Genomic DNA, 57,671 nt, shown 5'->3' with positions numbered 1-57,671 from the left:
GGATGCCCGTCCCGACGCAGCCGCCCCACGAGCCGCACGACATCGTCGGTGGAGGTGCTCGGCTCGAGCGAATCGAGCAGCGCGAGCGCCTCCGGCGTCAGCAGTTCTCGCAGCTCGGCGCTCTCCATGCCAGCGATCCTCCCACCCTTGAGCGCTCCGCGCATTGGCACTCGGATTGCATGAGTGCTAACTCCTTGGGTACAGTGGTGCTGGCACTCGCAGGGCGAGTGTGCCAACTCCCTCATCGTCTTTAGGAAAGAAGAGGTCAACCGTGTCGGTCTCCATCAAGCCGCTCGAAGATCGCATCGTCATCAAGCAGGTCGAGGCGGAGCAGACCACTGCTTCGGGTCTCGTGATCCCGGACACCGCCAAGGAGAAGCCCCAGGAGGGCGAGGTCGTGGCGGTCGGCCCCGGTCGCATCGACGACAACGGCAACCGCGTTCCCATCGACGTCTCCGTCGGTGACCGCGTGCTGTACTCGAAGTACGGCGGAACCGAGGTCAAGTACGACGGCGACGAGCTGCTCGTCCTCTCGGCGCGCGACGTGCTCGCGGTGGTCGTCCGCTAGAGCGGACAACCCACGAATCGAGACCCCCGTGTGCGCTTCGGCGCGCCGGGGGTCTCGGCGTCTGCGAGGCTTTCGGCGTCTGCGTGGGTGCGCTGATGCTGTGCGTCGAGCGCGCGTGACCGGCACTACAGTGAGCCTGTGCCCGACCCTCGTTCCTCGTCGACCGGCCTTCTCGCGGCTGTCAGCGCCTACGGACTCTGGGGTCTGCTGCCGGTCTACTTCATCGCCCTTGAGCCGACGGGGCCGGTCGAGATCGTCGCGTGGCGCATTCTGCTGTCCCTCGTCTTCTGCCTCATCATCATTGCTGCGACGCGCTCCTTCCCCGCCCTGCGGCCCCTCGTCGTCGACCGTCGCATCCTGCTCCTCAGCGCTGTTGCCGCGGCCCTCATCGCTGTCAACTGGCACGTCTACGTCTACGCGTCGGTCAGCGGCCTCATCGTCGAAGCCGCACTCGGATACTTCATCAACCCCATCGTCACGGTCGCACTCGGGGTCGTCTTCCTGCGGGAGCGGCTGCGGCCCGCTCAGTGGTGCGCAGTCGGTCTGAGCATCATCGCCGTCATCGTGCTCGCGGTCGGCTACGGCACGGTGCCGGTCCTCGCACTCGCGCTCGCGTTCTCGTTCGGCTTCTACGGCTACGTGAAGAACCGGATGGGGCCCGGCGTCTCGGCCGTGGGCGGGCTCACCCTCGAGACCGCGTGGCTCGTGCCGCTCGCCGTCGGCCAGCTTCTCGTCCTCGCCGGCCTGGGTGCGCTCACCGCTGGCACGGTCGGCCCCGGGCACACCGTCGCGCTCGCGCTCGCGGGGATCGTCACCGCCATACCGCTCCTCTTGTTCGCCGCGGCGACTCGGCGGCTGCCGCTCACCGTCGTCGGCTTCGTCCAATACCTCAATCCGATCCTCCAGTTCCTCTTCGGTGTGGTCGTGATGGGGGAGGCGATGCCACTCGAACGCTGGGTCGGCTTCTCCCTCGTCTGGCTCGCGCTCATCGTGCTGAGTACCGATGCAGTGCGCGCGCGCCACCACTCCCGACGCCGCGCCGCACCGCCGCCGGTCGAACCGGTCTGAGTCGTGGAGCGCTAGGGTGCGGATGAGCAGACCCGGTCGTCTGCCGGGAGTCGGCCCTGGGCATCCCGCACCATAACGGCATTCGACACCGACCAGCGTGAAGGAGACTCCGATGCGCACGACGCTCCTCCCCACTGCAGCGATGCTCGCGGTGGCGGCGCTCAGCCTCACGGCGTGCACGGGCATCGGGCCTATGCCGACCCCCAGCGCAACACCGAGCGCCGTCGCGACCGTCGAGGCAAGCGGCGACGGCGTGCTGCGCATCGGCACGCTCTTCCCCACGAGCGGGGACATCGCCTTTCTCGGCCCTGCCCTCGTCGCTGCCTCCGAGGTTGCGGTGCGCGACGTCAACGCGGGCGGAGGAATCCTGGGCGAACCCGTCGAGATCTTCCACCGCGATTCGGGGGACGCCTCGGGCGATGACCTCGAGTCGGCGATGGCAGACCTCCTCGAGCTGGAGGTCGACGTGATCATCGGGCCGGCGACCTCCGTGCTGGCCGAGCGGATCATCCCGCTCGCCGCAGAGGCCGGCGTGACTGTCATCTCGCCCGCGGCCACCTACCCCTCCCTGCGCGCACAGGATGAGGATGGCGTGCTCTTCCGGACCATCCCGTCCTACGAGAAGCAGGGGGCGCTCATCGCCGAGTCAGTGCTCGCGGCGGGGGGCTCCTCGATCGTGCTCGTCACCGACGACGACGAGCTCGGCCTCGCCCTCGAGGCGAGCATCGTCTCGGCTCTTGCGGAGGACGACGCGCAACTGGGCGGACTCGAGATGCTCACCGCATCGAGCAACCTCGAGCGCATGGCGGCTGACATCGCGACGATCGAGGCGGATGCCGTGGTCATCGCGACCACGACGGCGCTCGACGAGCAGACGCGGGGCCTCATCGTGGCGCTCTCCGAGGAGGGCGTCGCCGGGCGCACGCTCTGGCTGACATCCCAGAACATGGCCGACTACTCCGCCACCCTCCCCGAGGGCGTGCTGGAGGGTGCGTACGGGGTGCTCGAAGGCGCCCCCGCGAGCGACCAGTTCATCGCGCGGCTCCGACAGTCAGACCCGGCGCTGCGGAGCTACCGGTACGCGGTCGAGACCTACGACGCCGTCATTCTCGCCGCGCTCGCCGCGCTCGAGTACGACGATGACGGGGGGCCGTCGATCGCCGCGGGGCTGCCGCGCATCACGGCCGAGGGCTACCGCTGCGGGAGCGTGGCCGAGTGCCGGGTCGTCCACGATGACCTCGGCTCCTTCCACTACGTCGGCCTCGTCGGCGACGTCGCCTTCGACGCCTCGGGTGACGTCACGAAGGCCGACTACGGGCTGTACCGGTACTCGGAGGAGAATCGCCCAGTGCGCATCGGCACGCTGCGGCTGCGATGATCGATGGGGTCACGCTCGCGATGCGGAATCACGCGGTCCATGCACACTTCTCGACGGAATCCGTCGCTGTGATCGGATTGTGATATCGAATCTCGGCGTTACAGGGATGTAACCCGCACGTATTGTGCGTGCCTCACTACCGCCGTACGGTGGCTTAATGGTGACGTATCCCGTTGCCGTGTCCTGAACACATTCGAAACGCAAGGAGCAACATGGGCGTATTCACTTCCGGCTCGGCCGGCCGCTCTCGTTCTCTCAAGTCGGTCCTCGGCGGCATTGCCGTCCTGGGCACCAGCGCACTCATCCTTGGTGGATGCGCAGCGACGACAGAGGAAGAGCCTGCTGGCCCCGCTGAAGACCTGACTCTCACGATCGGCACCATCCTGCCCCAGAGTGGCGCGCTGGCGTTCCTCGGGCCCCCCGAGGAGGCGGGCGTCGCGCTCGCCGTGCAGGAGATCAACGAGGCGGGCACGAGCCTCACCGTCGAAGCGATCTACCGCGACTCCGGTGACACCACGACCGACACCGCGACCGTCTCGGTGACCGACCTCCTCTCGCAGGACGTCGACGCCATCATCGGCGCAGCGTCCTCGGGTGTCTCGTTCACGGTCATCGACCAGATCACCGGTGCCGGCGTCGTGCACTTCTCGCCGGCGAACACGTCGCCGGACTTCACGACCTACGACGACGATGGCCTGTACTTCCGCACCGCTCCCTCGGACCTGCTCCAGGGTGAAGTTCTCGGAAACCTGATCGCGGAGGACGGCGCGGCGACCCTCGGTCTGCTCGTGCTGAACGACGCGTACGGCACCGGTCTCGCGGCCCAGCTCACCTCGACCTTCGAGGCCGCTGGTGGCGAGGTCGTCGAGGAGCAGCTGTTCAACGAGGGTGACACGAGCTTCGACTCGCAGATCTCGGCGCTGACCGCTGCCAACCCCGACGCGATCGCCGTCATCACGTTCGACCAGGCGAAGATCGTCGTTCCGGGCCTCGTCGGCGCGGGATACCCGGGCGAGAACCTGTACTTCGTGGACGGCAACCTCGCCGACTACAGTGCAGACTTCGAGACCGGTCTGATCACGGGCGCCAAGGGCACTGCCCCGGCCCCGAACCTGACGGACGACTTCACCGACCGCCTGCTCGCCATCGACCCGGATCTGGACTCGTTCCTGTACTCCTCCGAGTCGTATGACGCCACCATCCTCATCGCGCTCGCCGCTCTCGCGGCCGGCTCGACCGATGGTGTCGACATCGCGTCGAAGCTGCAGGAGGTCTCGGGTGGTTCCGGCGACGGTGAGAAGTGCACGGACTTCGCGTCCTGCGCACAGATCATCGCCGACGGCGGCATCGTCGACTACGACGGCCCCTCGGGCCCGATCACGCTCAACGACGCCGGTGACCCCACTGAGGCCACCATCGGCATCTTCGAGTACGGCGACGACAACACCTACGCGGGCAACCGCCTCAACTAGTCTCGGCTAGCTGACCACGAAGGGCCCCGGCATCACGCCGGGGCCCTTTGTCGTGCCTTTGTCGTGCCGCTGTCGTGCCGCTGTCGTGCTGCTGTGGTGCCGGTGTCGTGACGCCCGGTGGTGGTGGGGGACCGCAAGCCGACACGCCAAGGCCCCGCAGAGACGTGCTCTGCGGGGCCTTGGTGACGTTCTGGGGGCGCTACTCCTGGCCGAGGGTGCCCAGGTACAGGCCGATGACCTTGGGGTCGTTCAGCAGATCACGGCCCGCGCCCTCGTAGGCGTCCGTGCCCTGGTCGAGCACATAGCCGCGGTCGCAGATCTGCAGGCAGCGCCGAGCGTTCTGCTCGACCATGATCGTCGTCACGCCCGCCTTGTTGATCTCTTTGACGCGCAGGAAGGCCTCGTCCTGCCGCACGGGCGAGAGGCCCGCGCTGGGCTCGTCGAGCAGAATCACTTCGGGGCTCATCATGAGGGCTCGGCTCATGGCGACCATCTGCCGCTCACCGCCGGAGAGCGAGCCCGCTCGCTGTCCGAGCCGCTTGCCGAGCTCCGGGAAGATGTCGACCACGAATTCCAGGCGGTGATCGAGCTCCTTGGGCTTCTGGAAGATGCCCATCTCGAGGTTCTCGCGAATCGTGAGGGTCGGGAAGACGTTGTTGGTCTGAGGTACGAAGCCGACGCCCTTGGAGACGAGCTTGTTCGCCTTGAGGTTCGTGATCTCGTCGCCGTAGAGCGAGATCGTGCCCTGCCGCACCTTGACGAGACCGAAGATGGACTTGAGCAGCGTCGACTTGCCGGCGCCGTTCGGCCCGATGATGCCGATGAGCTCGCCGTCGTAGGCGGTGAGCGAACAGTCGGTGAGGATGTCGATGCCCGGCAGGTAGCCGGCCGTCACCTTGTCGACATGGACGACGAGCTTGCGGTCGTCCACGGCGGCGCTTCCCGCGTCAGTGCTTGACTTCGTCGGCGTCGTCATCGGCCAGCTCCTTGATCGCTGATTGTGTCTCGGACTCGATCTCTCCGAGATCCTCGTCGTGGTGCGCGCCCAGATAGGCGTCGATCACGGCGGGGTTCGCCATGACCTCGTGCGGGTCGCCCTCGGCGACGATGCGGCCCTCCGCCATGACGATGACCCAGTCGGCGATGTGCCGCACCATGTGCATGTCGTGCTCGACGAAGAGCACGGTCATGCCCTGCTCCTTGAGGCCGAGAATGTGGTCGAGAAGCGATTGTGTGAGCGCCGGGTTCACACCCGCCATCGGCTCGTCGAGCATGACGAGCGTGGGCTCGCTCATGAGAGCGCGCGCCATCTCGAGCAGCTTGCGCTGACCGCCGGAGAGACTCGCGGCGTAGTCGTCCTTCTTCTCGAGGAGCTTGAAGCGTTCGAGCAGCACGAGCGCGCGCTCTTCGATCTCGGCCTCCTGCTTCCTCCAGATGAAGGGGAAGAGGGCGCGGAAGAGGCTCTCACCTCGCTGCCCCTTGGCACCGAGCTTCATGTTGTCGAGCACGGTGAGCAGCGCGAGAGCCTTCGTCAACTGGAAGGTGCGCACCTGGCCCTTGCGGGCAACCTTGAACGCGGGAATGCCCGAGATGCCGGAGCCGTCGAACGTCCACTTTCCCGAGTCGGGCTGATCGAAGCCCGTGAGCAGGTTGAAGAGCGTCGTCTTGCCGGCACCGTTGGGGCCGATGAGTGCAGTGATCGCGCCGCGGGGAATCTCGATGTGGTCGACATCGACCGCCGTGAGGCCGCCGAAGCGGCGTGTGATGTGATCGGCGACGATGATGGGGTCGGTCTTGGCCACCCCGGGGGCGGGTTCACCGACGTGGAGCCCCGTGGTCTTGATGGGGCCGGTGGCGTCACTCGGGCTGCTACTTGACAAAAGCCAGCTCCTTCTTGTTGCCCAGGATTCCCTGTGGTCTGTATATGACGATGAGCATGATCGCGATGCCGACGAAGATGAAGCGCAGCTGCCCCGCCTGCACGGTGGTCATGAAGGGCAAGAAGCCCTCGCTCACTGCGCGGGCGATGAAGCCCGAGAAGAACGACAGCAGCACCCAGAAGATCATGGCGCCGAGGATGGGGCCGAAGACCGTGGCCGCCCCGCCGAGCAGCAGGATCGCGTAGATGAAGAACGTTAGGGTCGGCTGGTAGTTGGCGGGCACGACAGACCGGGGCAGGATGAAGATCATGCCGGCGAGGGAGCCGTAGACGCCGCCGAGGATGAGCGACTGCATCTTGTAGAAGTAGACGTTCTTGCCGAGCGCGCGCACAGCATCCTCGTCCTCGCGGATGCCCTTGATCACTCGACCCCACGGGCTCTTGAAGAGCTGCCAGGTGATGAGTGCGGCGATCACGACCACGCCCCAGCCGACGATGCGAACCCACCAGTCGTACTCGTTGTAGACGAAGGGGCCGAAGCCGTAGGTGCCTTCGGGAATCGGGTTGAGGTCTTCGAAGCCGCCCTTGTAGCCCTGCAGGCCGTTGGCGGACCCCGTGACGGGCTCGAACACGTTCGTCGTGAACAGCAGGCGCACGATCTCGGCCGCGGCGATCGTGACGATCGCGAGGTAGTCGGCGCGCAGCCTCAGGGTGGGTAGACCCAAGATGAAGGCGAACACGATCGACGCGACGACGCCGAACAAGACCGCGGCCCATACGGGCCAGCCGAACGTGAGCGTCGCGATGGCGAAACCATAGGCGCCGAGCATCATGAAGCCCGCTTGGCCGAAGTTCAGCAGACCGGTGAAGCCGAAGTGCACTGCGAGGCCGAGGGCGGCGAGCGCGTAGGCGGCCGTCGTCGGGGAGATGAACTCCTGCGCGGCGTTGGAGAGTAGTTGAATCCAGTCCATGGTCCGCTCCTAGCCGATTCGTTCTTTGCGTCCGAGGATTCCCTGTGGCCGCACGAGCAGCACCAGGATGAGGATGATCAGCGCCCCGACGTACTTCGTGTCGGAAGGGATGATGAGCGTCGACATCTCGACGAAGAAACCGACGATGAGGGCTCCCACGAGAGCGCCGAACGCCGTTCCGAGCCCGCCGAGCGTGACTGCGGCGAAGGTCAGCAGCAGCAGCTGGAATCCCATGTCCCAGCCGACACCGGGGCGGAAGTACGCCCAGATGATGCCCGACATGCCGGCGAGGAAGCCGGCCAATATCCAGACGATGCGGATCACGCGGTCGACGTCGATGCCCGAAGCTGCCGCGAGTGCAGGGTTGTCGGAGACCGCGCGTGTCGCCTTGCCGACGCGCGTGCGCAGCAGGAAGAAGGCGACCGCCAGCAGGACCACGACAGAGAGCGCCATGCTGCCGACATCGACCCACGAGAGGCCGAACGCGCCGATCGAGAACGACGAGTCGGTCGCGCCGGGAAGCTGCTGGGTCTCGCCGCCGTAGAAGAACTGGAACACGTAGCGGAGGGCGAGGGAGAGCCCGATGCTCACGATCATCATCGGGATGAGCCCCACGCCCCGCTTGCGCAACGGCCTCCACAGTCCGGCGTCGTTGGCCCAGCCGAAGGCCGCACTCAGGATCAGCGCGATGAGGAGCGCGAGCCAGAGCGGCAGGGCGACGACCGTGCTGAAGGTGAGGGCCATGAGGGCACCGAAGGTGATGAGCTCGGCGTGCGCGAAGTTGCTCAGGCCGGTCGTGCCGAACACGAGTGAGAGCCCGATGGCGGCGAGTGCCAGCAGCAGACCGAAGTTCAGTCCGTTGAAGAAGCGATCGACGATCTGGTCCCACAGGTTGACCGTGTTGCGCTCGCCCTGGCCGATGAAGAAGTTCAGGACGGTGCTGCCGGACTGCCCGATGTTCACATCCCGGCTGTTGGGGGTCTCGTCGCCCTCCTGCGTCGTCTGCACGACGGCGATGCCATCGGGGAGCGTCGTCTCGTCGAGGGTGACGGTGTAGTCCCCTTGCACGGGCACGCCGACGGCCCAGCGGCCATCGGCGCCGGTGAGCACCTCGACACTGAAGCCACCGCCGTCGATGACGAGGCGAACATCCTCGAGGGGTTCGTCGGCAAGCTCGACGAGGCCGCTGATGCGGAAGTCGTACTCGTCGAGACCGACCTCGTCGGCAGCGGCCGGTGCGGCGACGGACAGAGTGAGAGCAGCCACGACCGTGGCGAACAGCACGGCCATGAGCCGCCGTGGTGCCCGCCGGGCGACTGGTCTGCTAGCAGCGTGTGCCACGAAACCTCCAGGTTGTTCCGGGTCGAGGCGTGCTGCCCCGCGGGCGGGTTGGGCCCTGTCGTCAACGTTGACGATACGGATCGTTTGTTGCCGCCGCGTTTCGCGGCGGCAACCGACGGTGACTAGCCATTATTGCCACGGAATACGTTTCTGCCTAACGCGTTAAGCTGGAGTACCGGGATTCGTCGTTGCATCCGGGCCCACTTCCAAGCACTTCGAGGGGACTCATGGACCAGCCCGATCCGTTCGGCTTCGTCGGCCTCACCTATGACGACGTCATGCTCCTGCCCGCCCATACCGACGTGATCCCGAGCGAGGCCGAGACCGCCTCGCAACTGACGCGGCGCATCCGTGTCAACGCTCCCTTGCTGTCCTCTGCGATGGACACGGTGACCGAGGCGCGCATGGCGATCGCGATGGCGCGCCAAGGTGGGCTGGGGGTGCTGCACCGCAACCTGTCGATCGACGATCAGGCCGAGCAGGTCGACAAAGTGAAGCGCTCGGAGTCGGGCATGATCACCAATCCCGTCACGACGACGCCGGATGCGACGGTCGCCGAGGTGGACGCCCTGTGCGGGCGCTTCCGCGTTTCCGGCCTCCCGGTCGTGGAGGGCGACGGCACGCTCGTGGGCATCATCACGAATCGCGACATGAGGTTCGTGTCGGCGTTCGAAGCTCCCACGACCCTCGTGCGCGACGTCATGACGGCCGCCCCCCTCGTCACCGGCCCCGTGGGTATCTCGCAGGACGACGTGCTCGCGCTCTTCGCCCAGCACAAGATCGAGAAGCTGCCGCTCGTCGACGACGCCGGCCGCCTGAGCGGGCTCATCACGGTCAAGGATTTCGACAAGAGCGAGAAGTACCCGAACGCGACGAAGGACGCCGCCGGTCGGTTGCGCGTCGGCGCCGCCATCGGGTTCTTCGGCGACGCCTGGGATCGCGCCGGCGCACTGCGCGACGCCGGGGTCGATGCGATCGTCGTCGACACCGCCAACGGCGACAGTCGCGGGGTGCTCGAGATCATCGCGCGCCTCAAGGCCGACCCGGCCTTCGCCGAGGTCGACGTCATCGGCGGCAACGTGGCATCGCGGTCAGGAGCTCAGGCACTCATCGATGCGGGCGCCGACGCCGTCAAGGTCGGCGTCGGCCCGGGTTCCATCTGCACGACGCGCGTGGTCGCGGGCGTCGGCGTGCCCCAGGTCACGGCTGTGTACGAGGCCTCGCTCGCGGCGCGTCCGGCGGGGGTTCCCCTCATCGCCGACGGCGGCCTGCAGTACTCGGGCGACATCGCGAAGGCGCTCGTCGCGGGCGCCGACACCGTCATGCTCGGCTCGCTGCTCGCCGGCACCGACGAGAGCCCGGGCGACCTCATCTTCGTGAACGGCAAGCAGTTCAAGTCGTACCGCGGAATGGGCTCGCTCGGAGCGCTTCAGACGCGTGGCACGAAGACCTCGTACTCGCGCGACCGTTACTTCCAGGTCGACGTGCCGAGCGACGAGCAGCTCATCGCCGAGGGCATCGAGGGTCAGGTGCCGTACCGCGGGCCGGTTGGCTCGGTCGTGTACCAGCTCCTCGGCGGGCTGCGGCAGTCGATGTTCTACACGGGCGCGCGCACGATCGACGAGCTCAAGCAGCGCGGCAAGTTCGTGCGCATCACCGCGGCAGGGCTCAAGGAGTCGCACCCGCACGACATCCAGATGGTCGTCGAGGCGCCCAACTACCGGCGGTAGCCCGCCAACTGGCCCACCTCACCCGTCGCGGATCACTGCGCCCGTTCCGGAACAGGTGGCGCGGCCCCGCTCGGGTGCCTCGCGTGAGTGGGAGTGGGGTGGGGTGCTCCCTCCCCAGAGGCCGAGTGCCGAGCGCGGTTCTGCAGAGTGAGCTTCGAGCGTGGGATGCTCGGGGCTGGGCATCCATCCTGGCGGGGTGAATCCTGCCGTTGTCGCCGCACTCGAACAGCTCATTGTTGCTCGTGAGTTGCGTGTCGAGACCGGTTCTGGCTCGTCGCTCACGCGTGCTCGCCGGGCCCGGCGGCTCATCCCCCTCGCTCATGGTCTCGACCTTCCCGCGGAGATCGCTGCCGAACTCACGGCGACCGAGCTCGCGCTCACCAGGGCGCTCGCGGTGGCTCGGTACGGCCGAACCCGTCGTCCGCTTGCCCGCGCGTCGGCTGCTCTCGTGTGGGGCGTGCCACTTCTCAACTCTCCACCATCAGCAGTCGAGGTGCTCGGGTGGAGCGCAGCGTCGACAAGAGCAGCGGGGGGACTGCGCTACTGGGGCACGGCGCACCCCGACGCCTATGTCGTCGAGCAGGACGGGGTGGTTCTGACGAGCCTGGCCCGGACCCTGGCCGAGTTCGCGGCTTCTCACCCCTTCGCCGCTGGAGTCGTCGCGGTCGACTGGGCGTTGCGAGTGCGCGGAGGCGGTGTGCGATGCAGCCTCGACGAGATCGCCGAGGCGGCTGACGCCCTCGGGCTGCGGCGGGGCAGAGCCCGGCTCGAGCGTGTGCTGAGTTTCGCCGACGGGCGATCGGAGTCGCCGGGCGAGTCGTGGAGTCGCGTGCTCATTCGACAGCTCGGCTTCGCCGACCCCGAGCTGCAGGTCGAGGTGCGCGGGCTCCGAGGTGAGCTGTTCAGGGCCGACTTCGGCTGGTCGGGCGGTCGCCTGCTCGGTGAGTTCGATGGGCGCGAGAAGTACACGTCAGCGACCATGCGTGGCAACCGCTCGGCCTCAGACAGGGTCGTGCACGAGAAGCGTCGTGAAGACTCGGTGCGGGCGACCGGCCGCGGGGTGTGCCGCTGGGATTGGTCAGACCTCGTGCACGCCCGGCGGCTTGCAGCCACGCTCTCGGCGGCGGGGGTGCCCCGGCGATGACGTGCGCCACAACCCTGCGGGAACACTCCAACCGTTCCGGAACAGAGTGGGGTGTTCCCGGGGTGGTGAGTTGCCGGCGGGCTACGCGGCGGGGCGAGTGGGCACGCGAGCCCCGGTCTCGTGGGAGCGGATCACGGCGTGCGCGAGCTTGAGCGCACGGCGACCTGCCGACGCCGGCACCGGGGGCGGTGAGCCGGCCCGCAAAGATGTGAGCACAGCATCCAGATGGCGGTCGAAGGTGCGCTCGAAGGAGCGCGCCTCATCGTCGAAGTAGCCGGGCCGCCACACCCGCTCGGTCTCGTCGCCGACCGACTGCAGGCTGAGCGAGCCGACGGTGTCGCGGATGACCGCGCGGCCCGCGGTGCCGTTGAGCTCGACGAGCTGCGCGTCGGGGTAGGCATACGACGAGTCGTAGGAGCCGAGCATCGTGCCGACCGCCCCGGAGGCGAACTCGAGGGCGATCGCGACCGTGCTGAACGCCCCGTAGGTCATCGAGGTCATCTGCGCGGCCACCGAGGCGATCGGCCCGCACAGGTGCTCGAGCATGTCGAAGCCGTGGCACTGCGTCTCGATGAGGTTGGCGTGCGGCGAGGGCCCGCGGTTGGCCTCGCCCCCAAACCGCCAGGTCGCGAACACGAGCTCGCCAAGCTCGCCCGCTTCGATCGCGGCTCGCGCGCGTAGCACGGGCTCGGCGTAGCGGTGGTTGAAGTTGATCGCGAAGAAGGTGTCGCCCGCGGCCTCGAGCAGGGCGTCGGCCTCGCCGAGGTCGAACACGAGCGGCTTCTCGACGAGCAGCGGCACACCCGCGCGCAGCAGCGCGAGCGTGGGCGCGAAGTGCTCCTCGTTCGGGAGGCACACGGTGACGAGGTCGGGATGCTCGGCCTCGAGCATCCCGTCGAGGGAGGTATAGCCGCGCGTGCCGAAACTGGCCGCGCGCGCCTCGGTGCGCCCCGCGTCGCGCCCCACGATGCCCACGAGCTCGGTGTCGAGCCGCTCGGTGACGACGCGTGCGTGCTGGGCGCCCCAGCCACCCGCACCGACGACCGCGATGCGCAACGGCACGACGCCGCGCTCGCCGGGCCGCTCGATGTTCAGTGCGCTGCTCGCCATGTCGCCCTCCTCGCGGCGCTCGTCGTCTACCGCCTTCCGTCACCGTACCGCTCGATGTTCGTCGGGCATCCGCCGATAGGGTTGAGGCGTGATGGAGATCGAGATCGGGCAGACCAAGCGCGCGCGTCGGGCGTACTCCTTCGACGACATCGCGGTCGTGCCCAGCCGTCGTACGCGCGACCCGCAAGTGGTGTCGCTCGCGTGGAGCATCGACGCGCTCAAGTTCGAGATGCCCGTGCTCGCGGCGCCCATGGACTCGGTCATGAGCCCCGCGACCGCGATCGCGATGGGTCGCCTCGGCGGTCTGGGCGTGCTCGACCTGGAGGGGCTGTGGACCCGGTACGAGGATGCTGAAGCTCAACTCACCCGCATCCGCGACCTCGACCCCGCCGAGGCGACGGCGGCCATGCAGGCCCTGTACGCCGAGCCGATCAAGCCCGAGCTCATCAGTGCGCGGCTCGCGGAGATCCGGGCGGCGGGCGTGCCCGTGGCCGGCGCCCTGAGCCCGCAGCGCACGCAGGAGTACCACGAGGCTGTGCTCGAGGCCGGCGTCGACCTCTTCGTGATCCGTGGCACGACCGTGAGTGCCGAGCACGTGAGCACCGACGCCGAGCCCCTCAACCTCAAGAAGTTCATCTACGAGCTCGACGTGCCCGTCATCGTGGGCGGCGCCGCGAGCTACACGGCCGCGCTGCACCTCATGCGCACGGGCGCGGCCGGGGTGCTCGTCGGCTTCGGCGGCGGTGCTGCGTCGACCACGCGCTTGAGCCTGGGCATCCATGCGCCGATGGCGACCGCGATCAGCGACGTCGCCGCCGCCCGACGCGACTACCTCGACGAGTCGGGCGGCCGCTACGTGCACGTCATCGCCGACGGCGGCCTCGGCACGAGCGGCGACATCGTCAAGGCGATCGCGATGGGCGCCGATGCGGTCATGCTCGGGTCGGCTCTCGCGCGGGCGACGGATGCTCCGGGCGGGGGCTGGCACTGGGGCGCCGAGGCGCATCACCCCGAGCTGCCGCGCGGCCATCGCGTGCACGTCGGCCAGCTCGCGCCGCTCGAGCAGGTGCTCTTCGGGCCGAGCTCGCAGGCCGATGGCCAGGTCAATCTCATGGGAGCTCTGAGACGATCGATGGCGACGACCGGATACTCGGACGTCAAGGAGTTCCAGCGCGTGGAGGTCGTCATCGCTCCGTACCAGTCGCACTAGCGTCGGGGGCGCCGCGCGGCCCCCGCGCTTCACATTCGGGAGAACAGCATGGTTCGAGGAAAAACCGTCACCCGTTCCACCAAGCTCGGCCCGGACGAGCGTGCGGCCGCGATCGCCCGTCTGCGTGACAAGGAGCTCGACATCCTCGTCGTCGGCGGTGGCATCGTCGGCACCGGCGCCGCACTCGACGCCGTGACGCGAGGGCTCAGCACGGGGATGCTCGAGCAGCGGGACTGGGCGAGCGGCACGAGCTCGCGCTCGTCGAAGCTCGTGCACGGCGGCATTCGGTACCTCGAGCAGCTCGACTTCCGCCTCGTGCGCGAGGCGCTCATCGAGCGGGGGCTGCTGCTGCAGCGCCTCGCCCCGCACCTCGTCAAGCCCGTCAAGTTCCTCTTTCCCCTCACGAAGCCGCTCATCGAGCGTGCCTACATCGGCGCGGGAATGGCGCTCTACGACCTGTTCAGCTATACCGGCGGACGGCCGCCCGGTGTGCCGCACCACCGGCATCTGAGCCGTCGGCAGATGCTGCGCGCCGCTCCGAGCCTGCGCGGCGACGCCTTCACGGGAGGGCTCACGTACTACGACGCCCAGGTCGACGATGCCCGCTACGTGTCGACCCTCGCGCGCACGGCGTCGTTCTACGGGGCTCACGTCGCGAGCCGCGTGCGCGTCGAAGGGTTCCTCAAGGTCGGCGAGCGCGTGGTCGGGGTCAAGGCGCACGACCTCGAGACGGGGGAGCGCTTCGAGGTGAAGGCGCGCCAGGTCGTCAACGCGACGGGCGTGTGGACAGACGACACGCAAGCGATGGTCGGCGAGCGCGGGCAGTTCAAGGTGCGGGCCTCGAAGGGCATCCACATCGTCATTCCGCGCGATCGGTTCCAGTCGACCCTCGGCCTCCTTCTGCGCACCGAGAAGAGCGTGCTCTTCGTCATTCCGTGGGGTCGACACTGGCTCATCGGCACGACCGACACCGATTGGGATCTCGACAAGGCCCACCCGGCTGCCACGGCGGCCGACATCGACTATCTGCTGGAGAAGGTCAATGAGGTGCTCGCCGTGAAGCTCACGCGCGAGGACGTCGAAGGGGTCTTCGCGGGCCTGCGGCCGCTGCTCGCGGGGGAATCGGACGAGACCTCGAAGCTGTCGCGCGAGCACATCGTCGCGCACACCGTGCCCGGGCTCGTGGTCGTCGCGGGCGGCAAGTGGACGACCTACCGCATCATGGCCAAGGACGCGATCGACGAGGCCGCGGCGGCACTCGACGGCAAGGTGCCCGCGAGCGTCACGGAGGACATCTCGCTGCTCGGCGCGGAGGGCTATCAGGCGGCGTGGAACAAGCGCGGCAAGATCGCGCGCGCCTTCGGCGTGCACAAGGTGCGCATCGAGCACCTGCTCAACCGCTACGGCGTGCTCACGGATGAGCTGCTCGACCTCATCATCGCGCGGCCCGAGCTGCAGGAGCCGCTGCCCGGCGCCGACGACTACATCGCCGCCGAGGTCGTCTACGCCGCGACCCACGAGGGTGCCCTGCACATCGAGGACGTGCTCGCGCGGCGCACGCGCATCTCGATCGAGGCCTGGGATCGCGGCGTCGAAGCCGCATCCATCGTGGCCGACCTCATGGCGGCCGAGCTCGGCTGGGACAACGAGCGGCGCCAGTGGGAGGTCGAGCACTACCTGCGCCGCGTCGAGGCCGAGCGCGCGAGCCAGGAGGAGCCGGACGACGAGAGCGCCGACCGCGTGCGTCTCGCGGCGCCCGATGTGTCGTCACGGGTGCAGTCGTCGTCGACGTCATGAGCGGTGCACGACGGCTGTCGATGAGAGCAGAATTCGACGTTTTCTTGTGAATGTCGGTGGTCTGTTGTAGCGTGAGCGTGAGTCAGGATTCGTCGGCAATGGCGAATCCGTGCTCATACCCGAAGCCTCACCCTTACCCGAACGCTGCCGACTGACGCATGATCGGCGCGCACCCCACGACTCGTACCCGCGAGCCGCGCGCGTCGTCGTCGTCGTCGTCGGCAGGGTCGCCAGACCCCCCACTGGAGCCCCATCGTGATCCGTTCATCGTCCCCTGGCGCGCGCCTGCTCGGCAGTACCGCCGCCCTCGCTCTCGCCGTCACAGGCCTCACCATCGCCGCCGCATCGCCGGCCGCGGCCGCGCCCGCGGTCGTCTACGACTCGATACCTGAGGCGCAACCGGCCTCCTACCCGAGCCTGGGGTACCAGGCTCAGGCGACGTGGGAGTTCGGAGACTACGTGCTCCTCGACGGTGGCAACCGCGCCGTCAGCGACGTCACGATCAGCCTCACCAGCTGGGCGTGCGAGACCGGGCAGTGGAACCTCGGCGACTGCGAGACCACTCCGGGGTCGACCTTCTCCCACCCGGTCACCATGAACCTCTACGAGGCGGACAACTCCGGTGCGGAGCCCGTCGTTGGCGACCTCATCGCGAGCGTCACCAACGACGTCGTCGCGCCGTACCGCCCGACCCCGTCGCCCGAGGACTGCGCGCAGAGCGCAGGGTCTAAGCCGTGGTGGGACGAGGACCTCCAGACCTGCCAGAACGGCATCGCCTTCGACGTCTCCTTCGACTTCTCCGGTGAGGATGCTGTCGTCGGCAACGGCGTCATCGTCACGGTCGCGTACAACACGCAATCGTACGGAGCGGACCCCGAGGGCGTTAACGGGCCGTGGAACGCGCTCAACGTGAGCCTCGCCACCCCGAGTGCTCCCACCGTGGGCACGGATGAGAGCACGACGGAGACGATACGAGACACCACCTACCAGGGAGACACTCGTGGTCTCAAGTCGAGCACTCGTCTGCCCAACTACGGACTGGTCATGGAGATCACGGCCGATAGCGTTCCCGCCGTCGACCCCCTCACCGAGGTCACCGTCTACGAGCGCGACGTCAAGGCGAACGAGACCGCGCAGACCTACACCGAGTGGCACGAGGGCAACCCCAACGGCACGCTCGACAACTCGGTCGTCCTCGCCGACGGCCTGCACCTCGGCCTCGGAGACCCGTCGACGGTCATCAAGGGCACCGACCTGGCGACCCCCGAGGGCGTCACGGCCAACACCCTGACGCGCTCGCAGCTGCGCACACTGCTCGAGCGCGCGAGCGTCGAGGTCGCGAGCGGCTCGGTCACCTACCAGGTGCCGATCTTCTTCGGCGACCCGTCCGACCCGACGTTCACCACACTGCGCTCGACGAGCCTGACCGCCGGCAGCCACTCCTTCTCGCAGGCCGACACGTGGGCGACCACGCGGGCCTTTGGCGACTACGGCGTGCAGGAGACGGCCCCGCTCGGTGAGCTCATCGACGCCGTCTTCGACTTTGCCGCCGCTGACGGCGGAGGGGTCGCGCTCGCCGGGTACGGCGTGCAGGCGGACAGTGCGGCCGTCGTGCCGAGCCTGGTCTGGGACGACACGCGGTACACCTTCACCCAGCCCGTCATCGAAGCCTGCGTGACCACGACGTCGACCGAGGTCACCAACCTCGCGCTCGGCGACTGGGACTTCTCGCAGACGCGCACGCAGGGCATCAACGAATTCACCGAGAACGGCCTGCGCGTCGAGACCTTCGGTGAGGCTGGAACCCTCGGCCAGGCCAAGGCGGCCGGCTACGCGCCGATCGACATCGCGCTGAGCGAGGTCGGCGACATCGCCTTCGATATCGCCGACGGGTACACGGGAGTGCGCCCCAGCCTCCAGCTCGGCTTCGATGCCGATGGCGACGGTACGCAGGACGCGCTTCTCGTGGGCGAGCCCTGGGCCTATGGCGGCGGCGACTGGTCGACGACCGTCAACGGCGACTGGGCCGACGCCCGCTTCTGGGTGACCGGTGGCACCGGATTCGGTGTTCCCGCCGGCGGCGGGTACCCCTCTCTCGGCACTCTCGACGAGTACCTGCTCGCGAACCCCGAGGCGCGCATCCTCGAGTACGGCTACAGCCTCGGTTCGGGAGTCATCGGGGAGGCGACCATCGAGTCGATCACCGTCGGGTGCGCGGAGACGACGTTCGGATTCGAGCTCGAAACGCTCGCTCCGCCCGTCACCGAGCGCCTCGCCGGAGACGATCGCTACGAGACGGCCGTCGCCATCTCGCAGGCGGGATTCGAGAGCGGCGCCGACACCGTCTACATCGCGAACGGTGTGGGATACGCGGACGCCCTGAGTGCAGCCCCGGCCGCCGCTCAGGACGACGCACCCCTGCTGCTCACCCCGGCGAACACGCTCCCCTCCGTGGTGCGGGCCGAGCTCAACAGGCTCAGCCCCTCGACGATCGTCATCGTCGGTGGAACCGCCGCCGTGTCGAACTCGGTCCAGAACGCGCTCGAAGGGCTGAGCTTCACGCCCAGCGTCGAGCGCGTCGCCGGGGCAGACCGCTACGCGACCTCGCGCGCCATCGCCGACTACGCGTTCGACACTGTCGCGGCGATCTACATCGCGAGCGGGCTGAACTTCCCCGACGCGCTCACGGCAGGCCCCGCGGCCGCCGAGCTCGGCGGGCCGATCATCCTCGTTCGGGGCACGTCGAGCTCGCTCGACGCGGCGACCCTGCAGGCTCTGGACGGCCTCGGCGACAACGAAGTCACCATCGCTGGTGGCACGGCCGTCGTGAGTGCGGGCATCCAGTCGCAGCTGGTGGCGGAGTCCTACCTCGTGAAGCGCAACGCGGGAGCAGACCGCTACGCGACCTCGATCGCCATCAACGAGGACGCGTTCGACGCCGAGACTGTGGTGTACCTCGCCACCGGTGAGAACTTCGCCGACGCCCTCGCGGGCTCGGCGCTCGCCGCGGGCCAGGGGGTGCCGTTGTACGTAAGCCGTACCGCGTGCATCCCCGAAAACGTCTACGAGTCGATCGTCGCGCTCGGTACGGAGACGATCGTGCTGCTCGGAGGCCCGGCCGCACTCAGCACCGACGTGGCCGACCTCGAGCTCTGCGCCGGCGTCAACTAGGTACGCACCGCTCGACACCGGCGGCGGGGCTCCCAGCGGGGCCCCGCCGCTGCTTTGTACACTGAACGCGACAGCCCGACCGCAGAAAGGCGCCCCGCACCATGACGACGACCGCGGCGCCGACCCTTCCTGCGGCGCGCACCGGTCCGACCTGGTGGGCGGTCGCCCGACGCCCCAAGTGGGTCGCCGCCCTCGCTCTCGCCCTCGGCGTCGCCGCCGCCTTCGCGGCCCTCGGCCAGTGGCAGCTCGAGCGCTCCATCGAGAGCGCGACCGTCATCGAGCGCGACACCGAGACAGCGGTGCCGCTCAACACGGTGGCAGAGCCCCAGGAGGTCATGACCTCCGACGCGAGCGGGCGACTCGTCACCGTCGACGGTGTGTGGCAGCTCGGCGACGAGGTCGTCGTCACCGGTCGACTCAACAACGCTCCCGGCGGCGACGGTGCGCCGGGCGACTGGGTCGTGCGCCACCTCGTGACCGACGACGGCCACAGCCTTGCCGTGGTGGTGGGCTTCGTCGAGCCCGGGGCGAGCATCCCGACCCTGCCGGCGGGCGAGGCGCAACTGGCCGGGCGGTACGTGCCCGGTGAGGCACCGCAGATCGGCGACTTCGAATCGGGCGCGCGCGAGACGATCTCCGTTGCCGAGCTCGTCAACCTGTGGGCCGACCCGCAGCCCGTCTACGCCGGCTACCTCGTCGACAGCGACCCGCCCCCCGGCTTCACCGCCGTCGCCGCACCCCCGCCCGAAGCGGAGGTCGAGCTCAACCTGCTCAACCTCTTCTACGCGCTCGAGTGGGTCATCTTCGGCGGTTTCGCCGTGTACCTGTGGTGGCGCCTCGTGAAGGACGAGCAGGAGAAGGAGCAGGCCGAGCGGGATGCGGCCGCAGCTGACCCGGCCGAGGCTGCCCCCGCGCACGATTCGCCCCAGCCCGCGCCCGTAGACTGAGCGCATGGTGATCGGCCCGAAGCCCGCAGACATCCCCCTCATCCGACGAACTCTCGCGGTCTACAAGGTCTCCTCGATCATCACGGGCATCTTCCTGCTCGGGCTCGTGGTCATGATGGTGACCCGCTACGGCCTCGGCAGCGACATCGAACTGAACGGTCCCTCCGGGTTCATCGCGCTGAGCCCGGTCGACACCCTCACCGGGTTCAACCTCTCGATCTTCCTGCTCGCCGTTCACGGCTGGCTCTACGTGCTCTACCTCGCCTGCGACTTCGTGCTGTGGCGCGTGCTGCGGTGGCCGTTCTGGCGGTTCTTGTGGATCGCGATGGGCGGCATCATCCCGTTCCTCTCGTTCTTCTTCGAGCGCCAGGTGCCCCGCCAGGTCGAGGCGGTCATCGCCGGGCTGTCGCCCGAGGATGCGCACCGCGTGGCCGAAGGGAGCGCGGCATGAGTGAGGTCAGCACTGACGCGGTGACTGCGGCGGTTACCGAAGCCCGGCCCGTGCTCGTCGTCGACTTCGGCGCCCAGTACGCCCAGCTCATCGCCCGCCGTGTGCGCGAGGCGAGCGTGTACAGCGAGATCGTGCCGCACACGATCACGGCCGCGGAGGTCGCGGCAAAGAACCCCGTCGGCATCGTGCTGAGCGGCGGACCGTCGAGCGTGTACGAGCCGGGCTCGCCCGACCTCGACCCGGGCATCTTGCAGCTCGGCGTGCCCGTCATGGGCATCTGCTACGGCTTCCAGGTCATGGCGAAGCAGCTCGGCGGCGAGGTCGCGCGCACGGGCCGCCGCGAGTACGGGTCGACCCCTATGCGCGTCGTGGGCGACGGCGGCGTGCTGCTCGCCGGCCAGCCCGACGCGCAGACGACCTGGATGAGCCACGGCGACTCGGTGTCGCAGGCCCCGGAGGGCTTCGATGTGCTCGCCTCGACGGAGGACACTCCCGTGGCGGCGTTCGCGAGCGACGAGCGCCAGCTGTACGGCGTGCAGTGGCACCCCGAGGTCAAGCACTCCGAGTTCGGGCAGCGCGTGCTCGAGAACTTCCTGCACCGCGCGGCGGGCATCCCGGCGGACTGGAACAGCGGCAGCGTCATCACCGAGCAGGTGGCGCGCATCCGCGAGCAGGTCGGATCGGCCCGCGTCATCTGCGGACTCTCCGGCGGCGTCGACAGCGCGGTCGCCGCGGCGATCGTGCACGAGGCGGTCGGCGATCAGCTCGTGTGCGTCTTCGTCGACCACGGCCTGCTGCGCGCCGACGAGCGGCGGCAGGTCGAGGAGGACTACGTTGCGGCGACGGGCATCCGTCTGGTGACGGTGGATGCTCGCGAGCAGTTCCTCGACGCCCTCGCGGGTGTCACCGACCCCGAGTCGAAGCGCAAGATCATCGGGCGCGAGTTCATCCGCACCTTCGAGGGCGCGGCGGAGGCGCTCGTGCTGGAGGCGCAGGGAGCGGGCGAGGCCGTGCGTTTCCTCGTCCAGGGCACGCTCTACCCCGACGTCGTCGAATCCGGCGGGGGCACCGGCACGGCCAACATCAAGAGCCACCACAACGTCGGCGGGCTCCCCGAAGACCTCGAGTTCGAGCTCGTCGAACCGCTGCGCGCGCTGTTCAAGGACGAGGTGCGGGCGATCGGACGCGAGCTCGGACTGCCCGAGGCGATCGTCGGCCGCCAGCCGTTCCCCGGGCCGGGGCTCGGCATCCGCATCATCGGCGAGGTCACGCTCGAGCGCCTCGACCTGCTGCGCGAGGCGGACGCGATCGTGCGCGCTGAGCTCACGGCGGCGGGGCTCGATGAGGAGATCTGGCAGTGCCCGGTCGTGCTGCTCGCCGACGTGCGGTCGGTGGGCGTGCAGGGGGATGGGCGCACGTACGGGCATCCCATCGTGCTGCGCCCGGTGTCGTCGGAGGACGCGATGACCGCTGACTGGACCCGCCTGCCCTACGACGTTCTCGCGCGCATCTCGAACCGCATCACGAACGAGGTCGACGGCGTCAACCGGGTCGTGCTCGACGTCACGTCGAAGCCCCCCGGCACCATTGAATGGGAATAGCCATGCGCTTTCGAGGCCATTTCTGGCCTCGATGCATGGCTATTCCAGCGGCCCTCTGGGCCGCGCTCCCTTGAGCGCCGAGCAACATGAACGCAGCCACGCTCTTCCAGCGGCCGTCCCGGCCGCGCTCCCTTGAGAGCGAACAAGGTGAACGCTGCGACGCTGTCGGCAGGGGTCTCTGAACCCGCGAGCGACATGAGTCGAGCGGTATAGCGGTTGAACGCTGCCCCGCGAACAACCCCATGAACGAGAAAGGGCCGCCCCCCAAGGGCGGCCCTTCATCCGTGCTGATGTCGGCTATTCGCCGCGAAGAATCGCGAGCATCCGCAGGATCTCGATGTACAGCCAGATGACGGTGAGGACGATGCCGAACACGGCGCGCCAGGCGTACATGCGCGGGGCGCCGTTCTCGACGCCGGTCTTGATCTGGTCGAAGTCGAGCACGAGCGAGTACGCGGCGAGCAGGACGACGAGGATGCCGAGCACGAGGCCGATCGGGATCTCCGTGCCGGGGATGTAGGCGCTGCGCAGCCCGAATGCACTATCGGTGGCCCCGAACAGCATCATGCCGACGTTGATGAGCGAGAACACCGCGTACCCGATCATCGCGATGAGGAAGACCTTCGTGGCCTTCTTCGACGCGCGGATCTTGCCGCTGCGGAACAGCAGCAGGGTCACGACGAAGACGGCTGCGGTGCCGAGGAGCGCCTGGATGGCGATGCCCGAGTACTGCGGCATGGCTTCGAAGATCGCCGAGATGCCACCGGCGAAGATGCCCTGCACGGCGGAGTACGCGAGCACGAGCCCGGCCGACGGCTTCTTCTTGAAGATGTTGACGAGCGCGAGTACGAAGCCGACGATCGCGGCGGGAATGGTGAGGAAGGGCACGAACCAGCCGACGGCGGCACCGAGGGCGACGAGCGCGAACGCGCCGACGGCCTTCTGGATCGTGTCTTCGTAGGTCATGCGGTCGGTCTGCTCCGGCGTCGCCGAGGGCTTGCCGTAGAGCTCGTCGAGCTGCTCGCCGGAGGGCGTCGCGGCACGGTGCATGATCGCGGAGGACTGATTGAGCGAGAACGCGGGGGAGTTGAACGCGGGGTTCGAGGTAGCCATGGCTCGATTCTAGTGAGAATCGCTATGAGCACGCCGAGCGATCGCTGCGGCCCACCAGGCCGAGCCGACGATGACGATCGCGGATGCGCCCAGCGCCAGGGGCATCCCCTCGTACTCGCGGAACACCGCGACCGCGATGACGCCGTTGAGCAGCACGGGGCTCACGGCGAGCAGGCTGCGCCAGGGGCGGTGCCGCACGAGCAGCCAGAAGAGGAAGGGGATCGTGAGGGTCCACATCAGCTGCGGCCCGGCGAGCAGCAGCCATCCGACGAAGGTGCTGAGAACGATCGGCACCACGCGACGCCAGCCCCGCGCCGGCATGATGAGCCAGCCGACGACGTGCGCGACCGTGCCGACGGCGAGCGGCAGCAGGTTGTCGGGGCCGGCGGCCTGCAAGTGCACGAGGCCGCCGACGATGAGGGTGAGGCCCGCCCAGCGCCGGTCGTCGTAGGTTCCCCAGCGCAGGGGCAGCCGTGCTGCGGTCTCGAGCGGCACTACGGCCACGGCAGCACTCCGCCGTCGAGGGCCACGATGACGGCGCCCGCGATGATGAGGAGGCCGACGAGCCAGAGGTAGCCGAGGCCGACGGCGATCCAGGCGGGGACCGTGCCGCGCTCGCGACCCTGCGAGCGCGCGATCTGGCCGAGCGCGATGTGGCCGAACAGGGCGGCCACGGGGCTGAGCAGCACGGCGAGGATGAGCGCGGCGATCGCGAGCGGGTTGGTGCGGCGGCGCGGGCGCCGCGGCGCGATGCGCGCGGTGGTGCCGGGAGTCGCGCCCGGGGCGGAACCGACCCCGGGCAGCGTGTCGCCGTCGGCGATCGCGGGCTGCTCGGCGTTCATGCTTTGCAGAGTATCGGCGTAGCGTTGTCGGCGTGTCAGACGCGCCACGCCCCCAGGTCATCGCCCATCGTGGCGCGAGCGCGTACCGGCCGGAGCACACGATGGCCGCGTACCGCCTCGCGATCGCGCTGGGCGCCGATGCGATCGAGCCCGACATCGTGCCGACGCGGGATGGCCAGCTGGTGCTGCGGCACGAGAACGAGATCGGCGGCACGACCGACGTGGCCGCCCGCCCCGAGTTCGCCGACCGCCGCCGCACGCAGTCCATCGACGGGGAGCGCATCTCCGGCTGGTTCACCGAAGACTTCACGTGGGCCGAGCTCGCGACCCTGCGGGCCCGCGAGCGGCTGCCCGAGCTTCGGCAGGCCTCGGCCCGGTTCGACGGCCACTACCCGTTGCTGCGACTGCGCGACCTCATGGCGCTGCTCGACGACGCCGACCGACCGGTGCGCATGGTCGCCGAGCTCAAGCACCCGACGCACTTCGCGGCGGCCGGACTGCCGCTCGACGAGCTCTTCGCCGCCGAGGTCGCGAGCTGGGGCGGTCGGGAGCGCCTCGTGGTCGAGTCGTTCGAGCAGACGGTGCTCGGGCAGGTGCGCGCCCGCGGCGTGGAGGCCGAGTACGTGTACCTGCTGGAGCGGCGCGGCGCGCCGCCCGACCTCGTCGCGCGGGACGGTTCGGCCGCGCCCTCCTACGCCTCGCAGCTGACCGATGACGGCCTCGCCCTGCTCGCTCGCGACGTGGACGGCATCAGCCCCGAGGTCTCGCTGCTCGTGCGGGCCGCGGCCGGGGTCACGGGCCGTGACGGCGAGGACTGGCGGATGCTCGATCACGGCCTCGCAGCATCCTCTCTCGTGGCGCGCGCTCATGATCGGGGCCTGCGCGTCTACACGTGGACTCTGCGTGCCGAGAACCGCTACCTGCCGGCACCGTGCCGCGTCGGCTCGAGCCCGGCCGCGCACGGCGATTGGCATGGGTTCTTCAGCGCCGTGGTGTCGACCGGGCTCGACGGCGTCTTCGCCGACCAGCCCGACCTCGCCCTCGAGGCCCGCGCCGCACTCTGACCGGACGCGCGGCGGCGAGGCGGTCGGGGGCGCGACCTAGACTGGGGCGGCCATGAGCTTCCTCCCCAACGACACCCTCGATACCTCGAGTGGGCACGATGACCCGCTGCTCGAGGGCCTCAACCCGCAGCAGCTCACGGCCGTGCAGTCGCGCGCGCAAGCGCTCCTCATCGTCGCGGGCGCTGGCTCGGGCAAGACGAGCGTGCTCACGCGGCGCATAGCCCGGCTCATCCGCGATCGCGAGCTGTGGCCGAGCCAGATTCTCGCCATCACGTTCACGAACAAGGCGGCGGGCGAGATGCGCGAGCGCGTCGAGCAGCTCGTCGGCCGGGACGCCGCGCAGGGCATGTGGATCTCGACGTTCCACTCGGCGTGCGTGCGCATCCTGCGCCGCGAGGCCGAGCAGTTCGGCTTCACGCGCGGTTTCACGATCTACGACTCGGCCGACTCGCGCGCCCTCATCAAGCGGCTCGTGAAGGACATGCAGGCCGACACGCTGGGTTTCACGGTGAGCGCCGTCGCGGGCAAGATCTCGAAGCTCAAGAACGAGCTCATCGACGTCGAGGGCTACAGCCGCCAGATCAACGCGAACGACCCGACGGAGGTCATGTTCCTCGAGCTGTTCCGGCGCTACACGGCCGAGCTGCACCGCGCGAACGCGTTCGACTTCGACGACCTCATTGCGCAGACCGTGTACCTGTTCCGTGCCTTCCCCCAGGTCGCGGCGCTCTACCAGCGCCGGTTCCGGCACCTCCTGGTGGACGAGTACCAGGACACCAACCACGCGCAGTACGCGCTCATCCGCGAGCTGACGCGGCCGGTCGAGCCGGCGCATGTGCCCGCCGACACTCGCATCGAGACGGACGCGAGCGGGGGCATCCCCGCAGCGGCCCTCACGGTCGTGGGCGATTCCGATCAGTCGATCTACGCGTTCCGCGGCGCGGACATCCGCAACATCGTCGAGTTCGAGCGCGACTTCCCCGGCGCCGAGGTGATCCTGCTCGAGCAGAACTACCGGTCGACGCAGACGATCCTCGATGCGGCCAACGCGGTCATCGCGAACAACTTCGATCGCATCGCGAAGAACCTGTTCACGGCGGTCGGCTCTGGGGAGAAGATCGTCGGCTTCACCGGCTACAGCCAGCACGACGAGGCGCAGTTCGTCGCCGACGAGATCGGCACGCTGCACGAGGCTGGCACGCCGTACAACCAGATCGCCGTGTTCTACCGCACCAACGCGCAGACGCGAGCGCTGGAGGAGATCTTCATCCGCTCGGCGATCCCGTACCGCGTGCTGGGCGGCACGAAGTTCTACGAGCGCGCCGAGATCAAAGACATGATGGCGTACCTCATCGCGGTCGCGAACCCGGCCGACGGCCTCGCCATGCGCCGCATCCTCAACACCCCCAAGCGCGGCATCGGGCCGGCGACGGAGACGGCGCTCGCGAACCACGCGGACGAACTGGGCGGCACGATGATCGATGCGCTGCGGGATGCCCCCGCCCTCGGCCTCGGACCGAAAGTGACCGCCGCCATCGTCGACCTCGCCGCGATCCTCGACGCGGCGAGCGAGTCCCTCGACACGGGTCTGGTGCCGGACATCCTCGTCGGCATCCTCGAGAAGACGAAGTACCTCGAGCTACTGCGCGGCAGCCGCGACCCTCAGGACGAAGCACGCGCCGAGAACGTGGAGGAGCTCGTGGCGGTGACCCGCGAGTTTCAGAAGAACAACCCCGAGGGTCGCCTCATCGACTTCCTCACCGAGGTCGCGCTCGTCGCCGCCGCCGACGACCTCGACGACTCGAGCGGCACCGTCTCTCTCATGACCCTGCACACGGCGAAGGGGCTCGAGTACGACGCCGTCTTCATCACGGGGGTGGAGGAGAACCTGCTGCCGCACCAGATGAGCGCGACTGAGCCGGGCGGCCCTGCTGAGGAGCGCCGCCTCTTCTATGTGGGCATCACACGCGCCCGCCAGCGGCTGCACCTGAGCCTCGCGATGACCCGCACGACGTTCGGCGACACGCAGGTCGCGGCCCCGAGCCGGTACCTGCAGGAGATTCCTGCCGAACTCATCGACTGGCGGGATGCCCCCGGCATGGGCACGCGCACGACCGGGGGCGGCCAGCGCGCGCTCGGAGGGTCGGGCACGCCGAAGTTCGGGTACAGCACGTCGCTGCCGCCGGGGAAGCCGAAGAAGGAGTGGGCGAACACGGTCACGGCGAAGGTGCGCGACAACGGCGACCTGACGCTCGAGGTGGGAGACCGCATCCGGCACGCCGACTTCGGCGACGGATCGGTGACGAGCGTGACGCAGAACGGGGCGAAGTCGATCGCCGAAGTGCAGTTCGAGAAGGCGGGGCGCAAGCGCCTGCTCGTGAAAATAAGTCCGATCGAGAAGCTCTGAGAGCTTTTCGAGCCCACCTGTCTGTTCAACGCTCGTCCGCGTTGAACCCGATCGAAAAACTCTAGGGCCGCGTCGAACCCCGCCAGCCTGCCGGGCTGGAGCCGCCCCAGCAGGGACAATGGCATGACCGACGTCAGGAGGCCTTCATGGACATCTCGATCATTCCGCACCCCCAGGGCGTGACGGAGATCAGTGTGAGCGGCCGGCTCAACATGGTCACAGCAGCGCGCGTGCGCGAGGCCATCCAGTCCGCCGTGGACGACAACCGACCTCGAGTCGCCATCACACTCGAGCAGGTCGTCTTCCTCGACTCCTCAGGTCTCGGCGCACTCATCGCCGGCATGAAGACAGCACGAGAGGCGGGGGGCGATGTGCGGCTCGTGAAGCCGACCGAGCAGGTGGAGCTCGTGCTCGAGCTCACCAACATGGCCGGCGTGCTGCGGAGCTTCGACAGCGTGGAGAGTGCGTACGCGGATGCCTGACATGGTGACCCGCACCCTGCGGCTCACTGCGCCGCCCCACACGGTCGACACCGTGCACGACCTGCTCGACTCGGTGTGGGCGAGCGTGCCTGACCTGAGTGCGCGCGACCGCATGTCGCTCGAGACGGCGATCATCGAGCTCACGGCGAACGTCATCCAGCATGCGAACCACGGGCGAGGTGTGCAGGCGACCCTCACCGTCATCGCGTACAAGGACCGCCTGGAGGCGACGCTGAGCGACTCGGGTGAGGTCGACCACGTCGACCTCGAGGGCCGCGAGATGCCCGAGGCGGAGTCCCTCGCCGAGTCGGGCCGGGGCATTCCCCTCATGAGGGCCCTCGTCGATACGGTCGAGCACCGACGCGTCGACGGATTCAACCACTGGACTCTCGTGCGTGGCCGTGAGGCGCAGGACGTGGATCGCTCCTCGACCCGCGGCATGCCCTCGGTGTCGATCACCGGGGTCATCGACGAGATGGCGCGGCAGCGCGCGCTCGAGGAGCTGGGCATCCTCGATACGTCGCCCGAGGAGCGCTTCGATCGCGTGACGCGCCTCGCGAAGAGCCTGTTCGGCGTGCAGTCGGCGGCGATCAACCTCATCGACGGCGACCGCCAGTGGGCGAAGTCCGTCGCCGGCGATGCGGTCGTGGAGATGCCGCGAGAGAGCTCCGTGTGCACTGACACGATCATGGGCGACGACACTCTCGTGGTGCCGGAGCTGACAGCCGATCCCGCGTACGCGGATCGCGCGCAGGACGGTCTCATTAACTTCTACGCGGGCCACCCGCTCTACGCGTCGACGGGGGAGCGCATCGGCGCGTTCTGCATCTACGACCCCCGCCCCCGTGCCTTCACCGAGCGCGAGCAGGCGATGCTGCGCGACCTCGCCTCGTGGGTGCAGCAGGAGCTCTCGGTGAGCCAGGAGCTCTCGCGCGCCGCCGAGGTGCAGCAGGGCCTGCTGCCGTCGAAGATGCTGAGCATGCCGGGGTGGGACATCGCCGGTTTCTGCCAGCCCGCGAGGGCGGTCGGCGGCGACTTCTACGACTGGTACCCGGTCGGGGAAGGTGCGGCGATCACGCTCGCCGACACGATGGGAAAGGGCATCGCGGCGGCGATCATCGCGGCGACGGTGCGCGCGGTGCTGCGGTCGGCGGCGCGCTTCGGCGATGTCACGGGCGCCGTCAACCTCGCGGCGGCCTCCCTCAACGCCGACCTCGACACGACGGGCCTGTTCGTGACGCTCTTCCACGCGCGCGTCGACATGGACTCGGGCGAGGTCACCTTCGTGGATGCCGGGCACGGCCTGACGGTCATCGCGCGCACGGACGGCACGATCGAGCGCCTGCGCTCGCACTCTCCGCCCCTCGGCGTCGACATCGACACGGAGTGGGAGGAGCAGACGATCACGCTGGAGCCTGGAGACACGCTCGTGGCGGCGAGCGACGGCGTGCTCGATCTGTACGACGGCTCGCTCGACGGCCTGGATCGCGTGGCGGCGCTCGCCCTGCTCGCGTCCTCTTCGCAGGAGGTCGTGGATGCTCTGCGCACGCGTGCCCGCGGCACCTCCTCCGACGACGTCACGGTCGTCGTCGTGCGGCGCGACGACTGAGCGAGAAGGGCCTCGCGGTCTTGAGGCTGCGGCGAGCACGCTAAAGTTGGACGCGGATTTGTCTCGACATCGAGAAATCTCGACATCGAGAGACCGCATCGACCACTTCCAATGTTGTGCACGCGGATGGGATGAAACACCGTGGATCTTTTCGAGTACCAGGCCCGAGACCTCTTCGAGAAGTACGGGGTTCCCGTGCTTCCCGGCGTCATCGCCGACACCCCTGAGGAGGCGAGGGCCGCAGCCGCGAAGATCGGCGGCGTCACGGTCGTCAAGGCCCAGGTCAAGGTCGGCGGGCGCGGCAAGGCCGGCGGCGTGAAGGTCGCCAAGACGGCCGACGAGGCCGAGGCTCACGCCCGTGACATCCTCGGCCTCGACATCAAGGGCCACGTCGTCCAGCGCGTCATGGTCGCGGCGGGCGCCGACATCGCCGAGGAGTACTACTTCTCGGTGCTCCTCGACCGGGCGAACCGCACCTACCTCTCGCTCTGCAGCGTCGAGGGCGGTGTCGAGATCGAGCAGCTCGCGGAGGAGCGCCCCGATGCCCTCGCGAAGGTGCACGTCGACCCGCTGACGGGCATCGACCTCGACACGGCGCGCGAGATCGCCCGTCAGGGCGGCTTCTCGGAGGAGCTCGTCGAGAAGGTCGCCCCGGTCTTCGTGAGCCTCTACCGCGTCTTCGACGACGAGGATGCGACGCTCGTCGAGGTGAACCCGCTCGTGCTCACGGGCGCTGGCGACATCATCGCGCTCGACGGCAAGGTCTCGATCGACGAGAACGCCGGCTTCCGCCACCCGCATCAGGCAGAGTGGGCGGGCGGCGAGCAGGGCGATCCGCTCGAGGCGAAGGCCAAGGAGCACGACCTCAACTACGTCAAGCTCGACGGCGAGGTCGGCATTATCGGCAACGGTGCGGGGCTCGTCATGTCGACGCTCGACGTCGTCGCCTACGCGGGCGAGGCCCACGGTGGCGTCAAGCCGGCGAACTTCCTCGACATCGGGGGCGGGGCATCCGCGACCGTCATGGCGGCCGGCCTCGATGTGATTCTCGGCGATGCCCAGGTCAAGAGCGTGTTCGTCAACGTCTTCGGCGGCATCACCTCGTGCGATGCCGTCGCGAACGGCATCGTGAAGGCGCTCGAGATTCTCGGCGATGCGGCGACCAAGCCGCTCGTCGTGCGCCTCGACGGCAACAACGTCGAGGAGGGCCGCCGCATCCTCGCGGAGGCCGCTCACCCGCTCGTGACGCTCGCGAGCTCCATGGACGAGGGCGCCGACAAGGCTGCTGAACTGGCTGCGAAGTAAGGGATACGAGAACAATGTCGATCTTCCTCACCAAGGATTCCAAGGTCATCGTCCAGGGCATCACGGGCGGCGAGGGCACCAAGCACACCGCGCTCATGCTCAAGGCGGGCACCCAGATCGTCGGCGGCGTGAACGCGCGCAAGGCCGGCACGACGGTCGAGCACTCCGCGAAGGACGGCTCGGCCCTCGAGCTGCCGGTCTTCGGCTCGGTCGCCGAGGCGATGTCGAGCACGGGCGCCGACGTGTCGATCGCCTTCGTGCCCCCGGCCTTCGCGAAGGACGCCGCGATCGAGGCCATCGAGGCGGGCATCCCGCTGCTGGTCATCATCACCGAGGGCATCCCCGTGCAGGACTCCGCCGACATCTGGGCGACGGCGCAGGCGCACAACAACGTGACGCGCATCATCGGCCCGAACTGCCCCGGCATCATCACGCCGGAGGAGTCCCTCGCGGGCATCACGCCCGCGACGATCACGGGCAAGGGCCCGATCGGTCTCGTCTCCAAGTCGGGCACGCTCACCTACCAGATGATGTTCGAGCTGCGCGACCTGGGCTTCTCGACCGCGATCGGCATCGGCGGCGACCCCATCATCGGCACCACGCACATCGATGCCCTCGCGGCATTCGAGGCCGACCCCGAGACGAAGGCGATCGTCATGATCGGCGAGATCGGCGGTGACGCCGAGGAGCGCGCGGCTGACTTCATCAAGGCCAACGTCACGAAGCCCGTCGTGGGCTACGTCGCGGGCTTCACCGCCCCCGAGGGCAAGACCATGGGCCACGCCGGTGCCATCGTTTCCGGCTCCGCGGGAACCGCGCAGGCCAAGAAGGAGGCCCTCGAGGCCGCGGGCGTCAAGGTCGGCAAGACGCCGAGCGAGACGGCTTCCCTCATGCGCGAGGTCATCGCCGCGCTGTAAGCGGCGACCGCACTCAGCAGACGACGGCCCTGCCGACCCCCTGGAGGGGGCGGCAGGGCCGTCGCTGTGTGCGGGGAGGCGGGCGTGTGTCACCCCGCACGGTCGTGGGCGCCCGAGCTCAGGCGCGGTAGTGGTCGTCGCGCTCGTACTCGCGCAACGGGCGGGCACGGGGAACCCGGCGGTAGCCGTCGCGCATGATCGCGATGATCGTGGCACCGATGCCCGCGGCGAGGAGTGCGAGGAGGATGAGAGCGATCGTGGTCATGGCAGAAAATCTATGACTGGATAATCTCGGCCACGAGTGGCAGGATTGCCATTGTCAGTCAATATTCCGCCACGCTGCTTCGTCTCCTGGAAAGGCCGTCCATGCTCCGACGTGTCGTCGCCCTCGCGATCCCCGGCCTCGCGCCCTTCGAGTTCGGCGTGCTGTGCGAAGTCTTCGGTATCGACCGCAGTTCCTCCGGTGCGCCCGCGTTCGACTTCCGCGTCGCCACCGCGGACCCCGGGCCCGTGCGCACGAGCCTCGGGTTCGACATCCTCGTGACCGACGACCTGTCGGTCGCGGCCGAGGCCGACCTCATCGCTGTCGCGGCGCGCAGCATCGGGCCCGTGGACGAGCGGTACCTCGAGGTGATCCGCGCGGCCGAGGCGCGGGGAGCCTGGGTGCTGAGCGTCTGCAGCGGGTCGTTCGTGCTGGGTGAGTCGGGCATCCTCGACGGTCGCCGCAGCACGACCCACTGGATGTATGCGGACGAGATGCAGCGCACCTACCCCCGGACGGTCGTCGACCCCGACGTGCTGTTCGTCGAGGATCGACGTGTCATCACGGGCGCGGGCACCGCGGCCGGCATCGACGCGTGCCTGCACCTCGTGCGGCGCGAGCACGGTGCTGCCGCGGCGTCAGTGATCGCGCGGCGCATGGTCGTGCCACCGCAGCGCGATGGCGGGCAGAGCCAGTACATCCAGCAACCCGAGCTGCAGCACGGCGGCACGAGCCTCGCCGAGCTCACCGACTGGATGCTCGACCACCTCGGCGACGACCACTCGGTCGAGAGCCTCGCCCGCCGAGCGCTCATGTCGGAGCGCACCTTCGCCCGACGGTTCCGCGCCGAGCTCGGCGAGAGCCCCGCCGCGTGGCTCAACCGGCAGCGTCTCTTGCGCGCGCAGCAGCTGCTGGAGGAGTCGGACGCCCCCGTCGAGGAGGTCGCGTGCGTGTGCGGCTTCGGCTCCTCGGCAACGCTGCGGCACCACTTCACGCGCGCGCTCGGCACGACGCCGCAGGCCTACCGCCGTGCGTTCGGCGTGCGGGCCGCGCCGTAGCTCACGTGTCTACTCGCGGCGGTCGTGCCGCCGGGGGAGGACGTGCGCGGGCGCCTCGACCGCGGCCGGGAACTCGCACGTGAAGCGGCCCTCGTAGCCGAAGAGGAACCCGAACGTGCGGTTGCGCACCTCGAGCCGGATGACGTACTCGCCGGCCTCGTCGTCGAACGACTCGCGCAGGTCGGCGCGTCCCGAGAAGAGCATCGGGAAGGGGAACGCGAGGGGGCCGGCGGAGAAGCGCTGAGCATCCGACCGCAGGTGCAGCGAGCCGTCCTCCTCGACCGCGAGGTCCAGGTCGACGGCGAGGTGCTGGTGCGTGCCGAGGTAGTCGACGATGCGACCCGTCGCGCCGAGGATCATGGTGGCGTCGAAACGCCCGGGCCGCTCGGGGTGATGCGGGTAGTCGAAGGTGCGCACGAATGTCACCGTCTCGCGCCCGAAGGGGTCGCGGTAGGCGTAGTTCTCGACGGTGAAGGGAACGTTCTCGCCCGGGTAGGGGGCGAGGATGTTGCGGATGCGCCCGATGTGCAGGAACGGCACCGTCCACCACGGCCCGCGCCGGATGCTCGCCATGACGCCGCGACCGACGCAGGCGTAGCCTGCCGCGAGGCTGACGCCGAAGCGTCTCCGCAGCATGGGGTGCAGCCGGTCGAAGTCGGCGCCCATCGCGCGCGCGAAGATGCTGCGGGTGTCGGGCCCTTCTTCGCGCACGGAGTCGCGCGGCCCGGGGTCGGGGGTGCTCACGGCGCCGCCAGCGCGGCGAGGTCGGCCGGGGCATCCGCCATCGCGGCGGGGCGTCCGATGCTCCACGTGCAGTCGGAGGCGTGCGGCCGGTCGCGCGGCCAGGGCAGCACGGCCAGCCAGAGCGGCCAGCGCTCGGGCTCCTCGCCGCGCTCAGCCCACCGTCGCAGCCGCGCGAAGCTGTAGGCCGTCATCCACGCGACAAGCGGTCGAATGAGAACGCGGTCGAGCAGCGCGCCCCAGCCGGGCTCGTAGTCGTAGCCGGTGAGAAAGCGCACGCCGCCGGCGACGGGTTCGTACCGCCAGTAGCCGCGGCCGTCGCGCAGCGGCGAGAGCCGGTCGGTGGTCGTGAAGCGCAGCGCGGAGGTGCGGGCGCCGTCGGCGCCGAGGCGGGAGCCGAGTGAGATGCCGGTTCCGCGGATCGTGTGCACGAGCATCCCGCGTTCGTACTGGAACCGCCAGAGGCCGCCCTCTCCCTGCTCGGTGGGCACGATGCGGCTGAAGCGCGCGTCCCATCGTGCGTGCGACTCAGGGTCTTGCGTGAGTCGCCAGACCGTGTCGAGGTCGGCCGCGATCACGATCTCGACGCGGATGGAGCGGTGTCTCGGGGGCACATCCTCACGCTACCCAGTGTGGTGTGCGTCGTGGGCGTCGTGCGTGTCGTGGGCGTCGCGCGACCTCGCGCGCGACACTCAGTCGTCGTTCGGAACGACGCGGGGCGGCCACTCGCTGTAGCCGAGCTCGCGCGAGATGTTGCGGGCGGTCTCGCGCAGGTCGTTGAGCACGCCCGCCTCGGGCGGCCACTCGCTTGAGGGCATGACGACCGAGACCGCGGCGATGACGGTGCCGCTGCGGTCGGCGACGGGCACCGCGACGGAGGATTCACCGAGCACCGCCTCGTCTTCCTCCATGGCCAGCGCACGCTCGGCGACGCTCGCGAGCTGCAGGCGCAGCGTTGCGGGGTCGGTGACGGTGTCGCCGGTGAGGCTGCGCAGCGGCTTCGCGAGCAGTTCATCGGCCGCCGACGGGTGATAGGCGAGCAGTACCTTGCCCAGCGCCGAGGCGTGCGAGGGGATCGTGATGCCCGTCTCGAGCATCTGCTGGCTGCCGTCGGGCCGACGGTTGTGGTGAATGATGATGACCTCGTCGAAGAGCTCAGCCCCGAGCCGGGTCGAGAGGCCGGTGCGGCGTGCGAGCTCGCGCGTCCAGCGCATCGCGCGGGCCCGCACGTCGAGAGTGTCGAGGTAGACGTTCGAGAGCTTCAAGAGTGCTGGGCCGAGCATGTACCGCTGACTGCCGGGCTCTTTGGCGACGAGGCCGTGGGCCTGCAGCGACTTGACGATGCCGTGCACGGTTGAGGGGGGCAGCTCGAGAATGCCGGCGAGCTCGGTGATACCGAGGTGGCGGGCGCCCTGCAGGGAGGAGAGCACGCGCGCTGCGCGGTCTATTGCCTGGATCACCGGTGAGCCTTTCGAGGGATTCGTCCATTATGCGCACGGTCTTGTCGAGATTCGTACCAAAGAACCACTTGACATGCGCCCATTTCTGGGGGCATATTCGACATTATCGAATGACGTTCCGGAAAATGTGCCGGTGCGTTGGGCACGGAGCCCGTCGATGATCCGCATGTTCGAAGGAGCACATATGGATGACAACCGGCGTTGGCAGAAGCTTGCCGCCGAGTTCCTGGGCACGGCCTTCCTCGTCTTCGTCGGGGTGGGCTCGGTGCCGGCAACACTCATCGTGAATGGGGACGCTCCGTTCACGATGGCCGATCTGGGCATGATCTCGCTCGCGTTCGGCACCATCGTCGTCGTCACGGTCTACGTGTTCGGCTACATCTCGGGCAACCACATCAACCCCGCGGTCACGCTCGGGCTCGCGGTCGCGGGCAAGTTCCCGTGGCGGCAGGTGCCCGAATACGTCGCCGCGCAGCTGCTCGGCGCTGTCGTCGGTGCCTTCACGATCGTGGGCGTGCTCGGCATGCGCGCGAGCGAGGTCGGCCTCGGCGTCGCGAGCTACTCGAGCGAGACGCCCTGGTACCAGGCGTTCTTCGCCGAGTTCGTGGGTACCTTCCTGCTGGTGTTCGCCGTCTTCGGCGTCATCTACCGCAAGGCCGCCCCCGGCTGGGCGGGGCTCGCGATCGGCTTCGTCGTGTTCGCGGCGATCATCCCGGTCGCTCCGACCACGGGCGCCTCGATCAACCCTGCGCGCACGACGGGCCCCATGCTCGTGCAGCAGATTCTCGGCGGCGAGGTCGCGTGGGAGCAGTGGCCGGTCTACGTCGGAGCCGAGTTGCTCGCGGGTGTTCTCGCGGCACTCACGTTCGCCCTGATCGCTCACACCACGAACGACAAGACTGGTCTCAAGGAGACCCTGGCGAAGGAAGACGGAGAGAGGACCCGATGAAGAAGCTCATCAACGCACCCGAGGCGGTGCTCGCCGACGCCCTCAAAGGCATCGAGGCGGCGCACGCCGACCTTCGGGTCGATCACGCAGGCCGCGTCATCTACCGCGCCACCCCGAAAGACCAGGGCACGGTTGCCCTCGTGAGCGGCGGCGGGTCGGGTCACGAGCCGCTGCACGGCGGCTTCGTCGGCTTCGGGATGCTCGACGCGGCGTGTGCCGGCGAGGTCTTTACCTCCCCGACCCCCGATCAGATGCAGGCGGCGACCAAGGAGGTCGACCGCGGCGCCGGAGTGCTGCACATCGTCAAGAACTACACGGGCGACGTCATGAACTTCGAGATGGCTGCCGAGCTCGCGGCGATGGAGGCGAGCGTCGATGTCAAGACGATCGTCGTCAACGACGATGTCGCCGTGCAGGACTCCCTGTACACGGCGGGGCGTCGAGGGGTCGGCCTCACCGTGCTCCTCGAGAAGATCGTGGGGGCCGCGGCCGAGCAGGGTCGCAGCCTCGACGACCTCGTCGCGCTGTCGGAGAAGGTCAACGGCGAAGGCCGCTCGATGGGCATGGCCCTCACGAGCTGCACGGTGCCGGCGGCGGGCAAGCCGACCTTCGATCTGCCGGACGACCAGATGGAGATCGGCGTGGGCATCCACGGCGAGCCCGGCCGCCACCGCGTGCCGCTCGCCGACGCGCACCACATCGCCGAGCAGCTCGTCGAGCCGATCCTGGCTGATCTCGACTTCGGCAGCTCGCCGACGATCGTCATGCTCAACGGCATGGGCGGCACGCCGCTCATCGAGCTGTACCTCATGTACGGCGAGGTCGCGGCGATCCTGCAGAAGCACGGTGTCACGATCGCCCGTAACCTCGTGGGCAACTACATCACCTCGCTCGACATGGCGGGCTGCTCGGTCACGGTGCTGCGCGCCGACGACGAGCTGCTCTCGCTGTGGGACGCCCCCGTCGAGACGGCCGGGTTGCGCTGGGGCCGCTGAGCGGCCGCGGCACCCACCCGACACACCATCAGAAGGAGCATCATGAGCACGACCCTCACCCTGGACGGCTTCGTCCGCTGGCTCGAGAGCTTTCGCGCCCGCATCGACGAGCAGACGGCGTACCTGACCGAGCTGGATTCCGCGATCGGCGATGCCGATCACGGGTCGAACATGGCTCGCGGCATGGCGGCCGTCATGACCAAGGTGGGGGAATCGCCCGCGGCGACCGCCGACGAGTTGTTCAAGACGGTCGGCATGACCCTTGTCACCTCGGTCGGCGGCGCCAGCGGGCCGCTCTACGGCACGTTCTTCCTGCGCGTCGGCATGGCGGCGGGCCCGGTCTCGGAGTGCGATGCGGCCGCGCTCGCCGCTGCCCTGCGCGCCGGCCTCGAGGGCGTCGTCGCGCGCGGCAAGGCCGAGGCGGGCGACAAGACCATGTTCGACGCGCTCTCCCCTGCCCTCGACGCGATGGATGCTGCGGTCGCCGCGGGCGCGTCCCTCGAGGAGGCGACGGCCGCGGCCCGCGATGCCGCCGCGACCGGTCGGGATGCGACCGAGCCGCTCGTGGCCCGCAAGGGGCGCGCGAGCTACCTGGGCGAGCGCAGCGCCGGTCACCTCGACCCGGGCGCGACCTCGACCGCTCTGCTCTTCGAGGCCCTCGCGGAGGTCACGGCCGCATGAGCCCCGTCGGTGTCGTCGCCGTCTCGCACAGTCCCGCGCTCGCCGAGGCCGCCATCGCGCTCGCCCTCGAGATGACGAGCGACGGCGGGCCCGCGATCGCGGCCGCCGCGGGCACGGCGGATGGCGGCACCGGCACCGATGCCGCGCGCATCGCCGCGGCCATCGCCGAGGTGGATTCCGGCGACGGGGTCGTCGTCATCATGGACCTGGGCTCGGCCATCATGAGCGCCGAGCTCGCGCTCGAGTTCGTCGACTCGGGCCTCGTCGAGCGCGTGCGCCTCGTTGCTGCGCCCTTCGTCGAGGGACTGCTCGCGGCCGTCGTCCGCGCGGCCGGGGGAGCGGCGCTCGACGAGGTCGCGGAGGAGGCGAGCGGCGCCCTGCGCCCCAAGCTCGAGCATCTCGGCGGTCAGTCCGGTGGGAGGAGCGACGAGCCCGGTGCCGAGAACGGCGCCGCTGACGCGCAGGCGAACGAGCCCGATGTCCCCGACGCCGAAGCCCAGGCGACCGTGCGCAACGTCGCTGGCCTCCACGCGCGGCCCGCCTCGGTCATCGCAGGAATCGTGCCCGGCTTCGACGCCGAGGTCACCCTCGCGGTCGGCGATCGCCCCCCGGTGTCGGCTGCGAGCCCGATCGGCATCGCGACACTCGCCGCCGGCCCGGGCACCCTCGTGCGCATCGCGGCCCGCGGCCTTCAGGCGGGCGCTGCGGTCGAGGAAGTACGGCGCCTCATCGAGGAGGGCTTCGGCGAGGAGCTCGCTGACCTGACGGCCGCGGGCGCCCCTTCGGCAAGCGAAGCAACCGCAACTGCGGCACTCGCACCCGCCGAGCGTCGAGGCACCGGCCCGCTCGGCGTGAGCGCCGGTCGCGTGATCGGCCCCGTCGTCGTGCTGCGCCGCTCCGTGTCGGAGCCCGACGCTGCCGAGCGGCTACCGGAGGACGAACTCGAGGCGGCCCTTGCCGAGGCGGCCGAGGCACGCGAGCGTGTCGCGGTCGACTACGAGGCACGCGCGGCGAGCGTGAGCGGTGAGCGCCGCACGGTGCTGGAGGCGACCGCTGCGATGGCGCGGGATGACGCGTGGGCGGCGGGCATGGAGCCGCGCATCCGGCGCTCGCGACTGACACCTGCTCGCGCCACGTGGGAGACCGCAGACGACCTCGCCGGTCAGTACCGTCGCGCGGGTGGTGTCTTCGCCGAGCGCGTGACCGACCTGCTCGACGTGCGCAACCGAGTGCTCGCGGCGATCACGGGGGAGCAACCGCCCGGGGTTCCCGAGCGCCGCGAGCCCTACATACTCGTCGCCGACGACCTCGCGCCCGCCGACACCGTCACGCTCGACCCCGCGATCTGCCTCGCGATCGTTACGGAGCAGGGCGGCCCGACTTCGCACACCGCGATCATCGCGCGCGAACTGGGACTGCCCGCCGTCGTCGGCCGCGCCAATGCCACGTCGCTCGTCGACGGCACGCTCGTGCTCGTCGATGGCGAGACGGGTGAAGTGCTCATCGACCCAGATGCGACAGCCCAGGCGACCGCGACGGGTGTGCTCACGACCCCGCCCTTCGTCGGGCCGGGTGCGACGAGCGACGGCCACCGCGTGGTGCTGGGCTCCAACGTCGGGGCGCCGCGCGATGTCGCCCGGGCCGTGGAGAGGGGAGCCGAGGGGGTCGGGCTGTTTCGCACCGAATTCTGCTTTCTCGACCGAGACATCGAGCCGAGCATCCCGGAGCAGGTCGCGGAATACCGGCAGGTCTTCGCAGCGTTCCCCGACCAGCGCGTCGTCGTGCGCACGCTCGACGCCGGCAGTGACAAGCCGCTGCCGTTCCTCACCGCCGACGATGAACCCAACCCCGCGCTCGGGGTACGCGGCGTGCGCACGGCGAGGCGGAACCCCGATGTGCTCGAGCGGCAGCTCGCCGCCATCGCGGAGGCCGCGCAGCACGAGACTGCCGAGATCTGGGTCATGGCGCCCATGATCGCCACCCTTGCGGAGACGCAAGAATTCGCGGCGAGGGCCCGCGGCGCCGGCATCGGCACGGTCGGCGTCATGATCGAGACCCCCGCGGCGGCCCTCACGGCGAGCGAGCTCATGGGCGTCGTCGACTTCGTGAGCATCGGCACGAACGACCTCGCGCAGTACACGCTCGCGGCCGACCGCGTGCTCGGTGATCTCGCCGACCTCGCTGACCCGTGGCAGCCCGCTCTGCTGCGCCTCATCGGGCTCGTCGGCGAAGCAGGTTCGGCGACGGCAACCCCGGTCGGCGTCTGCGGGGAGGCCGCGGCCGAGCCCGCTCTCGGTGCCGTGCTCGTGGGGCTCGGAGTCACGAGCCTCTCCATGGCGGCCCGCGCAATCACACCGGTGGGGCGACGCCTCGCCGAGCTGAGCATCGACACCTGCCGCAGTGCCGCCGCTGCCGCGACCGCCGCCAGCGACGCACACGGCGCGCGCGAGGCGGCGCTCGCGATCCTCGGCTGACCGGGCTCGGCGCGGTCGAGCCGGTGCCGGGCACGCCGCCACTAGGCTCGGGGTCGCCATGACGCGTCGCCTCACCGCCACTCTCGCCGCCCTCGAGGCGCTGCTCGTCGTCGGCGTCGGGCTCAGCATTCCGCTCGCGCTCGGCACGGTGCTGTGGGCGGCGCAGTTCGGCTTCCAGCTCGACTGGATCATCTTCTGGCGCGCCGCCGCCGACCTGTGGCTGCTCGGCCACGGGGTCACGATCACCTTCCAGCTCGACCCCGTGACAGCCCTCGCGCTCGGGGTGACGGGCGTCGGTGACCCCTTCGTGGTCACGCTCGCGCTGCTCGGCTTCGCCCTCCTGACGGCGCTGCTCGGAGTCCGCCTCGGGCGTCGGCTGCGGGCGGAGCCGCACCGCATCCTCGGCGAGCTCGTGGCGGTCGCGGCGGTTCTCGTGCTATCCGCCCTCGTGGTGCTCAGTGCCGGGCATCCCGCCGCCCTGCCGTCGCGGTGGCAGGGAGCGATGTTCCCCGCCCTGGTCTACGGTCTTGGCGTCGCGATCGGGTCGATCGGCGCGACCAACCCGGCGCGCGTGCGCCTGCGGCAGCTCATCGCGGATGCTCCGCCCCTGCTCACCGGCATCGGCGGCGCCGCGCTGCGCACCGGCCTCGGTGCCGTCGCCACGGTCGTGCTCGCGGGCTCCTTGCTCACGACCACGGCGCTCGTGCTCGGCTACGGGCAGGTCATCGCGCTCTACGAGAGCGTGCAGGCGGGCGTGCTCGGCGGGCTCGCGCTCACGCTCGGGCAGCTCGCCCTGCTGCCGACGGTCGTGCTGTGGTCGGCGTCGTGGCTCATCGGGCCGGGCTTCGCGCTCGGCGCGGGGTCGATCGTGAGCCCCGTCGCGGTGTCGCTCGGGCCGCTGCCGGCGATCCCGCTCCTGGGCGCGCTGCCCGCAGGGGAGTCGCCGCTGGGCTACCTGACTCTGCTCGTACCGATCGTCGCGGCATTCGCGGCCGGCCTCGCGGTGCGCCCGCGTCTCGCGGCCGCCTTCGGTCGGGCCTACGCCGACGACCTGCCGCTCGGGGCGCGGGTCGGCTGGTCGGTGCTCGCGGGCCTGCTCGCGGCGATCGTCGCAGGCCTCGCCATGGGCTTCCTCGCCTGGCTCGCCGCGGGTGCGGCGGGGCCCGGTCGCCTCGCGGTGGTCGGCCCCGACCCGGTCGCCGTCGGCGTCTGGATGCTCGCCGAAACGTTCCTCGGCGTCAGCCTCGGCCTGCTCGCCGCCGGCGCGCGAGCACCGCGGCGCACGGCCCCGGCGGTCGGTCGCTAATCCGGCCTGCGCGCAGCCGCTAGCCTGGCCTGGTGGTGAGAGTCGCGTGCTGAGGGTCGCTGTGCTGATCTCCGGCGGCGGGTCGAACCTGCGCGCCCTGCTCGAGGAGTGCCGCCACGACTCCTACCCCGCGCACGTCGTCGCCGTCGGAGCCGACCGTGACGCCGACGGGCTCGCCCACGCCGAGGCGTTCGGCATCCCCTCCTTCACGGTGCCCTACTCGGCGTACCCCACGCGCGAGGCCTGGGGTGACGAGCTGCTCGGGGCCCTCGCACCGTGGGGAGCCGACCTCGTCGTTCTCAGCGGCCTCATGCGCCTTCTGCCCGCCGGCGTCGTGACCGCGCTCGCTCCCGGGCTCATCAACACCCACCCCGCGTACCTGCCCGAGTTCCCCGGCGCCCACGCCGTGCGCGACGCGCTCGCCGCGCGTGCGACGCAGACCGGCGCGAGCGTCATCGCCGTCGACGCGGGAGTCGACACGGGCCCGATCCTCGCCCAGGAGCGTGTGCCCGTGCTGCCCGATGACACCGAGCACGCGCTGCACGAGCGCATCAAGCCCGTCGAGCGGCGCCTGCTTATCGACGTCGTGCGGGGCATCGCGGACGGGTCGATCGACCTCGGCGCAGCATCCGTGCCCCGACCTTCCTGACCACACGACCCCGCACCCACCCCTGGAGACCCACATGGCCGGCCCCGTTCACGACCCCGCCCTCTACCGCGAGCGCGACGCGATCCCCGTGCGCCGCGCGCTCATCAGCGTGAGCGACAAGACGGGCCTGCTCGACCTCGCGGCGGCGCTCGCGGGCGCCGGCGTCGAGATCGTGTCGACCGGGTCGACGGCCGCGACGATCGCGGAGGCCGGCCACGCCGTCACCGAGGTCGCTGCTGTGACGGGCTTCGCCGAGACCCTCGACGGGCGCGTCAAGACGCTGCACCCGAGCGTGCACGCCGGCATCCTCGCCGACCTGCGGCTCGAGTCGCACGAAGCGCAGCTCGCCGAGCTCGGCATCGCGCCGTTCGACCTCGTCGTCGTCAACCTGTACCCCTTCGTCGAGACCGTCGCGAGCGGGGCGGAGGCGAGCGCGATCGTCGAGCAGATCGACATCGGCGGGCCCGCGATGGTGCGCGCCGCGGCCAAGAACCACGCCAATGTGGCGATCATCGTCGACCCGGGCGACTACCACCAGGTGACGAAGGCCGTGACGCTCGGCGGCACGACCCTGCTGCAGCGCGAGCGCTTCGCGGCGAAGGCGTTCGGTCACACGGCCGCCTACGACACGGCCGTCGCCAGCTGGTTCGCCGACACGCTCGGGGTGCGGGCGCGCGGAGCTGAGGCGAAGCCCATTTCTGGGCTTCGCGCGACGCCAGCGCCCGACGCCGTCTCGGCGTCGGGCCCGGCTGCCGACGGCAGCCCCGCGACAGTCGAGCTGCACGCACGCCTGCAGCAGGTGCTGCGCTACGGCGAGAACAGCCACCAGTCGGCGGCGCTCTACCGCACCGACGGGGGCGCGGGCATCGCGCAGGCGACGCAGCTGCACGGCAAAGAGATGTCGTACAACAACTACGTCGACGCCGATGCCGCCGTGCGTGCCGCCTACGACCACGAGGCGCCCGCCGTCGCGATCATCAAGCACGCCAACCCGTGCGGCATCGCCGTGGCCGAGTCGATCGCGTCGGCCCACGCCGCCGCGCACGCGTGCGACCCCGTGTCGGCCTTCGGCGGCGTCATCGCCGCCAACCGCGTCGTGACGCTCGCGGCCGCCGAGTCGATCGCGCCGATCTTCACCGAGGTCGTCGTCGCGCCCGGCTTCGAGCCCGAGGCGCGCGCCCTGCTGAGCGAGAAGAAGAACATCCGCCTGCTCGAGCTGCCTGCCGGGTTCTCGCTGCCGGCCGTCGAGCTGCGGCAGGTGAGCGGAGGACTGCTGCGGCAGGAGGCCGACCACGCGTTCGCCCCCGCATCGACGTGGCAGCTCGCGGCGGGGGAGCCCGCCGACGAGGCGACCCTCGCCGACCTCGAGTTCGCGTGGCGCGCGTGCCGCGCCGTGAAGTCGAACGCCATCCTGCTGGCGTCGGGCGGAGCATCCGTCGGCGTCGGCATGGGGCAGGTCAACCGGGTCGACTCGTGCCACCTCGCGGTGTCGCGCGCCGGCGACCGGGCCCGCGGGTCGGTCGCCGCCTCCGACGCGTTCTTCCCGTTCGCCGACGGGCTGCAGGTGCTGCTCGACGCGGGAGTGCGCGTGATCGTGCAGCCGGGCGGCTCGGTGCGCGACGAGGAGGTCGTCGCGGCGGCGCAGGCCGCCGGGGTCACGATGTACCTCACGGGCGAGCGCCACTTCTTCCACTGACGGACCGACGGTCTCCGCACGACCGCGCGGGCGCTAGCGTGGCAGTCATGACTCCGATGCTCCGCCGCCTGCTCGACTCCACGCTCGCCGCCCTCGCGGTCGCCGTCACGACGCACCTCGTGACGATCGTGCTCTTCGCCGCGATCAACGGCGCGACCCTCGAGGTGCTCGCGCAGGTCAACGGCATCTTCGGCTTCTCGTCGATCCTGCTCTTCGTGTTCCTCGCCCTCGCGGGCCTCGCCCCGATCTACCGGAACTGGGCCGTCGCACTCGGCACGGGAACACTCGCGGCACTTCTCTCGTCGTGGTTCGGCGCGCTGCTCGCGCTCGTCGTCGCCGGCAACCCGATCACGCAAGAGCTCATCGACTACCTGTGGCTGAGCGTGCTCGGGTTCAACCTGCTGTACCAGGTCATCGCCGTGCTCGCGGTCATGACGATCGGCCGTCGCGTCATGACGACGCGGGATGCCTCGGCCACGGCCGCGCGCCGCCTCGCACTCGTCCGCATGCCGTCACCGCGCCTGGCCGAGGGGCTGCTCACGCACCAGGACCGCGTGGAGGTCGACGTCGACCTGGCCGACGCGCAGTGGGAGGGCTACGTGGAGGCACTGCGGGCGGAGGGCTTCACCCTCGTCGACGTGCCGCACGCCGACGAGCTGCCCGACAGCGTCTTCGTCGAGGACGCCCTCGTCGTCATCGGCGGCACCGCGGTCGTTACACGGCCCGGCGCTGAGGAGCGCCAGCCGGAGACCGCGGCTGCCGAGCACACCGCGCGCGAACTGGGTCTGCGCCTCGAGCGCATCGTCGCGCCGGGCACCCTCGACGGCGGCGACGTGCTCGCGGTCGGCGACACCCTCTACGTGGGCCGGGGTGGCCGCACGAACGCCGAGGGCATCCGGCAGCTGCGCGTCATCGCCGCGCGGCACGGGCTCGGCGTCGTCGCGGTGCCCGTGTCGAAGGTGCTGCATCTCAAGAGCGCCGTGACTGCGCTGCCCGACGGCACGGTGATCGGGCATCCCGATCTGGTGGACGACGTGTCGATGTTCCGCTCGTTCCTGCCCATGCCCGAGCCGGAGGGCGGCCACGTCGTCGTCCTCGACGACCACACGGTGCTCATGGCGGCGAGTGCACCGCAGTCGGCGGAGCTCATCCGCTCGCTTGGCTACCGCGTCATCACGGTCGACATCTCCGAGTTCGAGAAGCTCGAGGGCTGCGTCACATGCCTGAGCGTGCTCGTGCGGTAACGATCCGCTCTCGCGTTTCTGCGCCCGCCCGCTGAGGGATAGTCTGTAAGGCTGCGCGCTCGACCATCACCGAGTCTCTGCGGCACCATCACCACCGTGCCAACACCACTGTGCGACCGCCACAAGCGGTCGCCGCGCTCACTCGAGGATCCACCGTGTCGACGACCACGCCCGCCCCGCCCCGCCTGAACACCATGCGGGCGATCGCGCGCATCTACCCGTACGCGAAGCCGGCCATGAAGTGGATCTACGCGGGCATGGGCGCGGCGCTCGCCGCGGGAGTCGTGACCCTCATCATCCCGATCGTGCTGCAGGGCCTCGTCGACGGGCCACTGCGCACGGGCGACGCCTCGCAGATCTGGCCGGCCGGCCTGCTCGTGCTCGCCCTGGGGTTCCTCGAAGCCGTCTTCATCATGCTGCGCCGCTGGTTCGTGCTCACGCCCGGCACGCACATCGAGGCGCGCATGCGCAACGGCCTCTACGCGCAGCTACAGGATCTGCCGGTCGCGTTCCACGACCGCTGGCAGTCGGGGCAGTTGCTGAGCCGCGCGGTGAGCGACCTGAACCTCATCCGCCGCTGGCTGTCGTTCGGCTTCGTGCTGCTCATCGTCAACACCGTGACGATCCTCATCGGCTTCGCGGTGCTCCTCAGCTGGAGCCTGTGGCTCGGTCTCCTCTTCCTGGCGATGAGCATCCCGCTGTGGGTGTACGGCTACCTGTTCGAGAAGAAATACTCGGTCATCGCGCGCCGCGCGCAAGACCAGCAGGGTGACCTCGCGACGGCGGTCGAGGAGAGCGTGCACGGCATCCGCGTCTTGAAGGCCTTCGGCCGTGGCAAGCACTCGCTGCTGAAGTTCGCCGACCAGGCCGAGCTGCTGCGCGGCACCGAGATCGAGAAGGCCAAGGCGATCGCTGGCATCTGGTTCTGGCTCGTCCTCATCCCCGACGTCGCCTTCGCGCTGTGCCTGCTCGGCGGGGTGGCGCTCGCCGCGGCGGGCGAGCTGAGCGTGGGCGAGCTGTTCGCATTTTTCGCGACGGCGACGGTGTTGCGGTTCCCGATCGAGTCGATCGGCTTCCTGCTCTCGATGACGTTCGACGCGCGCACGGCGACCGACCGCTTCTTCGAGGTCATGGACGAGGTGAACACGATCACCGACCCCGAGTCGCCGCGCGAGCTGCGCAAGCCGACGGGTCGCCTGACGTTCGAGAAAGTCGAATTCCGCTATCAGGATGCTGCGCCCGACCTCCCCGGAACCCTCGACGGTATCGACTTGACCCTGGAACCGGGCGAGACGATGGCGCTCGTCGGTATCACGGGCAGCGGCAAGACCACGCTCACGGCGCTCGCGACGCGGCTGTACGACGTGACGGGCGGGCGCATCCTGCTCGACGATGTCGACATTCGCGACCTCACGCGGGAGGAACTGCGCCGCCACGTCGCGATGGCGTTCGAGGATGCGACGCTGTTCTCGGCGAGCGTGCGCGACAACGTGCTGCTCGGTCGCCCCGACCTCACCGAGAGCGATGACCTGGCTGCCGCACGCGAGGCCGAGCGGGTGCTCACGGAGGCGATCGAGATAGCGCAGGCGGGCTTCACGTACGACCTGCCGAACGGTCTGGAGACCCTCGTCGGCGAGGAAGGGCTGAGCCTCTCGGGCGGTCAGCGCCAGCGGCTCGCGCTCGCGCGCGCCGTCGCGGCCGACCCGGCCGTGCTCGTGCTCGACGATCCGCTGAGCGCTCTCGACGTCGACACCGAAGCCCTGGTGGAGGCGGCCTTGCGCCGCGTGCTCGCGAAGACGACGGGCCTCATCGTCGCGCATCGCCCGTCGACCGTGCAGATGGCCGACCGCGTCGCCCTCCTGCAGGAGGGCCGCATCACCGACGTCGGCACGCACTCCGAGCTGCTGCAGCGCAACGAGCACTACCGCTACGTGATCTCGTCCCTCGAGGACGAGGAGCTCGCGGCCGAGGAGCGCGCCGAGCGCGACCTGCGCCTCGCCGAAGAGCAGGGTCGGCGCCAGGACGCGATCGACCGCGAGAGCAGAGTCATCGACCAGGACGGGGAGGGAATCCGATGAGCGTCGTCGGCGTCGAGGGCGAGGAGCGCGACGACTTCACGCGCGGAGAGTCTCGCCAGATGCGGGCTCGCTCGCTGCGGCTGCTCGGCTCGCTCGTGCGCCCGGTGCGTGCGCGGGTCATCCTCACCATGTTCGTGATCGTCCTCTCGACGGCGCTGCAGGTGGCAGGCCCCGCGCTCATCGCGTACGGCATTGACACCGGTCTGCCGGCGCTGCTCGACGAGAACGACTGGATGCCGATCGGCCTCATCGTGGGCGCGTACCTGCTGACGGGCATCTCGGGTGCGGCGTTCATCGCGCTCTACCAGGTCATGTCGGCGCGCCTCAGCCAGGCAATCCTGCTCGATCTGCGCAAGCGCGTGTTCCTGCACACGCAGCGCCTATCGCTGGAGTTCCACGAGTCGTACACTTCGGGCCGCATCATCGCGCGGCAGACGAGCGACCTCGACTCGATTCGCGAGCTGCTGGATTCTGGGCTCAACCAGCTGGTCTCCGGGATGCTCTACATGAGCTTCACGGCCGCCGCACTCGTGCTGCTCGACCCGACCTCGGGTCTCGTCCTGGCCGTGTCGCTCGTGCCGCTCCTGCTGCTCACGCGCTGGTTCCAAGTGCGCTCGCAGAAGCTCTTCCGGTACACCCGGGTCGCCTCGGCGCGCCTCATCGTGCACTTCGTGGAGACGATGACGGGCATCCGCGCCGTGAAGGCGTTCCGCAAGGAGCCGCGCAACGCGGTGCAGTTCGGCGACCACGTCGAGGAGTACCGGCACGCCAACGCGCGCGTCATCCGCCTGTTCGGCATCTTCGACCCGGGGCTCGTCCTCATCGGCAACGTGACGGTCGCCGCGGTGCTCGTCGTCGGGGGCTTCCGCATCGTCGAGGGCTCGCTCGCGGTCGGTGCGCTGCTCGGCATCCTGCTCTATACGCGGCGCTTCTTCGACCCGGCGGAGGAGATGGCGATGTTCTACAACTCCTACCAGGGCGCGGCGGCCGCGCTCGAGAAGATCTCGGGCGTGCTCGAGGAGACGCCCTCGGTCGCCGACCCGACGACACCCATCGACCTGTGGAAGGCGCGCGGCACCGTGCACTTCGACCGCGTGCGCTTCCAGTACGCGCAGGACGAGGTCGTGCTGCCCGATCTCGAGCTCGAGATCCCGGCCGGGCAGACGATCGCGCTCGTCGGCACGACGGGGGCGGGCAAATCGACGCTCGCGAAGCTCATCGCGCGCTTCTACGACCCCACCTCAGGAGCGGTGACGCTCGACGGTGTGGACCTGCGCAAGCTGCACCCGAAGGATCTGCGGCGCGCGATCGTCATGGTCACGCAGGAGGCCTACCTGTTCTCGGGCACTGTCGCCGACAACATCGCCCTGGGCAACCCGCAGGCGACGCGCGACCAGATCGTGGACGCAGCGAAGGCGGTCGGCGCGCACGAGTTCATCGAGTCGCTGCCGCACGGGTACGACACCGACGTCAACAAGCGCGGCGGACGCGTCTCGGCCGGCCAGCGCCAGCTCATCTCGTTCGCGCGCGCGTTCCTCGCCGACCCGGTCGTCCTCATCCTCGACGAGGCGACAGCCTCGCTCGACATCCCGAGCGAGCGGCTCGTGCAGCAGGCCCTCAACACCCTGCTCAGCGATCGCACGGCCGTCATCATCGCCCACCGCCTGTCGACGGTCGCGATCGCCGACCGCGTGCTCGTCATGGAGCACGGCCGCATCGTCGAGGACGGCACGCCCGCCGAGCTCATCGCCGGCACGGGCAAGTTCGCGCAGCTGCACGCCGCCTGGCGCGACTCCCTCGTGTAGCGGAGCGGTGCCGCGGGGGATGCTCCGCGCGGGCCTACTCCGACAGCGAGCGGCTTAGCATCGAGAGCGTCGCCGCCTGCGCGACGCGCGCTCGATCGCCGCGCCGCGAGACGAGCAGTTCGACGACGAACTCCGTGACGAGCATGAGCGCCGCGCGCGAGGTGTGCACGAGCTCGTCGCGGAAGGTGTCGTCGATCGGGGCGACGATGAGCGCGGCGTCGGCGAGCTTGGCCGCCGCGGACTGCGGAAAGCACGTGATGACGAGCACCGTCGCCCCGCTCTCCCGCGCCGCGGTCATGACCTCGAGCGAGGCGCGGTTGGCGCCGGATCCCGTGACGACGACGCACGCCGAGCCCGCGCCGAGCTGCGTCGCCGAGATCTGCTGCCCGATCGTGTCGGGCAGGTACTCGGCCGGGCGCCCCGCCGAGATGAGGCGAAGCGCGAGGTCGAGACCGAGCGGCAAGGAGAGGCCGTTGGCAACGACGAGCACGCGCTGCGACTCGTCGACGACCCGCACGAACTGCTCGACGCTCTCCTCCGTGAGTGCCGAGAGGGTGTGGCCGAGGCGGTCGGAGAAGCGCTCGATCATCGTGCGGAGCGCACCCATCACCGCGCCCTCCGAGGCGCTCGTCGTCTGAGATCCGAGGGCGAGCTCGCGCACGAGCGCGACGCGCAGCTGCTGATATCCGCTGTAGCCGAGGGACTGGGAGGTGCGGATGACACTCGCCCGCCCCACGCCGAGGAGGTCGGCGACGTCCTGCGCGGTGCGCTCGATCGCCGCCTCGACATCGCTCGCGATCGACTCGGCGACGCGCCGCTCGGTCGGATGGAGCGAGGGCGCGAGCATGGCGATGCGCGCCGTCGGCGGGGCGTCAGCGGATCCCGACCACATGGCGGCTCCTCTTCTCCGTGATGCGCGGACCGCCCGTGATGCGTCGGCGGATCGCGCCCGAGATCGCGTCCATGATCATCGTCACGACGACGACCACGATCAGCAGCATTCCGACGGTATCCCACTCGCGGAAGTTGGTGTAGTTCGCGAGCATGCTGCCGACGCCGCCCGCGCCGACGAGGCCGAGCACGGCGGAGGTGCGGATGTTGATCTCGAAGCGGTACAGCGCGAACGACATGAGCGCGGGGGCGACCGCGGGCCAGAGCGCCCAGCGGGCGACCTCGGCCGTGCTTCCGCCCGCGGCTCGCACGGCCTCGGAGGCGCCCTCCTGGGCGGACTCGATGGTCTCGTAGACCCACTTGCCCTGCGTGCCGATGCCCGCGATGCCCAGCGCGAGAGCGCCCGTGAACGGGGTGAGGCCTGTGACGGTCAGGAGGAGGAGCGCGATGATCACCTCGGGCACCGCGCGGATGATGGCGAAGACCACCCGCAGCGGCAGGCGCACCCAGGAGGGTCCGACGTTGCCGGCGGCGAGCATCCCGAGAGGGATCGAGACGATCACGCACAGGATCGCGCCGATCCACGCCATGGAGATGGAGCGCCACATCTCGAATAGGGCGCGCGGCAGGCGCTCCCAGTTCGGGTCGGCGAACATGAGCGTGCTGTAGCGCAGCACGTCGCCGGGCACGTCGCCGAGCTCGCTCCAGTCGATCCTCAAGCCGACGGTCGCGGCGATCACGACACCGCCCACGACGATCGCCCACAGGCTCGCGGCGGTGCGCGAGGGCCGCGACGGCGGAAGCGGCGGTGCGGTGCGCGCGTTCACACGAGCCTCCGTCGCAGGGTCGTGGAGACAAGCTCGATGAGCACGACGACGACGAGGATCTCGAGCACGATGATCGCGACGTCGTCGTAGGCGTAGAAGGCGCGTCGCTCGTCGAGCAGCCGCCCGATGCCGCCCGCGCCGACGATGCCGAGGATCGCGGAGATGCGCACGTTGAGCTCGAGGGCGTACAGCCACTGGTTGGCGAAGAGCGGCCAGGACTGCGGCAGCGCGGTCGCGCGGTTGATCTGCAGTTGAGAGCCACCCGCGGCGCGACCGGCCTCCATGTACGCGTGGTCGCCCGAGTCGATCGCCTCCGAGACGAGCTTGACGACGACCCCGACGTTGAAGAGGAAGAGCGTCACGAGGCCGGGAAGCGCGCCTACGCCGATCATCGCGACGAGGACGGTCGCGTAGACGAGGTCGGGCACGGCCCGCAGAACGTTGATGACCGTGCGGACAGCGTGACGCGTGACGCCGTTCGGGTTGGTGGGTGCGGCGGCCCACAGCGTCAGCGGCACGGAGACGAGCGCAGCGGCCGCCGCGCCCACGAGCGCCATCTGCAGCGTCTCGAGTATCGGCTCGAGCGTGCGGGGGAGGAAGGAGAAATCCGGCTGGATCAGTTGCACGAGCAGTCCCGAGCCGTTGCTCCAGTTGCGGACGAGAGCACCGAGGTCGACCTCGATGCCGCCGATCGCGGGCACGCACGTCGCGATCGTGAAGAGCGCGAACGCCGCGATCGCGAGGCCGTTCCGCGCCCGGTTGCGGGGGCGGGGAGGCAGGTCGAGCGCGCGTAGCGGCGCGGTCGCCGCCTCGACGCTGTCGGCGCTCGCGCCGATCAGCCTCGTGCTCACGAGCCGAGCCGATCGTCGGGCTGGATGGGCCGACCGTAGATCTGCTCGAAGTCGCTCTCCGCCGCCTCCGCCGCCGGGCCGTCGTAGACGAGCCGGCCGTCGCGCAGGCCGATCATGCGCGTCGTGTACATGCGAGCCAGATCCATGAGGTGGATGTTCACCAGCACGGTGAGGCCCTTCTCGGCGTTGACCCGGCGCAGGTCGTTCATGACGGCGTGGGCGGTCGGCGGGTCGAGGCTCGCCACCGGCTCGTCGGCGAGCATGACGCTCGGTTCCTGCGTCAGGGCGCGGGCGATCGCGACGCGCTGCTTCTGGCCGCCCGAGAGCTGACCCGCGCGGGTCCACACCTTGTCGAGGATCCCGACCGAGTCCAGCGACCGCAGCGCGAGCTCGCGGTCGTGCGCCGTCGTGATGCCGAGCAGCGATCGGTAGATCGGAGTGTGGGCGAACCGCCCGACGAGCACGTTGCGGTACACGTCGGTGCGATCGGCGAGGTTGAAGCCCTGGAAGATCATCCCGATGTGCCCGCGGAGGCTGCGCAGCCGACGGCCGCGCATGCCGTTGACGGTATGCGGCCCCACGGCGACCGTGCCGCTCGTCACGGGTACGAGCCCGTTGATGGTACGGATGAGCGTCGACTTGCCCGAGCCGGAGAGTCCGACGATGGAGACCATCTCACCGGGAGCGATGTCGAGGGAGACGTTGCGCAGGGCCGTCGTGCCGTTCGGATAGGTGACCGATACGTCGTCGAGGCGGATGGACCACGACCCGGAGGCCGAGGGGGTGACCTCGGCCTCCGGGCGCTGCGGTGCAGAACGCATGAAGCGAACCTTCGCGATCGATGCGATCAGTTGGAGAACTGGGCGAGGATCTCGCCGTAGCGGGTGATCTCGCCGATCTCCGTCTCGCTCGTCCAGTCGGAGAGGCCGACGAGGTCGAACATGACGGTGGCCGCCTCCTCGGAGGAGTCCGCATAGGCGTCCATGAGCGCGGTCAGCTGGGTGACGAGGTCGTCGGGCAGCGACGAGGAGACCGCGACGCCGCCGTTCGGGATGAGGTCGGTGTAGGCGAACGCCACGACTTGCTCGGCGATGTCGGGAGCCTCCTCGGTGACCGTGGTGCGGGCATCCCAGTAGGCGAAGCCCACCTCGGCGTCGCCGTTGTAGACGGCGAGGACCGAGTTGTTGTTGCCCTCGACCGGGATCTGCGTGATGTCGGCGTCGGTGTCGATGCCGAGCTCGCGCATGGCGACGACGGGGTACTGGTAGCCAGCGGGCGACGTGGCCGCCTGGAGGGCGACCTCCGTGCCGTTGTCAATGAGCTCCAGCGCTTCGAGGCCGGCCGGGCCTGCGCCAGCGGCGGTGCCCTGCTCGATGCCGTTGCAGTAGGACAGCTCGATGCCGCTCGCGGCGTACGTGGCCATGACAGGGGCCTCGGCGCAGTACTTGGCCGGGTTGTTGGTGTACGCGACAGACGCGTACGAGGTGGCTCCGAAGCGCACGTCACGCAGGATGAGCTCGGCGTCGTAGCGCTCGATCGCGTTGTACAGCGAGCCGGCGTCGGTGATGACGACCTGAGCCTGGTCGCTGCCCAGTGCTTCGACGGTCGCCGAGTATTCGGAGGCGACCACGCCGTTGATCTCGATGCCGAGGTTGTCGGAGAGGTAGCTGGTGAGCGGGTCGAGCGCCTCGGCGAGGTCAGCGCCCTCGACCGAGGGGACGAGGGAGATCGTGATGGACTCGGGCCACTCGGAGGCCTCGCCCGAGGCGTCGGTCTCAGCCTGGCCGCTGCAGCCGACGAGGGCGACGGCGGCGACGGCCGCGACACCGGAGATGAGGAGGGACTTGCGCATGATCAGTGGTTCCTTTCGATGGTGTGGTGAGGGAGGGAATCGGCAGAAGGAGTCAGGAGGGGAGGAGCGGCGTGCACCCACGCCGTGATCTCGTCGTAGAGATCGGCGAGGCTGTGACCGCGCATCGTGGTGGCAGCGGCGGAATGCGCGGCGGTGACGCCGACGAGAGCGGTGTCCGCTCCGAGCGCGGTCGCCGGGTCGAGGTCGAACTCGGCGATGTCGCCGATGGCGAGCACCGCACCCTGCTCGAGCGCCTCGCGCAGCACGGGCACGAGGCCGTGGGGCTTGCCGACCGCGAAGTGCAGATCGTCGAAGACCTCGGCCACGCCCCACGCCTCGAGGACGTCGAGGATGCGGCCGGCCGGTGCGTTGGTCGCGAGGACGAGGCGCGCGCGTGCGCTGAGACCGTGCAGGAACTCGCGCAGGCCCTGCGGCGGGTCGACGAGGGCGTCGTCGGATCCGAGCAGCTCGCGCGAGGCGGCGTACGCGGCGTCGAGGCGCTCGCGTGCGATGCCCTCGGCGGCGGCGACCCGGCTGACGGCGTCGTAGCCGTCGCGGTACTCGGCCTCGCCCGCCTCGAAGGCGGCGAGCGCGGCCTCGGCGCGACCGAGGAACGTCGCATCACCGGCGTGCGCGGCGATCGCACGAGCGAACGCCGAGATCGGCCCGTTGCCGAGCGCGAGTGTGCCGTCGAAATCCAGCACGATCGTGGGCCTCACCGCTCTCCTCTCCGCCCGCGGGCAGGTTCGTCGCCCTGACGTGGACGATGCGTCTATGGTGGCCAAATTTGGTGGACGAAGCGGCCATGAGTGGTGAACACTGCGTGAACTCATCCGGGGCGACGGCCGTCTACGCTGGGACGTCGTGATCCACACGCTCGACGATGCCGCGGCGCGAGCGCTCACCGACCCCAGCGGCGTCCTGCGCGAGCACTCCTGGCTCGGCGCCGCGATCGACGATGACGTCGGCGCGGGCAGGCTCGAGAAGTGGGGCCGGTCGACGGCGATGGACGAGAACACCGGGACGGCGACCGTGGACCCCGCGCTGTTCGCGGCACTCCACTCCCGCGCGCACGTCGAGGCGCGCTGGCCAGTCGGCCATGCCGGCCTCCTGCACGTGTACGGCTACCTGCTGTCGACGACGCCCACTCCGTACGGGCTGAAGCGCGAGAGGTGGCTGGACGGCGGGCTCGCGCGCGCCTACGGGCTCGCCGACGACGCTTTCGTGCCGTGGGCGCGATCGACCACTCTGCTGGAGCGCGTGAGCGACGCGGCGGAGGCGCTCGTCGCGCTCGGGGCGACGCGCGTCCAGACCGTCGACGGGGTCGAGTCGGTGCTCGCCCTCGGACGCGCGCGCGACGACGGGCCGTTCGCGCTCGCCTACGCCGTGGACGGGAGGCTCGTCACCACATTCCCGGTCGGCTCGGCCGAATCGGTGCTCGCCGAGTGGGATGCCGACGCCGCGCGGCTGCGGTGGAACGCCGCGGGAGAGGCGCATTCCGCCGCGCTTGGTCCGGAAGGTCAGAGGTGGCGGGCGACCGCGAGGTCGAGCCGGTAGGCGAGGGCCTCGACGTACTCGGGCTCGTGCGGCTGCACGAGCCAGCGCAGGGGAGTGCGCTCGGCGCGGTAGTGCTCAAGCGCAGCATCCTCGTGTCCGGAAGGCGGTCGGCCGTCGGCGCGCACGACGCGCCACCAGGGCACTGAGCCGCCCTCCATGGCCATGACGCGGCCGACGGCGCGGGCGCCGCGCGAGCCGAGCTCGGCGGCGACGTCGCCGTAGGTCATGACGCGGCCGGGCGGGATGTCGTCGACGACGGCGAGCACGGCGCCGGCGAAGTCGAGGGAGGTCACCGTGACACCGGGCGCGTGCTTCTCGTTCACGAGTGTGCCAGTCTGCGCGGCCGCGTCAGACGGTGAGCTCGCCGATCTTCTCGCCGTACTCCGTCTCGCCGACCTCAGTGAAGCCGATGCGACGGAAGAACTCTCCGGGCCCGTCGTCGCCCGACTCCCAGATGACGGTGAGGCGGTCGAAGCCGCGCTGGCGGGCCTCCTCCGCGAGGGCGTGCACGGCGAACTTGCCGATGCCGCGGCCCTGAGCCGTGGCATCCACGTTGACGCGCCAGACGCAGCTGCGAAACTCCGGCTTCGGGTTGTCGGCGTCGAAGTTGCCGCGGATGAAGCCGACGACCTCGTCGCCGTCGAGGACGACGCGCGCCCACGTGGTGCTCGGGTCGACGTAGGCGTCGGCGGCCGAGTAGGAGACCGGGGTGATGTACTGCTCCTGGCCCGGCAGCAGGGTGAGGCCGTTCGCGGCCACAATCGTCTTCGCCGACAGCTCTTCGACTCGCAAGTTCCCCATGCGCTCCACAGTAGCGCGTGGCCCCCGCACGAGGGTCAGACTTCGGTATCTCGATGTCGAGATATCTCGCTCAGCCGCTAGGCTGGCTTCTGCCACCGAAGAGAGGAACCCCCGTGCAGAAGATCAAGGTCGAGGGCACCGTCGTCGAACTCGACGGCGACGAGATGACCCGCATCATCTGGCAGTTCATCAAGGACCGCCTCATCCACCCCTACCTCGATGTGACGCTCGAGTACTACGATCTCGGCATCCAGCACCGCGACGAGACCGACGACCAGGTCACGGTCGATGCGGCGCACGCGATCCAGAAGCACGGCGTCGGCGTCAAGTGCGCCACGATCACGCCCGACGAGGCGCGCGTCGAAGAGTTCGGCCTCAAGAAGATGTGGCGCAGCCCCAACGGCACCATTCGCAACATCCTCGGCGGCGTCATCTTCCGCGAGCCGATCATCATCAGCAACATTCCGCGACTGGTGCCCGGCTGGAACAAGCCCATCATCATCGGCCGCCACGCGTTCGGCGACCAGTACCGCGCCACCGACTTCCTCTTCAAGGGCAAGGGCACGCTCACGGTCGAGTTCACGCCCGAGGACGGCTCCGAGCCTCAGAAGTTCGAGGTCTACCAGTCGCCCGGCGACGGCATCGCCCAGGTGCAGTACAACCTCGACGCCTCGATCATCGACTTCGCTCGCGCCTCGCTCAACTACGGGCTCTCGCGCCAGTACCCCGTGTACCTCTCGACGAAGAACACGATCCTCAAGGCATACGACGGCCGCTTCAAGGACCTCTTCCAGGAGGTCTACGAGAACGAGTTCAAGGACAAGTTCGAGGCCGCCGGCATCACCTACGAGCACCGCCTCATCGACGACATGGTCGCCTCCGCCATGAAGTGGGAGGGCGGATACGTCTGGGCCTGCAAGAACTACGACGGCGACGTGCAGTCAGACACCGTCGCGCAGGGCTTCGGCTCGCTCGGCCTCATGACGAGCGTGCTCACGACCCCGGACGGCAAGATCGTCGAAGCCGAGGCCGCGCACGGCACCGTCACGCGCCACTACCGCCAGCACCAGCAGGGCAAGCCCACGTCGACGAACCCCATCGCGTCGATCTTCGCGTGGACCCGTGGCCTCATGCACCGAGGCAAGCTCGACGGCAACCAGGAGCTCATCGCCTTCGCCGAGACCCTCGAGGACGTCGTCATCACGACCGTCGAGAGCGGCAAGATGACGAAGGACCTCGCGCTGCTCGTGAGCGACGACCAGGCCTACCTCACGACGGAGGATTTCCTCGCAGCCCTCGACGAGAACCTCGCCTCGCGACTCGCGTAGACACCGTCGCTGCCGCGTGAGGCAGAACCGCTGACCGGATGCCCGTGGCCGAGTGCCACGGGCATCCGTCGTCTCGGCGCACCTCCCCGCGGCACCCGCGGAGCCCCGACCCCCCGGAATGGGGCGCCCTCCGCCCCCGGATGGGGGGAGGTGAACCTCTTTCGCCCCCGCTCGCCGTCCCTCAGGATGGTGAAGCGGCGTCACGCCCGAGCGCCGCAACCCGACCGAGCCCCCGCTCGGCGCTGGGGGGAATCGGGCCCTGGGGGGATTCACCGTGTCGATCTCGCACGTTGCACACCGCGCACTGGCAGCACTGCTGACGACCGCCGTCATCACGGCGGCCGCGATCTCGATGCCGACGGCAACCGCCACGGCGGCGCCCTCCGCCGTCACGCAGACCTTCAGCTACACGGGCGCCGTTCAGACCTTCACGGTGCCGGCCGGGGTCACGCAGCTCTCCACTGTCATCACGGGCGCCGAGGGCGGCCGCGGCGGCGATGATTCCCAAGGCCCACCTCGTGCGGGCGGGTACAAGGGCCAGATCACCGGAACCATTGCGGTGACTCCCGGGCAAGTGTTGACGGTTGCG

53 protein-coding genes (1 of these 53 running past the window's edge) are annotated in these 57,671 nt (G+C 69.7%); 32 read left to right on the top strand and 21 right to left on the bottom strand.

The window, feature by feature from the left end; genetic code table 11:
- Positions 1-128 carry the 5' end (the start) of a class I SAM-dependent methyltransferase gene (locus FK219_RS07955; protein WP_152582532.1) on the bottom strand. It extends 1,081 nt beyond the left edge of the window, so only the first 128 of its 1,209 coding nucleotides appear in the window; its start codon is at positions 126-128; the stop codon falls past the left edge of the window.
- 143 nt (positions 129-271) lie between these two features.
- Between FK219_RS07955 and groES the strand changes: the two genes are divergently transcribed.
- From groES to FK219_RS07935, 4 genes are all read left to right on the top strand, one after another.
- Complete coding sequence (groES, locus tag FK219_RS07950; protein WP_152582531.1) at positions 272-568, top strand: co-chaperone GroES; 297 nt, start codon at positions 272-274, stop codon at positions 566-568.
- A gap of 138 nt (positions 569-706) precedes the next feature.
- Complete coding sequence (gene rarD / locus FK219_RS07945; protein WP_152582530.1) at positions 707-1,636, top strand: EamA family transporter RarD; 930 nt, start codon at positions 707-709, stop codon at positions 1,634-1,636.
- 112 nt (positions 1,637-1,748) lie between these two features.
- Complete coding sequence (locus FK219_RS07940; protein ID WP_152582529.1) at positions 1,749-3,014, top strand: ABC transporter substrate-binding protein; 1,266 nt, start codon at positions 1,749-1,751, stop codon at positions 3,012-3,014.
- A gap of 212 nt (positions 3,015-3,226) precedes the next feature.
- Positions 3,227-4,486, top strand: a complete 1,260-nt coding sequence (locus FK219_RS07935) for an ABC transporter substrate-binding protein (RefSeq protein WP_152582528.1) — start codon at positions 3,227-3,229, stop codon at positions 4,484-4,486.
- Positions 4,487-4,685: 199 nt separating this feature from the next.
- Here FK219_RS07935 and FK219_RS07930 read toward each other — a convergent pair whose 3' ends face one another.
- Genes FK219_RS07930 through FK219_RS07915 form a run of 4 tightly spaced genes read right to left on the bottom strand, consistent with a single transcriptional unit; the run spans position 4,686 to position 8,626 of the window.
- Entirely contained in the window at positions 4,686-5,462 is a 777-nt protein-coding gene (locus FK219_RS07930; RefSeq protein ID WP_152582527.1) for an ABC transporter ATP-binding protein, read from the bottom strand.
- Positions 5,434-6,366 carry an ABC transporter ATP-binding protein gene (locus FK219_RS07925; RefSeq protein ID WP_168212589.1) on the bottom strand — a complete coding sequence of 311 codons (933 nt, stop codon included), beginning with the start codon at positions 6,364-6,366 and terminating at the stop codon, positions 5,434-5,436. The genes FK219_RS07930 and FK219_RS07925 overlap by 29 nt, the downstream gene beginning before the upstream one ends.
- Positions 6,356-7,336 carry a branched-chain amino acid ABC transporter permease gene (locus FK219_RS07920; RefSeq protein WP_152582526.1) on the bottom strand — a complete coding sequence of 327 codons (981 nt, stop codon included), beginning with the start codon at positions 7,334-7,336 and terminating at the stop codon, positions 6,356-6,358. Before FK219_RS07920 ends, FK219_RS07925 begins: the two co-directional genes overlap by 11 nt.
- A 9-nt stretch (positions 7,337-7,345) precedes the next feature.
- The gene (locus FK219_RS07915) at positions 7,346-8,626 is read right to left on the bottom strand and encodes a branched-chain amino acid ABC transporter permease (RefSeq protein ID WP_152582525.1); all 1,281 of its coding nucleotides are present in this window, start codon (positions 8,624-8,626) and stop codon (positions 7,346-7,348) included.
- Positions 8,627-8,904: 278 nt separating this feature from the next.
- Between FK219_RS07915 and guaB the strand changes: the two genes are divergently transcribed.
- Both guaB and FK219_RS07905 read left to right on the top strand, forming a co-directional pair.
- Positions 8,905-10,407: an IMP dehydrogenase gene (gene guaB, locus FK219_RS07910; protein ID WP_152582524.1), complete on the top strand. Its 1,503-nt coding sequence runs from the start codon at positions 8,905-8,907 to the stop codon at positions 10,405-10,407.
- Positions 10,408-10,603: 196 nt separating this feature from the next.
- Positions 10,604-11,551 (top strand): hypothetical protein, encoded by a 948-nt coding sequence (locus FK219_RS07905; RefSeq protein WP_152582523.1) that lies wholly within the window; start codon positions 10,604-10,606, stop codon positions 11,549-11,551.
- Between the two features lie 81 nt (positions 11,552-11,632).
- Here the strand turns inward: FK219_RS07905 and FK219_RS07900 are convergent, their stop codons facing one another.
- Positions 11,633-12,661 (bottom strand): Gfo/Idh/MocA family protein, encoded by a 1,029-nt coding sequence (locus FK219_RS07900; RefSeq protein WP_152582522.1) that lies wholly within the window; start codon positions 12,659-12,661, stop codon positions 11,633-11,635.
- A 91-nt stretch (positions 12,662-12,752) separates the two neighbouring features.
- Between FK219_RS07900 and FK219_RS07895 the strand changes: the two genes are divergently transcribed.
- The 6 genes from FK219_RS07895 (at position 12,753) to guaA (ending at position 21,838) form a co-directional block, all read left to right on the top strand.
- Positions 12,753-13,871, top strand: a complete 1,119-nt coding sequence (locus FK219_RS07895; protein ID WP_152582554.1) for a GuaB3 family IMP dehydrogenase-related protein — start codon at positions 12,753-12,755, stop codon at positions 13,869-13,871.
- A 48-nt stretch (positions 13,872-13,919) separates the two neighbouring features.
- Complete coding sequence (locus FK219_RS07890) at positions 13,920-15,668, top strand: glycerol-3-phosphate dehydrogenase/oxidase (RefSeq protein WP_152582521.1); 1,749 nt, start codon at positions 13,920-13,922, stop codon at positions 15,666-15,668.
- 255 nt (positions 15,669-15,923) lie between these two features.
- The gene (locus FK219_RS07885) at positions 15,924-18,839 is read left to right on the top strand and encodes a cell wall-binding repeat-containing protein (protein ID WP_152582520.1); all 2,916 of its coding nucleotides are present in this window, start codon (positions 15,924-15,926) and stop codon (positions 18,837-18,839) included.
- Positions 18,840-18,940: 101 nt separating this feature from the next.
- The gene (locus FK219_RS07880; protein ID WP_152582519.1) at positions 18,941-19,786 is read left to right on the top strand and encodes an SURF1 family protein; all 846 of its coding nucleotides are present in this window, start codon (positions 18,941-18,943) and stop codon (positions 19,784-19,786) included.
- Between the two features lie 4 nt (positions 19,787-19,790).
- The gene (locus FK219_RS07875) at positions 19,791-20,237 is read left to right on the top strand and encodes a DUF3817 domain-containing protein (protein WP_152582518.1); all 447 of its coding nucleotides are present in this window, start codon (positions 19,791-19,793) and stop codon (positions 20,235-20,237) included.
- Positions 20,234-21,838 carry a glutamine-hydrolyzing GMP synthase gene (gene guaA, locus FK219_RS07870; protein WP_152582517.1) on the top strand — a complete coding sequence of 535 codons (1,605 nt, stop codon included), beginning with the start codon at positions 20,234-20,236 and terminating at the stop codon, positions 21,836-21,838. The genes FK219_RS07875 and guaA overlap by 4 nt, the downstream gene beginning before the upstream one ends.
- 297 nt (positions 21,839-22,135) lie before the next feature.
- On the opposite strand, the gene FK219_RS07865 is transcribed toward guaA, so the two are convergent.
- The 3 genes from FK219_RS07865 to FK219_RS07855 are packed head-to-tail and all read right to left on the bottom strand — an operon-like array spanning position 22,136 to position 23,793.
- Positions 22,136-22,951, bottom strand: a complete 816-nt coding sequence (locus FK219_RS07865; RefSeq protein WP_152582516.1) for a Bax inhibitor-1/YccA family protein — start codon at positions 22,949-22,951, stop codon at positions 22,136-22,138.
- A 9-nt stretch (positions 22,952-22,960) separates the two neighbouring features.
- On the bottom strand, positions 22,961-23,455 hold the full coding sequence (locus tag FK219_RS07860; protein WP_152582515.1) for a hypothetical protein: 495 nt from the start codon (positions 23,453-23,455) through the stop codon (positions 22,961-22,963).
- Positions 23,446-23,793, bottom strand: coding sequence for a DUF4190 domain-containing protein (locus FK219_RS07855; RefSeq protein WP_152582514.1), 348 nt, complete (start codon positions 23,791-23,793; stop codon positions 23,446-23,448). The genes FK219_RS07860 and FK219_RS07855 overlap by 10 nt, the downstream gene beginning before the upstream one ends.
- A gap of 32 nt (positions 23,794-23,825) precedes the next feature.
- Between FK219_RS07855 and FK219_RS07850 the strand changes: the two genes are divergently transcribed.
- From FK219_RS07850 to sucD, 6 genes are all read left to right on the top strand, one after another.
- A complete protein-coding gene (locus FK219_RS07850; protein WP_152582513.1) occupies positions 23,826-24,857 on the top strand; it encodes a glycerophosphodiester phosphodiesterase family protein in 1,032 nt (343 codons plus the stop codon).
- 52 nt (positions 24,858-24,909) lie between these two features.
- Positions 24,910-27,264 (top strand): ATP-dependent helicase, encoded by a 2,355-nt coding sequence (locus FK219_RS07845; RefSeq protein ID WP_152582512.1) that lies wholly within the window; start codon positions 24,910-24,912, stop codon positions 27,262-27,264.
- Between the two features lie 146 nt (positions 27,265-27,410).
- Positions 27,411-27,746, top strand: a complete 336-nt coding sequence (locus FK219_RS07840) for an STAS domain-containing protein (protein WP_152582511.1) — start codon at positions 27,411-27,413, stop codon at positions 27,744-27,746.
- 1 nt (position 27,747) lies between these two features.
- Positions 27,748-29,355, top strand: a complete 1,608-nt coding sequence (locus FK219_RS07835; protein WP_165638080.1) for a SpoIIE family protein phosphatase — start codon at positions 27,748-27,750, stop codon at positions 29,353-29,355.
- Positions 29,356-29,496: 141 nt separating this feature from the next.
- On the top strand, positions 29,497-30,660 hold the full coding sequence (gene sucC, locus FK219_RS07830; protein WP_152582509.1) for an ADP-forming succinate--CoA ligase subunit beta: 1,164 nt from the start codon (positions 29,497-29,499) through the stop codon (positions 30,658-30,660).
- A 14-nt stretch (positions 30,661-30,674) separates the two neighbouring features.
- Entirely contained in the window at positions 30,675-31,577 is a 903-nt protein-coding gene (gene sucD / locus FK219_RS07825; RefSeq protein WP_152582508.1) for a succinate--CoA ligase subunit alpha, read from the top strand.
- A gap of 118 nt (positions 31,578-31,695) precedes the next feature.
- Here the strand turns inward: sucD and FK219_RS07820 are convergent, their stop codons facing one another.
- Entirely contained in the window at positions 31,696-31,842 is a 147-nt protein-coding gene (locus tag FK219_RS07820) for a hypothetical protein (protein ID WP_165638079.1), read from the bottom strand.
- 101 nt (positions 31,843-31,943) lie between these two features.
- On the opposite strand from FK219_RS07820, the gene FK219_RS07815 reads away from it, so the two are divergent.
- Positions 31,944-32,897, top strand: a complete 954-nt coding sequence (locus tag FK219_RS07815) for a GlxA family transcriptional regulator (protein WP_152582507.1) — start codon at positions 31,944-31,946, stop codon at positions 32,895-32,897.
- 9 nt (positions 32,898-32,906) lie between these two features.
- Here the strand turns inward: FK219_RS07815 and FK219_RS07810 are convergent, their stop codons facing one another.
- The 3 genes from FK219_RS07810 to FK219_RS14105 all read right to left on the bottom strand — a co-directional run bounded on the left by FK219_RS07810 (position 32,907) and on the right by FK219_RS14105 (position 35,098).
- A complete protein-coding gene (locus FK219_RS07810) occupies positions 32,907-33,641 on the bottom strand; it encodes a DUF4166 domain-containing protein (RefSeq protein WP_328821646.1) in 735 nt (244 codons plus the stop codon).
- A complete protein-coding gene (locus tag FK219_RS07805; RefSeq protein WP_152582506.1) occupies positions 33,638-34,252 on the bottom strand; it encodes an SRPBCC family protein in 615 nt (204 codons plus the stop codon). Before FK219_RS07805 ends, FK219_RS07810 begins: the two co-directional genes overlap by 4 nt.
- A gap of 78 nt (positions 34,253-34,330) precedes the next feature.
- Positions 34,331-35,098 carry an IclR family transcriptional regulator gene (locus tag FK219_RS14105; protein ID WP_152582505.1) on the bottom strand — a complete coding sequence of 256 codons (768 nt, stop codon included), beginning with the start codon at positions 35,096-35,098 and terminating at the stop codon, positions 34,331-34,333.
- Positions 35,099-35,282: 184 nt separating this feature from the next.
- Between FK219_RS14105 and FK219_RS07795 the strand changes: the two genes are divergently transcribed.
- The 10 genes from FK219_RS07795 to FK219_RS07750 all read left to right on the top strand — a co-directional run bounded on the left by FK219_RS07795 (position 35,283) and on the right by FK219_RS07750 (position 48,975).
- Positions 35,283-36,047, top strand: a complete 765-nt coding sequence (locus FK219_RS07795) for an MIP/aquaporin family protein (RefSeq protein WP_152582504.1) — start codon at positions 35,283-35,285, stop codon at positions 36,045-36,047.
- A complete protein-coding gene (dhaK, locus tag FK219_RS07790) occupies positions 36,044-37,042 on the top strand; it encodes a dihydroxyacetone kinase subunit DhaK (RefSeq protein WP_152582503.1) in 999 nt (332 codons plus the stop codon). The genes FK219_RS07795 and dhaK overlap by 4 nt, the downstream gene beginning before the upstream one ends.
- A gap of 42 nt (positions 37,043-37,084) precedes the next feature.
- Complete coding sequence (gene dhaL / locus FK219_RS07785; protein WP_152582502.1) at positions 37,085-37,723, top strand: dihydroxyacetone kinase subunit DhaL; 639 nt, start codon at positions 37,085-37,087, stop codon at positions 37,721-37,723.
- On the top strand, positions 37,720-40,197 hold the full coding sequence (gene ptsP, locus FK219_RS07780) for a phosphoenolpyruvate--protein phosphotransferase (protein WP_152582501.1): 2,478 nt from the start codon (positions 37,720-37,722) through the stop codon (positions 40,195-40,197). Before dhaL ends, ptsP begins: the two co-directional genes overlap by 4 nt.
- 58 nt (positions 40,198-40,255) lie before the next feature.
- A complete protein-coding gene (locus tag FK219_RS07775; protein WP_152582500.1) occupies positions 40,256-41,503 on the top strand; it encodes a cell division protein PerM in 1,248 nt (415 codons plus the stop codon).
- Between the two features lie 46 nt (positions 41,504-41,549).
- Positions 41,550-42,152 (top strand): phosphoribosylglycinamide formyltransferase, encoded by a 603-nt coding sequence (purN, locus tag FK219_RS07770; RefSeq protein WP_152582499.1) that lies wholly within the window; start codon positions 41,550-41,552, stop codon positions 42,150-42,152.
- 34 nt (positions 42,153-42,186) lie between these two features.
- On the top strand, positions 42,187-43,848 hold the full coding sequence (gene purH / locus FK219_RS07765) for a bifunctional phosphoribosylaminoimidazolecarboxamide formyltransferase/IMP cyclohydrolase (protein WP_152582498.1): 1,662 nt from the start codon (positions 42,187-42,189) through the stop codon (positions 43,846-43,848).
- A gap of 47 nt (positions 43,849-43,895) precedes the next feature.
- Positions 43,896-45,092 (top strand): dimethylargininase, encoded by a 1,197-nt coding sequence (gene ddaH / locus FK219_RS07760; protein ID WP_152582497.1) that lies wholly within the window; start codon positions 43,896-43,898, stop codon positions 45,090-45,092.
- A 194-nt stretch (positions 45,093-45,286) separates the two neighbouring features.
- Positions 45,287-47,170 (top strand): ABC transporter ATP-binding protein, encoded by a 1,884-nt coding sequence (locus FK219_RS07755; protein ID WP_152582551.1) that lies wholly within the window; start codon positions 45,287-45,289, stop codon positions 47,168-47,170.
- A complete protein-coding gene (locus FK219_RS07750) occupies positions 47,167-48,975 on the top strand; it encodes an ABC transporter ATP-binding protein (protein WP_152582496.1) in 1,809 nt (602 codons plus the stop codon). The genes FK219_RS07755 and FK219_RS07750 overlap by 4 nt, the downstream gene beginning before the upstream one ends.
- A gap of 34 nt (positions 48,976-49,009) precedes the next feature.
- Here the strand turns inward: FK219_RS07750 and FK219_RS07745 are convergent, their stop codons facing one another.
- The 6 genes from FK219_RS07745 to FK219_RS07720 are packed head-to-tail and all read right to left on the bottom strand — an operon-like array spanning position 49,010 to position 54,115.
- The gene (locus FK219_RS07745; RefSeq protein ID WP_152582495.1) at positions 49,010-49,867 is read right to left on the bottom strand and encodes a MurR/RpiR family transcriptional regulator; all 858 of its coding nucleotides are present in this window, start codon (positions 49,865-49,867) and stop codon (positions 49,010-49,012) included.
- Positions 49,848-50,693 (bottom strand): phosphonate ABC transporter, permease protein PhnE, encoded by an 846-nt coding sequence (gene phnE, locus FK219_RS07740; protein WP_152582494.1) that lies wholly within the window; start codon positions 50,691-50,693, stop codon positions 49,848-49,850. The genes FK219_RS07745 and phnE (FK219_RS07740) overlap by 20 nt, the downstream gene beginning before the upstream one ends.
- On the bottom strand, positions 50,690-51,544 hold the full coding sequence (gene phnE / locus FK219_RS07735) for a phosphonate ABC transporter, permease protein PhnE (protein WP_246299281.1): 855 nt from the start codon (positions 51,542-51,544) through the stop codon (positions 50,690-50,692). The genes phnE (FK219_RS07740) and phnE (FK219_RS07735) overlap by 4 nt, the downstream gene beginning before the upstream one ends.
- The gene (gene phnC / locus FK219_RS07730; RefSeq protein ID WP_152582493.1) at positions 51,541-52,365 is read right to left on the bottom strand and encodes a phosphonate ABC transporter ATP-binding protein; all 825 of its coding nucleotides are present in this window, start codon (positions 52,363-52,365) and stop codon (positions 51,541-51,543) included. The genes phnE (FK219_RS07735) and phnC overlap by 4 nt, the downstream gene beginning before the upstream one ends.
- A gap of 26 nt (positions 52,366-52,391) precedes the next feature.
- The gene (gene phnD, locus FK219_RS07725; protein WP_152582492.1) at positions 52,392-53,396 is read right to left on the bottom strand and encodes a phosphate/phosphite/phosphonate ABC transporter substrate-binding protein; all 1,005 of its coding nucleotides are present in this window, start codon (positions 53,394-53,396) and stop codon (positions 52,392-52,394) included.
- A 2-nt stretch (positions 53,397-53,398) separates the two neighbouring features.
- Positions 53,399-54,115: an HAD family hydrolase gene (locus tag FK219_RS07720; protein ID WP_210416796.1), complete on the bottom strand. Its 717-nt coding sequence runs from the start codon at positions 54,113-54,115 to the stop codon at positions 53,399-53,401.
- Between the two features lie 145 nt (positions 54,116-54,260).
- Here FK219_RS07720 and FK219_RS07715 point away from each other — a divergent pair, with 145 nt between their 5' ends.
- The gene (locus tag FK219_RS07715) at positions 54,261-54,953 is read left to right on the top strand and encodes an amino acid deaminase (RefSeq protein ID WP_152582491.1); all 693 of its coding nucleotides are present in this window, start codon (positions 54,261-54,263) and stop codon (positions 54,951-54,953) included.
- Here FK219_RS07715 and FK219_RS07710 read toward each other — a convergent pair.
- Positions 54,917-55,276 carry an MGMT family protein gene (locus FK219_RS07710; RefSeq protein WP_152582490.1) on the bottom strand — a complete coding sequence of 120 codons (360 nt, stop codon included), beginning with the start codon at positions 55,274-55,276 and terminating at the stop codon, positions 54,917-54,919. The two genes, FK219_RS07715 and FK219_RS07710, sit on opposite strands and share 37 nt — an antisense overlap.
- 25 nt (positions 55,277-55,301) lie before the next feature.
- Positions 55,302-55,754: a GNAT family N-acetyltransferase gene (locus tag FK219_RS07705; protein WP_152582489.1), complete on the bottom strand. Its 453-nt coding sequence runs from the start codon at positions 55,752-55,754 to the stop codon at positions 55,302-55,304.
- Positions 55,755-55,867: 113 nt separating this feature from the next.
- Here FK219_RS07705 and FK219_RS07700 point away from each other — a divergent pair, with 113 nt between their 5' ends.
- Positions 55,868-57,082 (top strand): NADP-dependent isocitrate dehydrogenase, encoded by a 1,215-nt coding sequence (locus FK219_RS07700; protein ID WP_152582488.1) that lies wholly within the window; start codon positions 55,868-55,870, stop codon positions 57,080-57,082.
- Between the two features lie 274 nt (positions 57,083-57,356).
- The coding region (locus tag FK219_RS13450; protein ID WP_210416795.1) for a hypothetical protein at positions 57,357-57,671 on the top strand (315 nt) is incomplete at its 3' end.

It is taken from the genome of Microcella pacifica (genome assembly GCF_009371975.2).
Lineage (GTDB): Bacteria > Actinomycetota > Actinomycetes > Actinomycetales > Microbacteriaceae > Microcella > Microcella pacifica.
The sequence above is the reverse complement of the archived record's forward strand: the minus strand, read 5'-3'. Positions and strand labels throughout refer to the sequence as shown.

Bases quoted from the DNA above. Each gene is read 5' to 3' on its own strand.
- FK219_RS07940 (WP_152582529.1), top strand. From the start codon at position 1,749: ATGCGCACGACGCTCCTCCCCACTGCAGCGATGCTCGCGGTGGCGGCG.
- FK219_RS07935 (WP_152582528.1), top strand. From the start codon at position 3,227: ATGGGCGTATTCACTTCCGGCTCGGCCGGCCGCTCTCGTTCTCTCAAG.
- FK219_RS07930 (WP_152582527.1), bottom strand. From the start codon at position 5,462: ATGACGACGCCGACGAAGTCAAGCACTGACGCGGGAAGCGCCGCCGTG.
- FK219_RS07920 (WP_152582526.1), bottom strand. From the start codon at position 7,336: ATGGACTGGATTCAACTACTCTCCAACGCCGCGCAGGAGTTCATCTCC.
- FK219_RS07915 (WP_152582525.1), bottom strand. From the start codon at position 8,626: ATGGCCGTGCTGTTCGCCACGGTCGTGGCTGCTCTCACTCTGTCCGTC.
- guaB (WP_152582524.1), top strand. From the start codon at position 8,905: ATGGACCAGCCCGATCCGTTCGGCTTCGTCGGCCTCACCTATGACGAC.
- FK219_RS07900 (WP_152582522.1), bottom strand. From the start codon at position 12,661: ATGGCGAGCAGCGCACTGAACATCGAGCGGCCCGGCGAGCGCGGCGTC.
- FK219_RS07895 (WP_152582554.1), top strand. From the start codon at position 12,753: ATGGAGATCGAGATCGGGCAGACCAAGCGCGCGCGTCGGGCGTACTCC.
- FK219_RS07890 (WP_152582521.1), top strand. From the start codon at position 13,920: ATGGTTCGAGGAAAAACCGTCACCCGTTCCACCAAGCTCGGCCCGGAC.
- FK219_RS07880 (WP_152582519.1), top strand. From the start codon at position 18,941: ATGACGACGACCGCGGCGCCGACCCTTCCTGCGGCGCGCACCGGTCCG.
- FK219_RS07875 (WP_152582518.1), top strand. From the start codon at position 19,791: ATGGTGATCGGCCCGAAGCCCGCAGACATCCCCCTCATCCGACGAACT.
- guaA (WP_152582517.1), top strand. From the start codon at position 20,234: ATGAGTGAGGTCAGCACTGACGCGGTGACTGCGGCGGTTACCGAAGCC.
- FK219_RS07865 (WP_152582516.1), bottom strand. From the start codon at position 22,951: ATGGCTACCTCGAACCCCGCGTTCAACTCCCCCGCGTTCTCGCTCAAT.
- FK219_RS07855 (WP_152582514.1), bottom strand. From the start codon at position 23,793: ATGAACGCCGAGCAGCCCGCGATCGCCGACGGCGACACGCTGCCCGGG.
- FK219_RS07845 (WP_152582512.1), top strand. From the start codon at position 24,910: ATGAGCTTCCTCCCCAACGACACCCTCGATACCTCGAGTGGGCACGAT.
- FK219_RS07840 (WP_152582511.1), top strand. From the start codon at position 27,411: ATGGACATCTCGATCATTCCGCACCCCCAGGGCGTGACGGAGATCAGT.
- FK219_RS07835 (WP_165638080.1), top strand. From the start codon at position 27,748: ATGGTGACCCGCACCCTGCGGCTCACTGCGCCGCCCCACACGGTCGAC.
- sucD (WP_152582508.1), top strand. From the start codon at position 30,675: ATGTCGATCTTCCTCACCAAGGATTCCAAGGTCATCGTCCAGGGCATC.
- FK219_RS07820 (WP_165638079.1), bottom strand. From the start codon at position 31,842: ATGACCACGATCGCTCTCATCCTCCTCGCACTCCTCGCCGCGGGCATC.
- FK219_RS07815 (WP_152582507.1), top strand. From the start codon at position 31,944: ATGCTCCGACGTGTCGTCGCCCTCGCGATCCCCGGCCTCGCGCCCTTC.
- FK219_RS07795 (WP_152582504.1), top strand. From the start codon at position 35,283: ATGGATGACAACCGGCGTTGGCAGAAGCTTGCCGCCGAGTTCCTGGGC.
- dhaK (WP_152582503.1), top strand. From the start codon at position 36,044: ATGAAGAAGCTCATCAACGCACCCGAGGCGGTGCTCGCCGACGCCCTC.
- dhaL (WP_152582502.1), top strand. From the start codon at position 37,085: ATGAGCACGACCCTCACCCTGGACGGCTTCGTCCGCTGGCTCGAGAGC.
- ptsP (WP_152582501.1), top strand. From the start codon at position 37,720: ATGAGCCCCGTCGGTGTCGTCGCCGTCTCGCACAGTCCCGCGCTCGCC.
- FK219_RS07775 (WP_152582500.1), top strand. From the start codon at position 40,256: ATGACGCGTCGCCTCACCGCCACTCTCGCCGCCCTCGAGGCGCTGCTC.
- purH (WP_152582498.1), top strand. From the start codon at position 42,187: ATGGCCGGCCCCGTTCACGACCCCGCCCTCTACCGCGAGCGCGACGCG.
- ddaH (WP_152582497.1), top strand. From the start codon at position 43,896: ATGACTCCGATGCTCCGCCGCCTGCTCGACTCCACGCTCGCCGCCCTC.
- FK219_RS07755 (WP_152582551.1), top strand. From the start codon at position 45,287: ATGCGGGCGATCGCGCGCATCTACCCGTACGCGAAGCCGGCCATGAAG.
- FK219_RS07750 (WP_152582496.1), top strand. From the start codon at position 47,167: ATGAGCGTCGTCGGCGTCGAGGGCGAGGAGCGCGACGACTTCACGCGC.
- FK219_RS07745 (WP_152582495.1), bottom strand. From the start codon at position 49,867: ATGTGGTCGGGATCCGCTGACGCCCCGCCGACGGCGCGCATCGCCATG.
- phnC (WP_152582493.1), bottom strand. From the start codon at position 52,365: ATGCGTTCTGCACCGCAGCGCCCGGAGGCCGAGGTCACCCCCTCGGCC.
- phnD (WP_152582492.1), bottom strand. From the start codon at position 53,396: ATGCGCAAGTCCCTCCTCATCTCCGGTGTCGCGGCCGTCGCCGCCGTC.
- FK219_RS07705 (WP_152582489.1), bottom strand. From the start codon at position 55,754: ATGGGGAACTTGCGAGTCGAAGAGCTGTCGGCGAAGACGATTGTGGCC.